The 43,873-nt window shown below is 72.4% G+C and carries 36 protein-coding genes (1 of these 36 only partly in view); 23 read left to right on the top strand and 13 right to left on the bottom strand.

Annotated elements, in window-relative coordinates; all coding sequences use genetic code 11:
- The first annotated feature begins 571 nt into the window (after positions 1-571).
- On the top strand, positions 572-2,968 hold the full coding sequence (locus ACZ43N_RS38115) for a helicase associated domain-containing protein (RefSeq protein WP_468103851.1): 2,397 nt from the start codon (positions 572-574) through the stop codon (positions 2,966-2,968).
- 94 nt (positions 2,969-3,062) lie between these two features.
- Here ACZ43N_RS38115 and ACZ43N_RS38110 read toward each other — a convergent pair whose 3' ends face one another.
- Positions 3,063-3,248: a hypothetical protein gene (locus ACZ43N_RS38110; RefSeq protein ID WP_361123558.1), complete on the bottom strand. Its 186-nt coding sequence runs from the start codon at positions 3,246-3,248 to the stop codon at positions 3,063-3,065.
- Positions 3,249-3,404: 156 nt separating this feature from the next.
- Between ACZ43N_RS38110 and tap the strand changes: the two genes are divergently transcribed.
- Both tap and tpg read left to right on the top strand, forming a co-directional pair.
- Positions 3,405-5,516: a telomere-associated protein Tap gene (tap, locus tag ACZ43N_RS38105; RefSeq protein WP_468103849.1), complete on the top strand. Its 2,112-nt coding sequence runs from the start codon at positions 3,405-3,407 to the stop codon at positions 5,514-5,516.
- A gap of 92 nt (positions 5,517-5,608) precedes the next feature.
- Positions 5,609-6,166, top strand: coding sequence for a telomere-protecting terminal protein Tpg (gene tpg / locus ACZ43N_RS38100; protein ID WP_468103847.1), 558 nt, complete (start codon positions 5,609-5,611; stop codon positions 6,164-6,166).
- 360 nt (positions 6,167-6,526) lie between these two features.
- On the opposite strand, the gene ACZ43N_RS38095 is transcribed toward tpg, so the two are convergent.
- Both ACZ43N_RS38095 and ACZ43N_RS38090 read right to left on the bottom strand, forming a co-directional pair.
- On the bottom strand, positions 6,527-7,138 hold the full coding sequence (locus tag ACZ43N_RS38095) for a TniB family NTP-binding protein (RefSeq protein ID WP_468103845.1): 612 nt from the start codon (positions 7,136-7,138) through the stop codon (positions 6,527-6,529).
- Positions 7,139-8,269: 1,131 nt separating this feature from the next.
- On the bottom strand, positions 8,270-9,226 hold the full coding sequence (locus ACZ43N_RS38090; protein ID WP_468103843.1) for a ScbA/BarX family gamma-butyrolactone biosynthesis protein: 957 nt from the start codon (positions 9,224-9,226) through the stop codon (positions 8,270-8,272).
- 265 nt (positions 9,227-9,491) lie between these two features.
- Between ACZ43N_RS38090 and ACZ43N_RS38085 the strand changes: the two genes are divergently transcribed.
- The 20 genes from ACZ43N_RS38085 to ACZ43N_RS37990 all read left to right on the top strand — a co-directional run bounded on the left by ACZ43N_RS38085 (position 9,492) and on the right by ACZ43N_RS37990 (position 32,368).
- The gene (locus tag ACZ43N_RS38085) at positions 9,492-10,217 is read left to right on the top strand and encodes a ScbR family autoregulator-binding transcription factor (protein WP_468103841.1); all 726 of its coding nucleotides are present in this window, start codon (positions 9,492-9,494) and stop codon (positions 10,215-10,217) included.
- Positions 10,218-10,270: 53 nt separating this feature from the next.
- On the top strand, positions 10,271-10,969 hold the full coding sequence (locus ACZ43N_RS38080) for an HAD family phosphatase (protein ID WP_468103839.1): 699 nt from the start codon (positions 10,271-10,273) through the stop codon (positions 10,967-10,969).
- A 109-nt stretch (positions 10,970-11,078) separates the two neighbouring features.
- Positions 11,079-11,849, top strand: a complete 771-nt coding sequence (locus ACZ43N_RS38075; protein WP_468103837.1) for an SDR family NAD(P)-dependent oxidoreductase — start codon at positions 11,079-11,081, stop codon at positions 11,847-11,849.
- Positions 11,850-12,093: 244 nt separating this feature from the next.
- The gene (locus ACZ43N_RS38070; protein ID WP_468103835.1) at positions 12,094-12,675 is read left to right on the top strand and encodes a TetR family transcriptional regulator; all 582 of its coding nucleotides are present in this window, start codon (positions 12,094-12,096) and stop codon (positions 12,673-12,675) included.
- A 154-nt stretch (positions 12,676-12,829) separates the two neighbouring features.
- Positions 12,830-13,876: an NAD(P)/FAD-dependent oxidoreductase gene (locus ACZ43N_RS38065; protein WP_468103833.1), complete on the top strand. Its 1,047-nt coding sequence runs from the start codon at positions 12,830-12,832 to the stop codon at positions 13,874-13,876.
- A 75-nt stretch (positions 13,877-13,951) separates the two neighbouring features.
- Positions 13,952-14,248 carry a 2Fe-2S iron-sulfur cluster-binding protein gene (locus ACZ43N_RS38060; protein WP_468103832.1) on the top strand — a complete coding sequence of 99 codons (297 nt, stop codon included), beginning with the start codon at positions 13,952-13,954 and terminating at the stop codon, positions 14,246-14,248.
- Between the two features lie 52 nt (positions 14,249-14,300).
- A complete protein-coding gene (locus ACZ43N_RS38055; RefSeq protein ID WP_468103830.1) occupies positions 14,301-14,543 on the top strand; it encodes a hypothetical protein in 243 nt (80 codons plus the stop codon).
- Positions 14,544-14,551: 8 nt separating this feature from the next.
- A complete protein-coding gene (locus ACZ43N_RS38050) occupies positions 14,552-15,778 on the top strand; it encodes a fatty acid desaturase (RefSeq protein ID WP_468103828.1) in 1,227 nt (408 codons plus the stop codon).
- Between the two features lie 48 nt (positions 15,779-15,826).
- The gene (locus ACZ43N_RS38045) at positions 15,827-16,288 is read left to right on the top strand and encodes a cobalamin-dependent protein (RefSeq protein WP_468103826.1); all 462 of its coding nucleotides are present in this window, start codon (positions 15,827-15,829) and stop codon (positions 16,286-16,288) included.
- Positions 16,285-17,769, top strand: coding sequence for a methylaspartate mutase (locus ACZ43N_RS38040; RefSeq protein ID WP_468103825.1), 1,485 nt, complete (start codon positions 16,285-16,287; stop codon positions 17,767-17,769). Before ACZ43N_RS38045 ends, ACZ43N_RS38040 begins: the two co-directional genes overlap by 4 nt.
- On the top strand, positions 17,769-18,731 hold the full coding sequence (locus ACZ43N_RS38035; protein WP_468103823.1) for a quinone oxidoreductase family protein: 963 nt from the start codon (positions 17,769-17,771) through the stop codon (positions 18,729-18,731). The genes ACZ43N_RS38040 and ACZ43N_RS38035 overlap by 1 nt, the downstream gene beginning before the upstream one ends.
- A gap of 73 nt (positions 18,732-18,804) precedes the next feature.
- On the top strand, positions 18,805-19,761 hold the full coding sequence (locus ACZ43N_RS38030) for an EamA family transporter (RefSeq protein WP_468103821.1): 957 nt from the start codon (positions 18,805-18,807) through the stop codon (positions 19,759-19,761).
- Complete coding sequence (locus ACZ43N_RS38025; RefSeq protein ID WP_468103819.1) at positions 19,758-21,290, top strand: pyridoxal phosphate-dependent decarboxylase family protein; 1,533 nt, start codon at positions 19,758-19,760, stop codon at positions 21,288-21,290. Before ACZ43N_RS38030 ends, ACZ43N_RS38025 begins: the two co-directional genes overlap by 4 nt.
- Positions 21,291-21,684: 394 nt before the next feature.
- Entirely contained in the window at positions 21,685-23,148 is a 1,464-nt protein-coding gene (locus tag ACZ43N_RS38020; protein ID WP_468103818.1) for an aminopeptidase P family protein, read from the top strand.
- 1,101 nt (positions 23,149-24,249) lie between these two features.
- Positions 24,250-24,405 (top strand): hypothetical protein, encoded by a 156-nt coding sequence (locus ACZ43N_RS38015; protein ID WP_468103816.1) that lies wholly within the window; start codon positions 24,250-24,252, stop codon positions 24,403-24,405.
- 180 nt (positions 24,406-24,585) lie between these two features.
- Entirely contained in the window at positions 24,586-25,482 is an 897-nt protein-coding gene (locus ACZ43N_RS38010; protein ID WP_468103814.1) for an aKG-HExxH-type peptide beta-hydroxylase, read from the top strand.
- A gap of 40 nt (positions 25,483-25,522) precedes the next feature.
- A complete protein-coding gene (locus ACZ43N_RS38005) occupies positions 25,523-26,371 on the top strand; it encodes an aKG-HExxH-type peptide beta-hydroxylase (protein ID WP_468103812.1) in 849 nt (282 codons plus the stop codon).
- A gap of 39 nt (positions 26,372-26,410) precedes the next feature.
- Complete coding sequence (locus ACZ43N_RS38000; protein WP_468103810.1) at positions 26,411-27,700, top strand: MFS transporter; 1,290 nt, start codon at positions 26,411-26,413, stop codon at positions 27,698-27,700.
- Positions 27,697-29,079 (top strand): condensation domain-containing protein, encoded by a 1,383-nt coding sequence (locus ACZ43N_RS37995; protein WP_468103808.1) that lies wholly within the window; start codon positions 27,697-27,699, stop codon positions 29,077-29,079. The genes ACZ43N_RS38000 and ACZ43N_RS37995 overlap by 4 nt, the downstream gene beginning before the upstream one ends.
- A gap of 16 nt (positions 29,080-29,095) precedes the next feature.
- Complete coding sequence (locus tag ACZ43N_RS37990) at positions 29,096-32,368, top strand: non-ribosomal peptide synthetase (protein ID WP_468103807.1); 3,273 nt, start codon at positions 29,096-29,098, stop codon at positions 32,366-32,368.
- 1,355 nt (positions 32,369-33,723) lie between these two features.
- Here the strand turns inward: ACZ43N_RS37990 and ACZ43N_RS37985 are convergent.
- The 10 genes in view from ACZ43N_RS37985 to ACZ43N_RS37940 are tightly spaced (at most 15 nt apart) and all read right to left on the bottom strand, a layout consistent with a single transcriptional unit that may run on beyond the window.
- Positions 33,724-34,227, bottom strand: a complete 504-nt coding sequence (locus ACZ43N_RS37985; protein WP_468103805.1) for a flavin reductase family protein — start codon at positions 34,225-34,227, stop codon at positions 33,724-33,726.
- Positions 34,228-34,242: 15 nt separating this feature from the next.
- Positions 34,243-35,790: an amino acid adenylation domain-containing protein gene (locus ACZ43N_RS37980; protein ID WP_468103804.1), complete on the bottom strand. Its 1,548-nt coding sequence runs from the start codon at positions 35,788-35,790 to the stop codon at positions 34,243-34,245.
- A 2-nt stretch (positions 35,791-35,792) separates the two neighbouring features.
- Positions 35,793-36,749 (bottom strand): hypothetical protein, encoded by a 957-nt coding sequence (locus ACZ43N_RS37975; protein ID WP_468103803.1) that lies wholly within the window; start codon positions 36,747-36,749, stop codon positions 35,793-35,795.
- Positions 36,740-37,474 (bottom strand): 4'-phosphopantetheinyl transferase family protein, encoded by a 735-nt coding sequence (locus ACZ43N_RS37970; protein ID WP_468103801.1) that lies wholly within the window; start codon positions 37,472-37,474, stop codon positions 36,740-36,742. Before ACZ43N_RS37970 ends, ACZ43N_RS37975 begins: the two co-directional genes overlap by 10 nt.
- Complete coding sequence (locus ACZ43N_RS37965; RefSeq protein WP_468103800.1) at positions 37,471-38,616, bottom strand: acyl-CoA dehydrogenase family protein; 1,146 nt, start codon at positions 38,614-38,616, stop codon at positions 37,471-37,473. Before ACZ43N_RS37965 ends, ACZ43N_RS37970 begins: the two co-directional genes overlap by 4 nt.
- On the bottom strand, positions 38,609-39,835 hold the full coding sequence (locus ACZ43N_RS37960) for an acyl-CoA dehydrogenase family protein (RefSeq protein ID WP_468103798.1): 1,227 nt from the start codon (positions 39,833-39,835) through the stop codon (positions 38,609-38,611). Before ACZ43N_RS37960 ends, ACZ43N_RS37965 begins: the two co-directional genes overlap by 8 nt.
- Positions 39,832-40,086, bottom strand: a complete 255-nt coding sequence (locus tag ACZ43N_RS37955) for an acyl carrier protein (protein WP_468103796.1) — start codon at positions 40,084-40,086, stop codon at positions 39,832-39,834. Before ACZ43N_RS37955 ends, ACZ43N_RS37960 begins: the two co-directional genes overlap by 4 nt.
- Entirely contained in the window at positions 40,086-41,495 is a 1,410-nt protein-coding gene (locus ACZ43N_RS37950; RefSeq protein ID WP_468103794.1) for a type III PLP-dependent enzyme domain-containing protein, read from the bottom strand. The genes ACZ43N_RS37955 and ACZ43N_RS37950 overlap by 1 nt, the downstream gene beginning before the upstream one ends.
- A complete protein-coding gene (locus ACZ43N_RS37945) occupies positions 41,479-43,020 on the bottom strand; it encodes a class I adenylate-forming enzyme family protein (RefSeq protein ID WP_468103793.1) in 1,542 nt (513 codons plus the stop codon). Before ACZ43N_RS37945 ends, ACZ43N_RS37950 begins: the two co-directional genes overlap by 17 nt.
- Positions 43,020-43,873, bottom strand: partial view of an acyl carrier protein gene (locus ACZ43N_RS37940; protein WP_468103791.1) — the 3' portion only. Its footprint extends 436 nt past the window's final position; the window shows 854 of its 1,290 coding nt (coding positions 437-1,290); its start codon lies off the right edge, out of view — the gene reads right to left on this strand; its stop codon occupies positions 43,020-43,022. Before ACZ43N_RS37940 ends, ACZ43N_RS37945 begins: the two co-directional genes overlap by 1 nt.

Here is a 43,873-nt window from a genome sequence, read left to right as displayed (position 1 = left end):
CCCCGCGGAGCGGGATATGCAGCGCTGGCGCGCTGCATAGGGAGCGGCTCCGCTGACGCTCCGCCAGATTCCCCCGCTTGCGGGGGAATCGAATTCCGCAAGCGGAATTCTAAATGCGTATCAATTCGCGCAAGCGCGAATTGGAGGAATCCCGCAAGCGAGATTCCTGGGGCTGGCAGCAAAGGGTGGGTGCATCACGCGCGGGTCTGTGTAAGGCTTGGGATTTCCCAGCTACACTCCCAATGGATGTGACACCTCATCAGTCTGACGGGGTGTCGGCCTCACGGTAGCGACGGGTTCCGCTGCGCTCCACCCTGAACCCTCCCCCATCGTCTGACTGTCCCGACGCGTTCACCAACACCCTGTCAGCATATAGGACAACCGGGCCGTTCGGGGATGGCATTGAGTCAGGTGTCACCCTCGGGCGCAGAAGTTGGTGCGCGGTTATGCATCATGAATCATGCCTGTGTAGAGTCTGGGATCAGATGCTACATTCCTACCGCCGCGCACCTTGCGCCTGGGTTCCATTTGCTATTACACGCTGAATTCCACGAAAAGGAGAACATGGAGCATGGCCGTGAAGCTGCGTGATCACCAGGTCGAGGCCGTTGCTGCCATTGTGCGCGGTCTTGATGTTCCGCCGGGTGGAATTCCCTGGAATGGTCTTCGTGGGCAGGTGCACGCCGCGTGTGGCACGGGGAAGACCATCATGGCTGCCGCGTCGGCGAGGCGGCTTGTGCCCAGGGGGCGTGTGCTCGTGCTGGTGCCGACGCTGGATCTGCTGGCGCAGACGGTGAGGGCGTGGCACGAGGCCGGCCACAAAGGGCCGGCGGTGGCGGTGTGTTCGCTCCAGGACGACCCGCAGCTGTGGTCGTTGAAAGTGCGCTCCACGACGAACCCGATCCAGTTGGCGCTGTGGCACGGCTCCGGGCCCGTGACCATCTACGCGACGTACGCCAGCCTGGGTGTCCTGGCGGAGGCGTTCGAGGGTGTCTACGGTCAGAAGCTTGATCCAGTAGACCTCGCGGTGGTTGATGAGGCCCACCGGACAAGTGGCTCGATGGGTAAGGCGTGGGCAGACATCCACGACCAGAGCGTCATCCCGGCCTACCGGCGGTTGTACCTGACGGCGACGCCGCGGATTTGGGAGGAGCGGCTCAACCGGGAGGTTGCCGAGGGGGTGCGGGACCCGCTGCCGCGGGAGATGGCGGCATCCATGGATGACGAAAAGGTCTTCGGGCCCGTTCTCTACAAGCTTTCGCTCGCCTCTGCCGTCTCCCGGGGCCTGTTGGCGCGGTACCAGATCATCGTCCTGGAGCTGAAGGACCCGGTCGTCACCCCGGAGAAGTTGATGGGCGAGGAGCGACACACGGAAGAGGTGCGGGGGCAGCGTCTCGGGGCGCTCCAGGCCGCGCTCCTGCACACGATGAGCCAGCACAACCTGCAGACGTGCATCACGTTTCACCATCGGACGATCGAGGCACAGGCGTACGCGGAGGGCTTGGAGCGGGTTGCGGCGAAGCTGCACGCCGATCAGCCCGAGACGTACCCCGCTCGGATCTGGGCGGACTGGCTGTGCGGCGAGCACGTCCCCGAACGCCGGCGGACGGTTCTTGGTTCGTTCGGGTCCACTGCGCGGCGGGCCGTGCTCTCGAATTGTCGTGTCCTGGGCGAGGGTGTCGATATTCGAAGCGTGGATTCAGTTGCCCTCCTGGACCCGAAGGGCGCGCCGCACGACATCGTCCAGGCCATCGGCCGGGCACTCCGCCAGAAGCCCGGAGAAGGCAAGCTCGCCTCTTTGATCGTGCCGGTCTTTCTCCAGCCCGGAGAGCAGCCCGAGGACATGTTCACATCCGGGTCCTACCGGCCCCTGGTGAAAGTCCTGGAAGGGCTGCGGGCTCACGATGAAGAGGCCGTGGGATTGCTCGCGATTCCCCAGGAGCCACAGAAGGACGTCGCGCAACCGTCCGTGAATATCGGTGTCGCACCAGAAGAGGGTGAGGAAGAATCCCGCTTGCTGCTCCGTTTCGCCGCCCCCAGGGATCCGGTGATGGTCGCGGACTGGGTCTCCTTCAACGTGATCGACACCGAACGCCAGGACTGGGCCCGCGCCTGGGCGAAGCTGAAGACGTACGTCGAGCGGGTCGGGAACGCCCGCGTGCCCTACGGACACCGCGAGGGCGCGACACCACTTGGCCAATGGGTCGCGGAACAACGACGCGCCTACACAGCCGGGCAGATGACCGGCCAGCGCGCCCGACGGCTCGAACAGCTCGGCATGGTCTGGTCCCTGGCCGATGAGCGATTCCAGGAGAACCTCGAGGTCGCCAAGGCGTACTACGCGCAGCACTGGACGCTGTGCGCGCCCCGCTCCGCGAAGATGCTGGACCGGCCGTTGGGGATGTGGCTCGCGAATTTGAGGCGGCCGGGTGCGCTGGATGGCCACCCGGAGTGGAAGACGGGGTTGGAAGCCGTGGACGAGGACTGGAACCCGTCGTGGCCGGCGGAGTGGCAGCGCCACTACGCCGCGCTGCGCGAGCTCGTACGCGACGAAGACGGCCAGGCCGGCGGAGTCGATGTCCTGCCCGGCGTCACCGTCCACGGCATGGACGTCGGGAAATGGCTGGCCAAGCACCGGACGCCGAAGGTCTGGCAGGCTCTGTCGGACGGGCAGCGTGAGCGCTTGGAGCAGCTCGGCATCGTGCCGGTGGCCCCAGAGCCGGAAACACCCGCCAAGGCGCCCACCACGGCCTCTGGGGCCTTCGAGAAGGGCGTCGCGGCCCTGGCGCAGTACAGGGCCCGCGAGGGCTCTGTGAAGGTCCCCAGGGCCCACGAAGAGACCATCGTGGTTGACGGCCAGGAGCACGTAGTGAAGCTCGGAGTGTGGCGCAGCAACATGCGCAGCAGGCGAGACTCGCTGCCCGATGCACGGCGCCAGCTGCTCGCGGACCTCGGTCTGTTCGAGTGAGGGATTGCTCAGTGGCTGGTCGACGCTGTTGCGTGGCGGGGGGGCTGCTGGTCGGGACTTCTGATCGCAGAGTTCTGTCTACGTCCCGCTTGGCTCAGGAAACCGGCTCGGGAACGTCACCCGGCCTGACCGGCACGATCTCGACACGGGTGCAGCCCACGGCTTTGAGTTCGGTGCGGCGACGCTTCGCCGACCGTTTGTTGTACCTGCCGGCCGACGCCTGCGGGACGCCGTCAGGGTCGGTCCACAGCAGACCGTAGTGCTGCATCACGCTCGTCATGGCGATCACACTTCCCCTCCCCGACGACCGTAAGCACGCTGCGCGAAGCCCATCGTCGGCAAACTCACCGCGCCCGCCGAGCTGGAATGGGCGCATCAAGGTTAAGGAGTGGGATAAGTTTGTGGTTAAGGATTGCCTGGAGCAAGGGTGCAGGTCATGCCATCCGAGGAAGAGCTGTTCGCGTCCGTTGACGCTCTGTTGAACGAGGAGCCGCACCTGCCGCCTCCGGCGGAGCGTGCCCGGCTGCGTGAGGCCGCTGGCATCACCCAGGCCCGCCTGGCCAGCGCGTTGAAAACCACGACCCAGTCGGTGAAGAACTGGGAGAACGGCCGCAGCGAGCCGAAGTCGCCGCGCCTGGATGCTTACCAGCGGCTGCTGAACGGGTGGGCGGCGAAGTACCCCGCCCCCGGCGCAGCTCCGGCAGCCTCTGTCGCCGCGACAGCGTCGGCGGCGTCCAGGGAGCCGACCGCGTCCGGAGGGGAGACGGCCCACGCCCCGCAGGCTCCCGCCGTTCCAGCTGCCGAGCCGGCGCGCCCCGCCGCCCCCAGGCCCACCGTGGCATCGCGGCGTTCGGCCCCGAAGAAGGCGGCGCAGCCCGCGGCCGACTCGCGCTTCCCGCACGGCCCGCTCGCGGTCCTGGACGGTGACGGCTGCGCGTACGGCACGGGCGGGATCGTGCTGGACTGCCCCGCGACCACCGTGCCGGAGCTGGTGGAGTGGACGCTGCGTGAGTCCGGCCTCGGAGCGCCGAAGCTCAACCGCCACGGCAAGGACAGCGACCCCCTGATCGTCCTCACCGCCGCGGCCGCCGTGAGGCTCGGACTCCCCGAGCGCCTGGAAGGCCATGAGCAGCGCCGCTCGCTGCGCCTGCCGGAGGACCACCCGGTGGTCAAGCAGGTGGTGAAAGCGAAATGGCGGCTCACCCAGCGCGGGTTCGGCCCGTGGGCAAGGATCTACCGCAAGGCCCAGGGCCGCGAGCGGCAGTGCGTGCAGCTCGCGATCCTGTCCTGGGACGCTCTCGATGAGCGGTCCTGGCCCGGCGTCGCGGACATGGAGCCGGCCGACATCGCCCGCGTCCTCGGCGTCTACGCCACCCGCGTCATCACCCCGCGCGGATCGACAGCCGTATCGGGCCTTGAGCTGATGACGGCGCTGCGGCCACCCACACGCGCCACGCAGGACCCCGCCACCGGCAACTGGGTGCCCGGCCACAACCCCGGCTCCCTCGGCACGGACCCGATGGACCCGGCGCCGCCAGAGGCCACCGCCGAGCACCCGGTCGTGGTGGACTCCGGCTGGATGGGCGGGTTCCTGAACGAGGAGGCGTACCAGTGGGTGCGGCCGGTGGACCTGCTCACCGACGAGGAGTGCACCCTGCCCTTCGCGGTCGGCCTCGACCTGAACACCGCGTTCCTCGCCGCCGCGGCCCGGCTGGTCGTCGGCCTGTCCGCCCCCGACCACTTCCACGCCCCGAAGTTCAACCCGAAGATCCCCGGCTCCTGGCTGGTCGACCTGTCCCACGTCGAGGTGGACCCGCGTCTGCCCTCGCCCTTCACGCCGGACGGAACCCGGCCGACGGGCCCGGCCTGGTACCAGACACACACCGTCGCCTACGCCCAGGAACTCGGCTACAACGTGGAGCCGATCGAGGCGTACCTGCGCCGCGAGACCGGCGCCTACCTCGACCCGTGGCACGACCGATTGAAGAACGCCTACGTCGGCACCCTCGCCGACCTGGGCGTCACCAAGGACCTCACCGACGCGGAGTTCCTCGCGGCGATGGAGCGGCACAAAAACGTCGACCCGGCCATGGCGGCCGTCCTCGCCGCCATCAAGGCCACCGTCAAGGGCGGCATCGGCAAGCTCCGCGAGCGCCCCCAGGGCAAGAAGTACAAGGAGGGCGAGCCGTGGCCGGCCCTCCAACGCCCCACCTGGCGGCCCGACATCCGCGCCGCAGTCATCTCCAAGGCCCGCGTCAACATGCACCGCAAACTGCGCAACATGGCCACGATGACGGGCCTGTACCCGCTCGCCGTACTCTCCGACTGCGTCGTCTACCCCTCACCGGGTGACAGCCCGCTCGACTTCCTGCCCTACGCCGCCTCCGGCAAGCCCCAACCCGGCGCCTTCCGCCTCGGCCCCACGCCGGGCCTGGCGAAGCTGGAGGGCGTCCAGTCGATGCTGTGGGCGGTCGACCTGATGGAACAGGGCTACAACCCCGCCCGCCACATCAAAGGCGGCGACGCCGTCCTCGACGAAGGCGAGTAGACCAGTGCCCGCCCCCGGCCCGACACACAAGACCTGCCTTCACGCCGACCGACACCGGCGGCCAGGACCCCACTGTCGAGAAGGACTGAGCCGTGGCTGAGATCGACGACGCCATCGAACGCGCCGACCAGGAAGCCTTCACCCGCCAGCCGCCCAAGACACTCCAGGCCCGCATCAACTTCCTGATGAAGCAGCTCAAGACGACCAAAGCCGTCGCCCAGGAGATCGGGGTCAGCCAGCGGTCAGTGGAGCGCTACCGCAAAGGCGAACGCAAGCACCCGCCGAAGGCGATCGTGGACCGGATCGACGCCGCCGTACGGGCCCGCTGGCAGCCCCAGGTCCGCAAACGCCGACGCAAGCAAGCCGCCACCACACGCGGGATCACGGTGGAGACAAGGGCCAGGTTCGGCTACACCGCACCCATCGGCACCACCGACGACGGACGCTTTAGGCGGCTCACCGTCCACCTACCCCCGGCCTACGCGCAACGCCTCTTCGACGCCCGTGACGCCGGAGCCAGCGACCGGCAGATGCGCCAGATCATCGCCGAAGGATTCAAAGACATCTACTTCCAAGACGGCGGAAGCCGTGCCATGGGGCTCTCCGACGTCACCCTCAACGACATCGACTACCTCGACTTCGACTACTGACCTTTCAGATCAGAAGCCCCTGCACCCTCACGGTCGCCCTGGATACAGCCCATTCCTTATCCCTGGGGTGCGGCTTCGGTGTGTGGGTGGCCTGGGCCGTTACGTCGTTACTCGCGTCGACCCATCGGGCCAGCAGCCTGAGGGCAGGCGAGGCGCCAGCGCGTCCTGGGCGGTCATGCCGTCCGTGCTGTGGGCCGAGGCGTTGCGGATCACCATCTGTGCTCCGGTGCGAACTGGCGCAACCCGTCGTTCATGGAGCGCACAACGGGCCTGGACGCGGGTGCCCAGAGCTTCGGCAGCCGAAGCGACGGCCTCCCCGGTAATGCTCGTTGAACCACAGACAGCGAGCGGTGCCCCACATCAGAGGATGCAGCAGCTCCATTCATTGTCGGGCTCCAGCAGCGGCTTCGGGGAGGCCATCGAGTGGCGGTCGGTGATCGGATCCGCTGCTGCGTGGCCTCTCGCATGGAGGTAGGAGCCACTTGGACGCTTCGGGTGGGGGGTGTCCAGTGCCAGGTGCCGGGACCCTACGATCGTCCTCCCGCCCGTGCAGTAGCGCTGCGGTGACAGCGGCGGCGCGATCCGCTTGAACAGCCGCCCCAGGAAAGCCCGGTCAGCGACTGCGTCAGCAGTGGTGAGCAGCGCGTTCTGCAGGTGCGCAGTCAAAGCGGCCCACGTGCGGAACGTGCTGTGCGCGCACGACTGGTCGATCCGCGTCAGGTCCGGGGCCGGGACGGTACGCCGCAGCGGGTGGAAGCCAGTCACCGCGGGCGCCACTTCCGCTGCGGCAAGGCGTGGAACCTCTTGCCGCGCGCCGATACGCGATGCAAGCTGCGGGAGCCGTGACAGTGCCCGTTCGCTGTCCGCCCCGCACAGTGCCAGCGTGATCGGCGTGCCGGGGTGAGCCCACAGGCTCTGCAGGTACTCCAGGCACGGCGCGGGCAGGCGCTGCGCCTCATCGATCACCAGCACCCGCGCCTGCGCCTGGCCCAGAGCCCCCGCCACCACGGCGTCGGCCCGCGCCGACGTGTGCGAAGCGGCCAGGCAGCGCCAGAGCTTCGAACACCGCCCGCATCATGCCGGCCACCGGCGGACGACACCGGCACCCACGTCACCTTCCAGCCGGGATGCACGTCACCAAGCGCTATTCGCACGGCGACGGTCTTGTCCCGGGCCGGGTCGCCGAACACACGCACCGCGCACTCCGTCGTCATCCTCTGACCGACTGCCTCGGCCACCGCCCGCACCGACAACGTCCGCTCCAGTTGCGCTCCCGCCGGCAACGCCACACGCACCGGCGCACCGCTCTCTCTCACCGGCAAGTCCCCAGTCGCTTCTGGGACGAGACGCTGCGGCGGTGGCGCAGAGGACTTCGCCGTGCCGCCCTCACACGGCCCGGTCAGGGCGAGGTCAGCCAGTGTCTGCTGCGTTTGCTGCTGATCCCGCTCCCCTGCCGGCCTGGAGGTCCCGCGCACCACCCGGTGCAACGACGCCAGCGAGGGCACCTCTTCCCCGGCCTCCTTCGGGTACCGGTGCACGCCGCCATTTTGCCGCCCGCCTGCGCCAGGCACCTCGCCTGTTCGGACGCCTCCAGCCGGGCACGCGGCCTTGGCTTCATGCGGCCCTCGGTCCGCGCCGTCTCCAGCCAACGCCACATCGTGCGCGCATTCACTCGGCCGGCCTGGGCGCCCGCACGCACATGTGCCGTCGAACGCCGCGGCCGTATGGAGCTCCAGCAGCGGCGCCATCAGCACCGGCCTGGATGCCCTCGGCCCCGCCGTCGTCATCACCCTGCGCCCGGCTCGCTCGCCCCACGCCCTTCCGCCGCGGACAGCGACACCCATCACGGTGCAGCCGCGCACCCCTCAGAAGGATCGGAAGTACCGTTGCCCAAGACAGCGGAGCGGGGTGTACGGCTCCTGGGCGTCCGTCGCGAAAGCGCCCGCCCGGGGCGGCGGACGCTAGGGCATCCGGCAAATGGACCGCCGCGAAGGAGAACACTGCCCCGCACAGCGACGTGGCCATGGCGGCCGGGTGACTGGCCGCCGCTTCCTGACGCCCGCGCCGTCGCTGTCGCTGTGCCGGCAGTGGCCCTGGTGGGGGTCAGGCCCCGGAAACCGCCGTCGGTGTCACGGTCGCCGTGAACGCGCAGGCTTCGTTCTGGACCGCCATGACGCGCACAGGTGCCGTACCAGGGCCGTCGCCGTCGCGGCCGGATTCCTCGCCGGGCGGCCCGACGTGGATCCAGCAGGGCGCGTCGAGTTCCACGTACTGGGCGAATTCGGCCTCCATGGCCGTGGCGATCACCGGCTGCGGCTGGGTCTGGGCATGGGTGGCCTGTCGGGCCGCTTCGAGCAGGAGCATGCCCGGGGCGTGGTCGACGGGGTGGTCGAAGAGCGCCGGGTGGGTGAGGTCGACGCGCAGTTGATGGAGGGTGGGGGAGTTGGTCGGGGACAGCACGACGTCCGTGAACCCGGTCCGGGCGACGGAGGCCGGCGCGGTCGGCGGGGCGAGGGGGATGGCGCGCCGGTAGGCCTCGTCGATGTCGGCGTAGGGGCCGCGCAGCCGTGGGTAGACGGCCGGCGACAGGTCGGCGAAGCGGGTGAACGCGGTGCCCAGCGGGCGGTTGTCGAGGGAGAGGTCGACGTGCATGTCGACGGAGACCAGCCGGCCTGCGCGGCGGGTCACCTTCGGGCAGGTGACCCGCATTTCCACCTCGGCCGGGGCGTGCGACACCGCCAGCGCGGCCGGGTCGATCTCGTACCGGAAGCGGCTCCACACCTGCCGGTGGCCGAAGGGAACGTCGTAGGCGACGTGGCTCAGCAGCGGCACGCACTGGCGGACCGACTCCGCTACGAGCATCGGGTCGTGGAAGCCTCCCGCCGGCGTGTAGAAGGGGTGGGTGAGCGGCCACCGGGCGGTGATGCGGTGGCGGTCCGGTCCGGCGGGGCTCCAGCCGGTCAGCAGGACCTCGGACCGGGCCGATTTGTGGACGTACTCGCGAGGAACCGTGGTGGCGGACGAGGTCTGTGTGGCCGGGTTCGAGGCGGTGATCGACATGCGGAAATCCCCCAAGGAAGTGTGTGCTGTGCACGGCTGTATGCACGTACAGGCGTTCGCTCCTGAAAAGAAAATAAAGAGTGCTCGTTTTGTTTTAGGTTTCCTTGCGGCAAAGAGACCGTCAGTGATGAGTAAAATGCCGAGAGGAAAGTGTGAAGTGTCCGTTCATCACGGGCAAGTGAGAGCTGGCGTTCCGCTGCGACTGGCCCGGGGGCGATCAGACGGGTAACGTAGGGAACGTTCTGTTTCTTTGGGGGTGTTTCCGATGGCTCAGCAGCCGAAGCAAGAGCGTGCCGTCCAGACCCGTGAGTCGCTGCTCCGCGCGGCTGCGGACGTCTTCGACGAGGTGGGTTTCGCCGGCGCAAGCATCAGCCGCATTCTCAAGAGAGCCGGACTGACCGCCGGGGCCCTCTACTTCCACTTCGACTCCAAGGAGGACCTGGCGCGCGCGGTCATGAACGCGCAGCCCCGGTCGATCATCCCCTGGCTGGAGTCCGAGGGACTGCAGCGGCTCGTCGACATCACCATGGTCTGGGCGTATCAGCTGCAGGTGGACCCGCTGCTGCGGGCGGGCGTGCGCCTCACCGGCGAGCAGGGCTCGTTCGGCCTGAAGGACACCACTCCTTACCGGGAGTGGAGCCAGATCATGACCGAGTGCCTCGAAGCGGCCCGTGAGAGGGGCGAGTTGCAGGCCGGCGTCGAACCGGCCGAGCTGGCGGAGTTCGTGGTCGAGGCGTGCACCGGCATGCAGACGTACTCGGCCGTCGCCAGCGAGGCGCGGGCGGACCTCTCCGACCGCGCGGTACGGATGTGGCGGTTGCTGCTGCCCGGGGTCGCCGTCCCGGCCGTCGTCGCCCGCACCGAGGTGAACCCGGCCCGGATCCGGGACCTGCTCCGGGCCGCGAGCAGCGCGGCCGCCGCCGCGAACGGGCAGGGCCGGGAGGGCGTCGAGGAGTCCGCGGGCGGGGAGAGAACAGGCGCGGCCGGCTGACGCCGCGCTTTCAGTACCGCGGCCGAGCCCGCGGTCTCACCGAGGGGGATCACATGAGTCGGGGTCTGGCGCATCTGCGCCTGGGCGCGGTGAACATCGACGGCGTCATGCTCAACGACACCTTCAGTCCGGTCATCCACCACTTCCTGGTGAGCCGCGGCTGCGTGTACACCGCCGAGCTGGAGCGCACGATCTTCTCCCAGCCTCGCGCGGTCGCGGGGCGGCTGCTCGCCGAGGCGCAGGGCGGCTCGATGAGCGGCGAGGAAGCGCTGGAGGCGTACTTCGGGGAACGGGCGCGGTATCTGAAGACCCGTCCGGTCCGGGTGAACGAGGGCGCTGTCGCCCTCGTGGGGCTGCTGCGCGGCCTGGGTTTGCGCACCGTCTGCTACGGCGGTCTGGGCAGGGACCACTTCGACGCCTTCCTCGGCGAGCACGCGGCGCTGTTCGACGGGCCCGGTTACATCTGCACCGACTCCTTCCGGCCGGGCCTGCACGAGATCGCCACCGAGTACTTCGGTGTCGAGCACGACGAGGTTCTGGTCGTCGACGACGTCGCCCGGGTCGCCGAGGAGGCGCGGCTGCTCGGTATGGCGTTCATCGGCCACCCGAGCCGCTTCGAGCACAGCTTCCAGCGGCAGTTGATGCGCGAGGCCGGGGTGCGTCACCTGGTGGACTCGCTGCACGCGATCGACGAGGACCTGCTGCGGACGCTCGACAGCGAGGCGGCGGCCGGTACGGCCTGGGCCGCCTGACGGCCGTCCGGCGCGTTCCACGAGGCACACCGCGAGGTCTGCGCCCGCGCCGGGCGCGGATCTCGCGCGCACGCAACCGACTTCACGACGGCAAGGGGGCACAGTGGGCATGAGCGGTGCAGGGCGGCTGCTGGACGGCAAGGTGGCCATGATCACCGGGGCGTCCAGCGGCATCGGGGCGGCGGCCGCCCGGCTGTTCGCCGAGGAGGGGGCCGCGGTGGTGGTCGTGGCCCGGCGCGAGGACAGGCTGGACGACCTCGTCGCGCAGATCCGCGCAGGCGGGGGGCGGGCCGTCGCGGCGGCCGGTGACGTGCGGGACCCGGCCGCCGCAGAACGGGCCGTGGCGGTCGCCGTCGACACCTTCGGCACCCTGAACGCGGCGTTCAACAACGCCGGTTACGCCACCGCGGGGACGCCGCTGCACGAGATCGACGACGCGACGTACGAGCGCACCGTCGACGTCAATCTGCGCGGCGTGTGGAACTGCCTGCGGCACCAGATACCGGCGATGCTCGCGGGTTCGGGGGGCTCGGTGGTGAACACGTCCAGCGTGGCCGGGATGAAGGCCACCGGCGCCTCGGCCGCCTACGTCGCCGCCAAGCACGCGGTGATCGGACTGACCAGGGCGGCCGCACTGGACTACGGGCAGCGGGGCATCCGCTGCAACGCACTGGTCGTGGGCAGCACCCGCACCGAGATGATGGAGGGCGTGCTGCAGGCGTCCCCGGAGCTCGAGGAGGTCTTCATGGCCGACTCGGTGCAACGGCGGATCTCCGCGCCGGCCGAGGTGGCGCAGGCCGCGGCCTGGCTGTGCAGCGACCTTTCCTCCTTCGTCACCGGCACGGCGATGGCCGTCGACGGCGGTTCGACCGCGGTGTAGCCGCGCCGGCGCCGTGCGCCTGCCGCCCGGGCTCGCGCCCGGCCGGGCGTACGGCGGGCACCGGCGCCCTCGGATCCCGAATGAGTCCCTGCCGCGAGGGATGGCGGTATCCCCTTTCTGTGAAAGAATAGCGAACGATCGCTTTTCTTTCGACGGAAGGCGGGGAAGCCTCCGGCAGGCCACACGGTGCGGCCGGGGCTCGGCCCGAGGGAGGAACGAGGAGATGGTTGTTCAGGAGAGGGCGGTGCGCACACGCAGGGGGCTCGTCCGGGCCGCCGCCCTGGAGATCGACCGCGTCGGCTACGAAGGAGCCCGGCTGTCCCGGATCTGCGCATCGGCATCCGTCTCGATGGGGGCGCTGACCTTTCACTTCCCCTCCAAGGCCGCCCTGGCCGACGCGATCGGGGAGGAGGGCCGGGCGATCGCCCGGGCGCTGGTGAGCCGGGTCATGGAGTCACGCGAGCCCACGCTGCGCGCGGTGGCCGAACTCACTGTCGGGCTCACCGGGCTGCTGGAGGAGAGCGTCGTCGCGCGCTCGACCGCCCGGCTCGCCAGGGAGCGGCCGGAGGAGCCGGACCGATGGACGCAGGTCTGGCTGCCGGGTGTGCAGGACCTGCTGGAACGCGCACGTCAGGACGGCCGGCCACGGCTCACGGACCGCCCCGAGGCGGTGACCGCCCTCGTCAGGTACCTGCTGACGGGTGCCGAGGTGCAGATACGCGGCGCCGGAGCGCCGGCGTCCGGCGCGGGCGCCGGGAGAGTGGCCGACCAGGTGGAGGGGATCTGGCGGCTGGTCCTGGACGGCACGGAGGCCCGGGGCGGCTGACCCGGACCTCGGTCGTTCTGTTTCTGACAAGAAACGAACCGACCTAGAAAACATAGCGAGCGTTCTGTATGGTTTCCTGGTGTGGGGCGGGCAACCACCCGCCCCGCACCGCGTATCGACAGGTACGCGGCAATCAAGCCAGGGGGAGCGTGAGATGCCAGCAGTCGTGAGCGCCGTCGGCCGGCCCGCCGAGGCGGCGGTGGACGTCGCAGTCGTGGGAGCGGGACCCGCCGGGCTGTACGCCGCGTACTACGCCGGGTTCCGCGGCCTGTCGGCGATGGTCCTCGACGCGCTCGACGAGCCCGGCGGCCAGGTGTCCGCTCTCTACCCGGAGAAGCTGCTGTACGACGTGGCCGGCCACCCCGCCGTCAAGGGACGGCAGTTGATCGACAACCTGCTGGAGCAGGCCGCCCCGTTCGATACCCGGTACCTGCTCGGCCGGACGGTGGTCGGCCTCACCCGCCGAGGCGGCGGCTGGACGCTGAGCACCGACGACGGCGGCACAGTGGACGCCGGAGCCGTGGTGATCGCCGCCGGGCTCGGCAGGTTCGTGCCACGCAAGCTGCCCTGCTCGGTGCCGTACGAGGGCAGGGGCGTCGCCTACCACGTCCCGCGACCGGAGGCGCACGCAGGACGGGACGTGGTCGTGGTCGGCGGCGGCGACAGCGCCGTGGACTGGGCGCTGGCCCTGGCCCCGCTGGCCCGCAGCACGACCCTCGTCCACCGGCGGGGCACCTTCCGCGCCCACGAGTACAGCGTGCGGCAGCTGTACGCCTCCGCCGTCCGGGTCGTCACCGACGCCGAGGTGGTCGCCTGCCACGGTGCCCAGCGGCTCGAACAGGTCGTGATCCGGCGGGGCGACGAGGTGTTCACCCAGCCGGCGCAGGCGCTCGTCGCCGCCCTCGGCTTCACCTCCGGCCTCGGCCCCGTCGCCGAGTGGGGAATCGACCTGGAGCACCGCAGGATCCGGGTCGACCGGTCCATGAGCACCAACCTGCCCGGCGTCCACGCGGTCGGCGACGTGTGCGCCTACCCGGGGCGCGTCCCGCTGATCACCGTCGGCTTCGGCGAGGCCGGCACCGCCGTGAACCACGCGGCCGTGACCCTGCGCCCCGGCGAACGGCTCGCGCCCGAGCACTCCTCCGACGCGTTCCCCGGTGCACGCGACCGCGCGGCCGTCCCGTCCGCGTCGGCCGCGTAGCACCGGCGCCTCGGTCACCCGCATCGCATCCCGCGCGCCGGGATGCCCGACCCGCCTCAAGGGGGCTGCACAGCAATGCCGCTCAACAAGCTCACCCTCATGCCCGACAGGGTGGAGATCCTGCTGCCCGACGGCTCCTGCCTCACGGACATCGAGTACGAGAGGCCGGAACAGCTGATCCCGTTCGGCTGCCGCTCAGGGGCGTGCGGCGCCTGCGTCATCGAAGTCCTCGACGGCTCCGCGTCGCTCGGGGAGGCCGATCTTGACGAGAGGGACTTCCTCGAGGACCTCGGCCGGGCCGACGGCAACCACCGGCTCGCCTGCCAGTGCCGCCTCCTGGGCGCCGCGACCGTCCGCGTCGTGCAGCAGTGAGCGCGGCCGGCACGACACCGCCTCGCCCCACCACCTGTCGTGGAGGAACCCCATGCACCAGCACACCATGATCCCCGGCGTCGTGGACGGCACGGTCACGTCCTGCGTCGTCTGCTTCCGGATCGCGATCCGCGAGAGCGGCCTGCGGCACGAGGAGGCCGACCACATCGAAGTCGTCCTCACCCGGCAGGACGCCCGTGCCCTCGTCTCGGCCCCCGAGCGGTCCGCGCCCGTCGCCTGCTCCGTCGGCGTCCGGCTGAACAGCGCGCCCCTGCCCGCCCTCTCCTCCCTCTAGGAGCCCCGATGGCACTGCTCGACCAGCAAGGCATCCTGGCCCCGGCCACCTCCGCCCCACCCGCAGCCGCCCGTGACCCGCGCGAGTCCATGACCGTGCTCCCGGCATTCCTGCAGTTCCCCCTGACGATCCTCACCGGCAAGGCACTGCCCGGCCAGCGGTCCCCGGGCTGGACGCCCACCTTCCACCTGGTGACGGCCACGACGTCGATGGCCGCAGGTGTCCTCCTCAGCACGCTGGCCTACGTCCTCGGCGGGCCGTTCCTGCTGCTGCTCGCGGCCGGCTGGGCGGTGACCCTGCACGGGATGCGCAACCTGCGGATGATGATCTACCACCAGTGCTCGCACCGGAACATGTACCGCCGCCGCGAGCCGGACCGGGCCATAGGCCACGCCGTGTCCAGCCTCCTGATCATCCAGAACTTCCAGCGCTACAGCCGCGAGCACGTCAGCGACCACCACGCGCTCGACCACATGACGCTGAAGGACCCCACGGTCCAGGCGTTCCTGGTCAGCCTGGGCCTGCACCCGGGCATGACCCGCCGCCGGATGTGGCGCCGGCTCCTCGGCAAGCTGCTCTCCCCGCGCTTCCACTTCGCCTTCGCCGTCTCCCGTGTGCGCTCCTTCTGGAGCGAGTCGGCGCGCACCGAGAAAGCGGCGGCCGTCACCCTCTACGGCACGCTCACCCTGGTCACGGCGGCGACCGGCACCTGGCCGGCCCTGCTCGTCGTGTGGTTCGTGCCGCTCGTCCCGCTGTTCCAGGTCAGCAACACCCTGCGGCTGTGCGTCAAGCACACCTTCCCCGAACCCGGCCTTCAGGACCGGCGCAGCCGGGCGTACTTCGCCTCGCTGACCAACGCCATCTTCCTCGGCGACCCGGTCCCCGCCCCCCAACTGCCCGTCCTGCGCCGCGCCCTGGCGTGGACGCGCTGGACCCTGCGGCTGCTGTTCGTGCACGCCCCGTCCCGCTACCTCGTGCTGACCGGCGACACCGTGGTCCACGACTTCCACCACCGCCACCCGCGCGCCGCCGACTGGCCGAACTACGTCTTCGCCCGCCAGGAGGACGCCGAACGCCTCACCCCGGGGCAGCCGCCCTACCACGAGGTCTGGGGCCTGGTGCCCGCGATCAGCCACGTCCTCGACTCACTGGCCGCCGCCGACCCGGGCGAGTTCGACGTCGACCGGCTGAGGTCCGTGAGCAAGCGGGAGCTCTTCGCCGCCTTCGACGACTGACCGCACAACCGCCGGCACCCCACCAACGACCCCGAACCAGGAAGCTCGATGCGAACACTGCCGAACCAGCACTCCGCACCTCCCACGGTCGTCCTCGGCGTGGCGGCCAGCGACAGCCACGCGGTCGCCAACCACCTCATCGCCCACTCCCTGCGCGGCCTCGGCTACCACGTCATCAACCTCGGCACCTGCACGACCGTCGAGGAGTTCGCCGAGGCCTGCGAGCAGTACCCGCACGCCGAGGCCGTGGTCATCGGCAGTCTCAACGGCCACGTCCACGAGGACCTGCGCGGTCTCGACCAGGCCAAGCGGTCGGGCCGGATCACCTGCCCGGTCGTCGTCGGCGGCAACCTCTCCGTGGGCAGCCACAAGGACAGCTCGGCCCACGACCGCCTGTACGCCGCCGGAGTGGACCACATCCTGGCCGACGCCGCCGAACTGCCCCGCCTGCTCGACCGGTTGCGGCTCGACCGCCGCCGTGCCAGGCTCACCGACCTGGCGGCGTCATGAGCGTCACGTCCGTCCCCTCCGCCCGCGCCCGCTCCGCCGGCGCCCCACCGGCCTGCGCCACCTCACTGCCCACGCCGTCCCAGTCCGCCGCGTACATCGCCTCGCTCGGCAAACCCACCGCCGCCGAGATCCTCCAGGACTGCAAGGACCGGGGCCGGGTGGCCCTGCAGCCGCGCTGCGGCGTAGGCGGCCACGAGGAGATGAAGCGGCTTCTGACGACCTTGGAGGAGGAGGCCCGCCCCGACATCCTGACACTGACCATCGACTCCCACACCCGCCTCAAGCGGTTCGGCGAGGCCCGCCGCACCCTGCACCTGCGGCCGGCCGACCTCAACGGCTACCCGCTGGTCGCCCACGGCTGGCAGCGCGGCCGTGAACTGAACGAACTCATCGACGCGCCGCTGGAGATCCGGCACGGATCCCCCGACGCCCGCCTCCTCTTCGACGTCTCCGTCGCCTCCGGCATCACCTCCTTCGAAGGCGGCGGCATCTCCTACAACCTGCCCTACTCCAAGGCCGTGCCGCTGGCCGAGTCCCTGACGGCATGGCAGGACGTGGACCGCGCCTGCGGCGAACTGGCCGAGCACGGGGTGATCGTCGACCGGGAGCTGTTCGGCACCCTGACCGCGGTGCTCGTGCCACCGTCGATCAGCCTCGCCGTCAGCGTGCTGGAGGCGGTACTCGCCACCCGGGCCGGTGTCCGCTGCGTGTCCGTGGCCTATCCGCAGGGCGGGCACCTGGTCCAGGACGTCGCGGCCCTGCGCAGCATTGCGGTCCTCGCCGAGCGCTACCTCCCCGCCGGCGTCCAGGTCCACGCGGTGCTGCACGAGTTCATGGGCGTCTTCCCCCGCAAGCGCGACAACGCCGAGGACCTCATCCTCTACGGGGCGCTGGCGGCCAGGCTCGGCGGGGCCTCCAAGCTGATCACCAAGACGTACCAGGAGGCGTACGGCATCCCCGACACCGCGGCCAACGTGGCCGGTCTGCGGCTGGCCGGCCGGGCCAACTCGCCGCTGCTGGACTTCGTCACCGTCGACGACGGCCAGGTCGCCGAGGAGCAGAAGTGGATCCTCGACGAGGTCGCCGATCTCGTCGAGCCGCTGCTGCAGCGCCCCGACCTGATCGAGGCGGTCGTCGAGGCGTTCGCCGAGGGGCGGCTGGACATACCGTTCAGCGCCAGCCGTTCTGCCCGCTCCGACATCATCCCGCGGCGCGACGCCACCGGCGCCATCCGCTACCGGACCGTCGGCGCCCTGCCGTTCGCCCCGGCCCGGCTGCGCCGCAACGAGGAACTGCTGCACGCCGTGGACGGCCCCGGCGAACCGGGCATCGACACCCTGATGGCGGGCCTCACCGGCGACATCAACTACTTCCGCGGGCTCTTTCACGAGTCCGAGCCGCACACCGGGGCCCCCGCACCCGAGCGGTCCCGCACCGCGACGGCCGCCGCCCCCACCGCACCCGGCGAATCGAGGAACTGATGCGTGCCCTGCAAGTGACCCGACCCGGCCGACCCGACGTCCTCGCCGTCACCGACCTGCCTCACCCCCAGGCCGCCCCCGGCCAGGTCGTGGTCCGCAACGAGGCCGTCGGCCTCAACTTCATCGACGTCTACTTCCGCGACGGCACCTACCCCACGGCCTACCCCTTCGTCCCCGGCCAGGAGGCCGCCGGAGTCGTCACCGCCGTGGGCGACGGCGTCACCGAATTCGCCCCGGGCGACCGGGTCGCGTACGCCACCCAGCTCGGCGCCTACGCCGAGTACACCGCCGTCCCCCAGGCCAAGCTGGTGCCCGTTCCCGACGGCGTCACCCTGCCCGACGCGGCAGCGGTCCTGCTCCAGGGGCTCGCCGCGCTGTACCTCAGCGGTATCACCCATCCCGTGGCGGCCGGCGAAACCGTGGTGGTACTCGCCGCCGCCGGAGGTCTGGGGCAGCTCCTGGTACGGCTGGCCGCACACCGCGGCGCGCAGGTCGTCGCCGTCGCTTCCACCAAGGACAAGCGAGAGGCCGCCCTGGCCGCGGGCGCCCACCACGCCCTGCCGTACGCGGACTTCGCGGCCGGGGCGCGCGAACTCACCGGCGGCGAGGGCGCGCACGCGGTCTACGACTCGGTGGGCGCGGCCACGTTCGAGGAGAGCCTCAGGGCACTGCGCCGCCGGGGCACCCTCGCCGTGTGCGGGCTGTCCAGCGGCCCGGTCCCGCCGGTCGACGTCGAACTGCTGCGCACGGCGGGCTCCCTGTACCTGACCCGGCCCACCCTCGCCGACCACGTCCCGGACGTGACCTCGCTCAGGGCGGCGGCCGCCGAGCTCTTCACGCACCTCGCCGACGGCGTGGTCCGTCCCTGCGTCGGCGAACGGCTGCCGCTGGCCGAGGCGGCGCGGGCCCACACCCTGCTGGAGAGCCGGGCCACCACCGGCAAGGTCCTCCTCACGCCGTGACGCCCCGGCCGGCCCCCGCCCCCGCCCCCAGCCATATCCACAGCCGCCGCGCAAGCGGAGGAAGGACGACATCATGAGCGCCGACGTAGCCGCCGAGGTGACCGCGGTCCCGGCCGGCGGCACCGCACCCCGGGGCATCGGTGCCGTCCCGGCACCGGTGCTGATGCTGGTCGGGATGGTGAGCACCCAACTCGGGGCCGCCTTCGCCAAGCAGCTGTTCGGCACCATGGGACCCGCCGCGATGACCGTGCTGCGGCTCGGCTTCGCCGCGGCGGTACTGCTGCTGTTCTGGCGGCCGTCGCTGCGCCTGGGCCGGCGCACGGCGGGTGCGGTCGCCGTCCTCGGCATCGCCATCGCCGGCATGAATCTGTGCTTCTACCTGGCCATGGCCCGGATGCCCGTCGGGGTCGCGCTGACGGTCGGGATGGCGGGACCGCTCACCGTCGCGGCCCTGTCCTCACGCCGGGCCCGCGACCGGCTGTGGGCGGTGCTCGCCGGGTGCGGCATCGCCCTCCTCGGCTGGCAGGGCGGGGCCGCCGGGATCACCGGGCTCCTCATCGCCCTGGCCTGCGCGGTGTTCTGGGGCGCCTACGTGCCGCTGTCGGCCAGGGTCGGCGCGCTGCTGCCCGGCGGGGGCGGACTGGCGCTCGCGATGGCCTTCGGCACCCTGTGCGCGCTGCCGGCCGGGCTGGCCGAGGGCGGCTCCGCGCTGGCCGACCCGGCGGTGCTCGCCTTCGGCTTCGGCGTGGCGATGCTGTCGTCCCTGGTGCCCTACACCTGCGAGATGGAGACGCTGCGCCGGGTTTCCGCGCTCGTCTTCGGGGTGCTGCTCAGCCTGGAACCGGCGATCGGCGCCCTGGTCGCCCTGCTCGTCCTGCACGAGACCATCTCCCCGCTGCAGACGCTGGGCCTCGCGGCCGTCGTCGTCGCGTCGATCGGCGTCATCCGCGGCACGCGCGGCGCCCCCGTCGAGCGGGACGCCACTTCACGAAACCTACCGGACTCACGAGAGCAAGGACTGCGTCAATGATCGACACGGGCAGGAACGCGGCGCTGGCCGGCCGGCCGGAAGCCTTCGAGCAGCTGAGGTCGCTGGTGGACTGTGCGCTCGGCGCGCTCCACGACGCCTCGCTGAAGCGGGGCGGGCCACTCGCGGCGGGCGGCCCCGAGGCGGCGGCCGCCGCGATGGACCGGTTCCTCGAGGGGGGAGCGTTCCTCGCCGAGAGCCCGAGCCCCCGGCGGGTGACCGAGCTGTTCGAGGCGTACGCCGCCGGGGCGGCCGACCTCGCGCACCCGGCCGCCGTGTCCCGCATGCAATGCGCGCCCACGGCCGCCTCCGTCGCCGCCGAGCTGCTCGCCGCCGCCCTCAACCAGTCCCTGCACTCCTGGGAGAGCGGTCCCTTCGCCCTGCAGCTGGAGCGGCGGCTGATCGCGGAGATGGCGTCGTGGGCCGGCTTCGGCGCCGGGGCGTCGGGCACCCTCACACCGGGCGGCAGCATCTCCAACCTGATGGGTCTGCTGGTCGCCAGGGAGCACGCGCTGCGGGAGAGCGGCGAGGTGTCCCGCTCGGGCCTGACCGGCCTGCGGGTCGGGCCGAGGATCCTGTGCTCGGCGGCCGCTCACTTCTCCGTGGCCCGCGCGGCCGGCTTCCTCGGGCTCGGCCAGGACGCCGTGGTGTCCGTGCCGGTGGACGACCTCGGCCGGATGCGGGTGGACGCAGCGCGCCGCATCCTCGACCGGTTGGGCCCCGACGAGCTCCCACTGGCGCTGGTCGCGACGGCGGGCACGACGGACCGCGGTTGCTTCGACCCGCTGCCCGAGCTGGCGGACCTGGCCGCCGAGCGGGACGTGTGGCTGCACGTCGACGCGGCGTACGGCATCGGGGCACTGTTCTCCCCCACGCTCGCCCCGCTCCTGACCGGGCTGGACCGCGCCGACTCCGTCGCCTTCGACCTGCACAAGTTCGGCTGGACGCCGGCCTCGTCGAGCGTGCTCCTGGTCCGCGACGAGCAGCACCTGCGGTGCCTGGACCAGCAGGCCGTGTACCTCAACCCGGCGGACGACGAGGCGGCCGGGTTCACCGCGCTGCTGGGCACCTCGATGCAGACCACGCGTCGCTCGGACGCCTTCAAGATGGCCGCGTCCCTGCTGACGCTGGGCCGGGAGGGCATGGGCGCCTGGGTGGACCGGTGCCACGCCCTGGCCCGGTACGCTGCTGCCCGCATCACGGCCGGCACGGACCTGGACCTGCTGGCCGAGCCGCTGCTCAGCACGGTGATCTTCCGCTGCCGGCCGCCCGCGCGGGGCGTGGCCGACGAGAACGCCTGGACCGCCGCGGTCCGGCGCACGCTCATGGCGCGGGGACGTGCTCTCGTGGCCCGCACCAAGGTGGCCGGCCCGGACGGTGAACCCCAAGTCCACCTCAAGCTCGTCTTCCTCAACCCGGCGACGACCGAGGCGGAGATCGACGAACTGCTGGCCGACATCGCCGCTGTCGCCCGCGAACTGGCCGAGACCGGCCCCGGCGGGGGCGGCGAGGCAAACACGTACGGCGACTGACCGGCAGGCGGCGCGACCGCGTCGCCGACGCAGAGGCCGTCCGAAGACGGCGAGCCGCCAGGCGGTGTCCGCCCGAACGCGTTCGGGCCGGCAAAACCGCCGAACCGGCCACCGGTCCGCAGGCCGCGGGGGAGGGTTTGCCGGCCGTGAAGGGGCACCGTCCACGGCGCCAGGACAGCCCCCCTCAAGGCCCTCGGTAGCCGGAATTCACAACCGATCACCCGCGTTCGGGCATCGTCTGGGCCCTGCCTGATTCTCCCGGATGCCAGAGCGGCGTCCGTCGAACCGACGGCCGCCGGTAGACGCCGTCCTTGGGGGACGCAGCTGTCCACCGAGGAAGGCCGATTCCATACCCCGGAAAAGAGTCTGCCCCAACCAGGAGAGGGAGCCGTCTGTGCGCGAGCGGAAGCCCCAGAGCGCGGCGAGCGATGCAGGCCAGCGGCCCGAACAGCGGGAGAACGGCCTGGACCCGAGCGTGACCGAGGAGCTCGCCGACAACATGAGACGGGGGTGGGCCGACACCGAGCGGCTCGAACTCGAACCGATCCCGCAGGCCTCGCACACCACCCGCCGCCGCAGCGCACTGTCCGCCCGCTTCCCCGGGGAGCGCCTGGTCATACCCGCCGGCAACCTCAAAGTCCGCGCCAACGACACTTTTTATCCCTTCCGCCCCTCCTCCGAATACGCCTATCTGACCGGTGATCAGACCGAGGACGCCGTGCTGGTCCTGGAGCCGAAGCAGGGCGGCGGCCATCAGGCCACCGCGTACCTGCTGCCCCACTTTGACCGTGAGAACGGCGAGTTCTGGCTGTCCGACCGGGGCGAACTGTGGGAGGGCCGGCGCAACAGCCTCACCGAGAACGAAAGACTCCTCGGCCTGCCCTGCGAGGACGTCGGCCGGCTGGCTGAGGAACTCCGGCAGTCCACCGGCCCGGTCCGTGTGCTGCGCGGTCACGACGCCGGCATCGAGGCCTTACTCGACGACAAGGTGACCGCCGAGCGCGACGAGGAGCTCCGCGTCTTCCTCTGCGAGATGCGCAGGATCAAAGACGACTTCGAGATCGCGGAACTGCGATTCGCCTGCGAAGCCACCGCCCGCGGTTTCGAGGATGCCGTACGCGTCCTCGACAAGGCGCAGGCCACCTCCGAGAGATACATCGAGGGAACTTTCTTTCTCCGTGCCCGTGTCGAGGGCAACTCCGTCGGCTACGCCTCGATCTGCGCCGCCGGCCCGCACTCCACCACCATGCACTGGGTGCGCAACGACGGCCCCGTGCGCGAAGGCGATCTGCTGCTCCTCGACGCAGGGGTGGAGACGCGACACCTCTACACCGCAGACGTGACCCGGACCGTGCCGGTCAGCGGCCGCTTCACCCCGCTGCAGCGTACGATCTACGATGCCGTGTACGCGGCCCAGGAAGCCGGTATCGCGGCGGTCAAGCCCGGGGCGAACTACGGCGACTTCCACCAGGCCGCCCAGCGGGTGCTCGCCGAGCACCTGGTCCTGTGGGGGCTGCTCGGCGACCTGCCGGTGGACAGGGTCCTTGAACTCGGCCTGCACCGCCGCTGGACGATGCACGGAACCGGCCACATGCTCGGCATCGACGTCCACGACTGCGCCGCCGCACGCACTGAGATGTACCGCCACGGCACACTGGAGCCCGGCATGGTGCTCACGGTCGAGCCGGGGCTGTACTTCCAGCCTGACGATGTGACGGTGCCAGAGGAATACCGCGGCATCGGCGTGCGGATCGAGGACGACCTCCTCGTCACCGAGGCCGGCCACGAGAACCTGTCGGCGGGCCTGCCCCGAGCGGCAAAGGACGTCGAGAACTGGATGGCCACTCTGCGCTCCTGACGCCCTGTGGCCGGGATGGCCGATGCAGCGGCGCCTGGCCGTCCGCGGTGGTCTTCTGGCCGTGACGGGTTGCGGAATCGTGCGGGGTACCGGTCCCCGTCGTGGGCCACGGCACCCGCGCTGAGGAGGATCCGGCCGGTCCGTTCGCGGAGGTTGTTGCCTCTTGTTCTTCTGTCCGGTCGCCCTGTGGCAGGCCCGGTCGGGTCGGCTTCGCTGCCCGTCGGCGAAGCCGGCCCGCTTCGTCGTGCCGGTACTGCTGGATTCGGACCTGCCGCAGGTCCCGCACTGACCTCGAGTCCCGCAGGCCAGGCGGGGCATCGTCGTGATGGACGGCGCGCAGGACGTGCAGCCCGTGTTCTCACCCACCCCGCAGCACCCGGGCGGTCAGTGGGCTCTGGCCGCCGACCGGGCGAGGATGTCGCCGTCCGGGCGGACAGGGCTGCTGCGCCGCCGAGTGAGGTGTCCGACGTCTCAACTCACCGGCACGAAGGCTTGTGCCCCCGACTCGCGGTGGGCCTCGGCATCCGTGCCGGCACCGCACACGCCCACGCGGCAGCCGTCATCGCCCGGCTCGCCGGCCGCTCACCCGGGCTCCTGCCGGGCCTGCGCGAGGCCGGCCCCGACTGCATCCTGCCAAGACGGCACCCTCGCGGAACGCGACCGGGCCGGCGACAGCCAGGCCGGCGACAGCCAGGCCGGCGCAGGCCAGGCCGGCGCAGGCCAGGCCGGCGCAGGCACCCGCCCCCCTCCCCCGCCCCCGCCGCCTTGCCCGCCACCGCGTCAGCGTCCTGTTCGCGGTACTTCCGCGACGGCGCCCTTTCCGCGCATCCCGCGCCCCGGAGCGCCACGAAAAGGGTTGGCCGGAGACATATCGGTACCTCCAGCAGGACCGCGCCCGCGCGCGGGCGCGCCCCGGTGCTTGCTGGAGCATCCGGAGAGGGAAAAGAACAGGCCTTCCGGGGCGCTGTTATTCGTGTTTTCTATGCACCCGAAATTGATGTGATCTGGGTCACATCGCTTTTCATTTGTGCGCTGCTACGGTCTTCTCAGCTCGAAAGGGCGACCCGACAAGAAGCAAGAAAAAAACAAAGGAGAATTACCATGGGCTCTCTCAAGATGGACGAGATCGTCGCCACCGTCATCGGCCAGATCTCCGTCGAGGACGTCACCGACGCGGCGGCCGTCTCCGCGAACCTCGAGGAGGACCGCATGGCCTTCGGTCCGGTCACGATGATCGCGCTGGACGCCAAGGCCTGATCGCTCCTTCCGGTGCGGCCCGGACCGGGTCTTTCACGACCCGGCCGGGCCGCACGGGACGGATGTTCCCGGCTTTTTTCGGGGCCCGGGGCGCATCACTCTTCCTTTTGTGCTGCTCCGCGCTTCCCTCCGCCCCTCCTTTCCCTCCTTTTTCCGCTCATGACCACGAGGACAATCTCAATGATTTCCCTGAAAGGTCCGCAGAGTGTTGTTGAGACTGCCTATGTGGTCTCCTCCGCCCACGCCGCCCGCACCGGGCAGAAGGTGCCGGCCGCCGGGAGCGAGTTCGAGGCCCTGCGCGCCGGCTATCAGCTGATGATCGGCGACATGCAGCCGGTGCTGCGCGAGGTCCTGCCGGCCGGCGCCTACCCCGCGGCCGTGACCGCGGGCGCGGCGCACCAGGGGCTGCGCGACGCCTTCCTGCACGGCATCGCCAACGAGGAGTCGGTCGACTACGACATCTTCCGCGCCCAGCAGGTCTTCGCCGACGACGAGCTGGCCGCCAAGCGCCGGCGGATCACCGAGGCCCTCGACGCGCTCGGCGAGACCTGGCCGGAGTTCCGTGCCCTGTACGAGCTGCTCGTGCCGGTGCTGTTGTACGCGCCGGACGGCGGACTGGCCGGCGGCACCTCCAGTACGGTCCTGGGCGTTCTGTGGCTGGCCCCCAAGGAACACTGGAACACCGTCGACGCGCAGGAGTTCCTGCTGCACGAATTCGTGCACCACACGCTGTTCCTGGAGGAGCGTCGTTTCGGTTTCTACCGGAACATGACCATGCTCATGGAGGACCAGTACCTGACCCGGTCGGCCATCCGCAAGGACCGCCGCCCCCTCGACAAGGTCCTGCACAGCATCGTGGTCGGCGCGGAAGTCCTGCTGGCCCGCCAGGAGGGCCGTATCCCGGGATCCGAGCACACCCCGCTCAGTCTGCACCCGGGCAGCCGGGAACTGCGCGACGGCGTCGCGGCCAGCCTCGACGAGGTGTTCGAACTTCCCCTGGAGAAGCTGCTGCAGCCGCGGCCGATCGAAATCCTCGAACTGACCCGGAAGAGGCTGGCGGAAATCCCGTCGTCGTGAGGAACGCCCGCAACGAGACGTGCTCCGGAAAGGAAGCCTGATGTACTACCTCGAGGGAAGCCAGGAAATCCTGCGCAACTGCGCCGTGCTCAGCCACCCGTACCTCGACGGGGGCCCCGTGACCCAGCAGGCGCTGCGCGGCGCCTATCTGCGGCTGCTCAAGGATCTGGCTCCCGCCGGCGCCTACGCCCGCTACCTGGAGGAGCGGCTGCACGGGGACGCCGCGGACGGGCCGCCCGTCACCCTGTACACGGACCGGCAGCAGGAGACCGACGCGCTCGCGGAGGTCTTCGGGCTTGGTGTCGATCCGCGGCCGGCCGACGCCACCGCTTCCCGCCGGCTGGAGCAGTGCCGTGAGGGCGCCGCGTTTCTCGCCGAGCGGGACGGCGAACTCGCCGCGCTCGTCTCGCTGCTGACCCACACGGTCTTCACCCTGCCCGCGTCGTGGACGGGCTCGATGTCCGAGCGCAACGCGATCGGCGCCACCCTGGTCATCCCGGACGAGCACTGGCACGTCAACGACGTCGCCGAGGCGTTCCTGCACGAGTTCACGCACACCGCACTCTTCCTCGACGAGCGTGCCAAGGGCCACTTCCAGGCCGGCGCGGACCAGGTCCTGCTGCGTTCGGCCATCCGCAAGGACGAGCGCACGCTGCCCGCCGTGGTGCACAGCCTGCTGGTCGCCACGGAGGTGCTGACCTGGCGTCACCGCCACGGCCTCGACGAGGACACCGGCTTCCGGCTGCACGGCTCCACCCGCTCCATGCTGGAGCGGGCCACCGAGTCCTACGACGCGCTCACCTCGCTGCCCGCCTGGCGCGAGGACATCGTCAAGGACCGCATGTTCCAGCTCGTCGAGTCCGCCGGAAAGCATCTCTCGGCCCTCTGAGGACCCCACACGCCCTCCACACCCCAGGGAACGAACGACGTGGTTGCAACCCTGCGCAGCGGCAGATCCAACAGCCTGGCCATCCTGGTGTTCACCGCGGTGACGAACCTGGCCGACGGCGTGCTCAAGGTGGTCATCCCCTTGATGGGCGCGGGCGCGACCGCCTCGCCCCTGGCGCTCAGCATGCTGTCGGTGATGCTCATGCTGCCGACCCTGCTGCTGTCGTTCCACATAGGCGTGCTCGTCGACCGGTACGACCGCAGACGCCTGCTGCTGCTGTCCAACGCCGTCCGCATCGGCTGCCTGGGCGTGCTGCTGGCCTGCGTACTGGAGGCGAGCGCGCCCCTGCCCCTGCTGTACGGGCTGGGTTTCGTGCTGGGGGTGGCCGACGTCGTCGCGGCCACCGCCGTCAGCGCACTGATCCCCTCGCTCGTGCCCAAGTCCGGGTGGGAGCGCACCAACGCCTGGGTCACCGGGATCGAGACGGTGGCGCAGGAGTTCTGCGGGCCGGTCCTGGGCGGCCTGCTCGTCGCGGCCGGCACCAGCGTCGCGGTCGGCAGTACCGGGGCCGCCTATGTGTTCGCCGCGGCGACCGTGCTGTTCCTGGGGGGATCGGCGACGGTCAGACGCACGGCCGCGCACCACGAGTCGGTGGGCCGGCAGATCACCGAGGGGCTGCGGTTCCTGTGGCGCCAGCCCACCCTGCGGCTGACCTCGGCCGTCCTGACGGTGCTGTGCGCCTGCTGGGGTGCGTGGCTGGCACTGATGCCGCTGATCGCCGTGCACGACATGCGGCTCAGCTCCAAGGAGTACGGGGTGCTGCTCAGCCTGCTGGGGGTGGGCGGGCTGACCGGAGCGATGTGCGTGGCCTGGCTGAACCGCCTGGGCGGCCGGCGCTGGGTGATGTTCTCCGACTTCGTGGGGACGTTCGCGATGGTGGCGGTGCCGCTGTTGACCGCACACGTCTGGATCATCGGCGCCGCCGCGTTCGCCGGCGGTTTCGGCGGCGTGCTGTGGTCCGTCAACGCCCGCACCATCAGCCAGTCCCTCGTCCCCGACGGCATGCGCGGCCGGTTCAGCGCCACGGCCCGGGTCTTCTCGCTGGGCGCCATGCCGGTCGGCGCCGCGGTGGCGGGCGCGCTGGGCGAACTGATCGGGCCCCGGGCCGCCCTGGCCCTGTTCGCGCCGCCCGTCGCCCTGCTCACCGTGCCGTTCCTGCGGACGCTGACGCCGAAAGTCCTCCACGAGATCTTCGCTGACCTCCGCCCGGCACCGGAGCAGGAGCCGGAGCACCCCGCGCAGAACCACGCCCAGGAGAAGATCGCATGAACCGGTACACCGCGCCGCCGGCCGGCGAACAGGACGAGCACACCGCACCGTTGACCAACGAGCAGCGCCTGATGATGCGGCGCATGCGCGACTGCCCGTACCCCACGTCGTACACCACCGTGGTGCGTCTGGAGCTGACCGGGCGGCTGCGCCCCGACGTCCTGGCTGCCGCGCTGGACGCGCTGGCCGTGCGCCACCACGCGCTGCGCAGCCGCTTCGTGAGCGGACCTGACGGGCAGGGACGGCAGATCGTGGACGCCCCACGGCCGGTGCCTCTGGAACGCGCCGACGTCAGTGGCGCGCCGCCCGCCCGGCGCAGCGAGGCCGCACGCCTGCTGGTGGACCGCCTGCGCGGTGAGCCCTTCGACCTCGCCGCAGGCCACCTGTTGCGCGCGGCCCTGCTGCGCACCGAGGAGCACACCTGGCAGTTCTACCTCGCCTACCACCACATCGCCGTCGACGGCTGGGCGCTGCGGGTGATGCTGGAAGACCTCGCGGCCCTGTACACGGCCGGTCTCGACAAAGGCGGGGAGGCCGGGGCGACTGCGGTGCCGGCGGCGGTGCAGAGCGCCGACTGCGCGCGCGGCCAGCGCACGGCCGAGGCCCAGGCGCGCGCGGCCGAAAACATCCGCTACTGGCGCTCGGTCCTGGCCGGGCAGACCCAGGTCATCAACTGGCCGGCCGTCTCGCCGCGCCCGCACGACTTCATCGGCGAGGGCGCGGTCGAACCGGTCCGGATCGACGGCGACGTGCATCGGGCGCTGCGCCGCACGGCCGCGCAGTGCGGGGCGTCGTCCTTCGTCACCGTGGCCGCGGCCCTCGCCGTGTTCCTGTCGCGGCTGTCCGGGCAGCGCGACCTGATCGTGTCGGTGCCGTTCTTCAACCGCTCAAAGGCCGACGCGCACGCCGTGACATGCCTGTCCGGACCGGTGCTGCTGCTGTGCGAGGTCCGCGAGGAGGAGACGTTCGCGACGCTCGTGGAGCGCACCGCCGACCGGTTCTTCGACGGCGTCGAGCACGCGGCGCTGCCGGTGACGGAGCTGCTGGACACGCTGGTGCGCGAGGACGGCTGGACGACGACGCGTACGCCGTGCGCGGCGATCGCCATGCAGAGCTTCGGCTTCGACGAGGTGGCGCAGTTGCCCGGCGTCGCCGCCCGCCTGCACTTCGAGTCCGTTCATGTGGCGTTGACGGACCTGGTGCTGAACCTGACCGAGTGCGACGACGGCATCGACGGGTTCGCCCTGTACCGCAGTGCCCTGTTCGATTCCGTCACCGTGCGCCGCTGGATGCGTGAGTTCACCGAGCTCACGGCGGCGCTGGCCCGCCGCCCCGACCTGCCGCTGGGGCGGGCTGTTGCCGTCCCGGCCCGGACCTGACGACTTGGAGAACACCGTGGACGCTGTGGACCAGCAGGCTTTACCCACCAGGACCTTGGCCCGCCCGGTGGCGCCCTGGCCGGGCGGGCCGGCGGGCGAAGGCGTGAGCGGGCCGGGCCCGCAGCGCCTGCCCCTGTCGCCGTCCCAGCGCAGCCTGCTCGTCGTCGACCGGCTCGTCGGCGTGGGACACCTGTACAACAGCGTCTACGAGGTGGAACTGGCGCCCGGGCCGGGTGAGCGGGAGATACGGGCCGCGCTCGCCGAGGTCCTCGCGGTGCAGCCCGCGCTGCGCCTGGTCTTCCCCGAGGTGCCCGAGCCGCACGCCCGGCTGGCGCCCGAGCCCGGGGCCGGCGCGCTGGCGCTGGAGTGCGGCGAGGACACCTCCACGCAGGCGGTGGCCGAGGCGGCGGCGCGGCTGGGCGCGCACACCTGGGACCTGGCGCGCGGCCCGCTGTACCGGTTCGTACTGCTGGCCGGGCCCTCGCGCTGCGTGCTGCTGTTCGTGGTGCACCACCTGGTCTTCGACGCGGTGTCGGTGCGCTGCTTCCTGCGGGATTTGCGCACGGCGCTGGAGGGCGGGCGCTCTGCCGGCGAGACGGCCCGGCTGGCCGGGCGCCGGATCGGTGCGCTGGTGCGTGAGGCCGGGACACAGAGCCGAGTGGGTGACACGCCCGCGACTGCGGACGCCGCCCGGGCGTGGGCGGCGTCGCTGGCGCACGCGCAGGGCGCGCAAGGAGTGCTGAACCCCCTGCCCCACCGGCCCGCCGAGACGGCCTTCGCCGGCCGGCGCCACACCTGGCTGCTCGACGCCGCCGAGAGCGCAGCGCTGGCGGACACCGCCCGGGCGCTGGGGCTGACCGAGTACGAGTTCCTGCTGGCGGTCTACGGGGCGGTCGTCGCCCGGCACACGGCCGCCTCGCAGGTGGTCATCGGCAGCCCGTTCATGGCGCGCAGGACGGCCGGTTCGTTCGAGTTGTGCGGGTTCTTCGTCAACACCCTGCCGCTGGCCTTCGGCGTCGACTGGGCGGTGCCCTTCGACCGGTATGCGCAGGACACCGTCCGCGCGGTGGTCGGCGCGGCCCGCTTGGCGGCGGGGGTGAGTTTCGATCAGATCGTCCGGCACGCCCAACCGGACCGCAGCAGCAACCGCAATCCGGTCTTCTCCTGCATGCTCGCCATGCAGGAGGACCCCTCCCCCGCCCTGGGCGGGCCGGTCACGGCGATACGCGAACACGGCAACGGTACCGCCAAGTTCGACCTGTGGCTGGGGGTGACCCCGGTCGGTGAGTGCCGACGTCTGGAGCTGGAGTACGACACGCAGCTGATCGGGGAGGGTGTGGCGCAGGCGCTGGCCGGCTCGCTGCGTGGTGCGCTCTCCCGCGCGGTGCGCGAGCCCGCCACCGTGCTGGCCGCGTTGTTCGACGACGTGCCCCCGCCCGCCGCGCCCCCGCCGATCGCGCCGACGGCGCGGTCCTTGGACGAGTGGGTCGGGCGCACCGCGTCGGCCCGGCCCGACGCGGTGGCGCTGGAGGATGCGGGGCAGCGCGTGACCTACCGGGAGTTGCAGGAGCGGGTCGCCCGCTCGGCGGTGGGCCTGCGGCGTGCGGGAGTCGGGCCCGGTGAGGTGGTGGCGGTCGCGTCCGGGAGTGTCGCGCGCACGGTCACGGCGATCCTGGCGGTCCTGCGGGCGGGGGCGGCATACCTGCCGTTCGACCGTTCGCTGCCCGCGCAGCGTATCGAGTACATGCTGCGGACGGCCGGGTGCCGGCTCGTCGTGGCCGACGCCCAGAACCCCGGTACGGGGTCAGGTGCGGGTGAGCTGTACGGGGTGAGGGCGCTGACGCCGGCGGACCTGGCTGCGGCGGGCGGGCAGGACGCCGAGGCCGCCCCCGCCGCCCCCGCCGCCGGTGAGCGGTCGGTGTACGTGATGTTCTCCTCCGGTTCGTCGGGCCGCCCCAAGGCCATCGAGATGAGCGAAGGGCCGCTGCTGAACCTGACCGCCTGGCAGCTGCGGGCGCTGCGCCTGGACGACTCGACCCGCTTCCTGCGGTACGCCCCCCTCGGTTTCGACGTGTCGTTCCAGGAGATCTTCCCGACCCTGGCCGCGGGCGGCACCGTGGTCGGCCGCGGCGGGTGCGACCGCCGGGACCTGCCCGCACTGGTGCGCCGGGTGGAGCAGGCACACGTCACGCACGTCTACCTGCCGGTGGCAGCCCTGCGGCCGTTCGTGCAGGCGGCGCTCGACACGGGCGTGTCCCTGGCCCGGCTGCGGTCGGTGTGTGTCTCCGGTGAGCAGCTCTTCGTCGACGACGTGGTGCGCGGCTTCTTCCGGGGCCGCCCCCACCTGGAGCTGATCAACCTGTACGGGCCCACCGAGACGCACGCGGTGACCACGCACCGGATGGCGGCGGACACCGACTGGCCCGCGCACGCGCCGATCGGCCGTCCGCTGGAAGGGGTGCGCGCCTACGTCACCGATGTCACCGGGCACCTGGCGCCCCCCGGAGTGCGCGGGGAGCTGCGACTGGGCGGCGTCTGCCCGGCCAAGGGCTACCTGGGGCAGCCGGACCTGACCGCCCGCAGTTTCCGCCCGGACCCGCACGCTGCGGGCGGCCGCCTCTATCTGACCGGTGACCAGGTCGTGCGCGACGAGGACGGGGTGCTGTACTTCCTGGGCCGCACCGACGAGCAGGTGAAGATCCGCGGGCACCGGGTGGAACTGGGTGAGATCGAGACGTGCGCCCTCGCGGCCGGCGGTGTCGACAGGGCGGTCGCCGCCGTCCGGGACACCCCGGCGGGAAGGGAGCTGGCACTGTTCCTGCTGCCCGCGCCCGGCGCGCGTTCGCAGGCCGCCCTCGACGCCGTCCGCGAGGCCCTGGCCGCCCGCCTGCCGGAGTACATGGTGCCGCGCTGGATCCTGTGGACCGACGCCGTCGCGGTGACCGCCAACGGCAAGGTCGACCGGGCGGCGCTGCTCGCCGGGCACGCGGCGCACTTCACCGCAGCGCCCGCCACGGCCTGCACCGGGGCCGGAGCGGGCCACGCGGACGCGGTGGAGAGCGCGCTGGCCGCGATGTGGGCGGAGCTGCTGGGGCTGGACGAGGTGGGCACGCAGGACTCGCTGCTGGAGCTCGGCGCGCATTCGCTGATGGTGTTCACCGCGCTCTCGCGGGTGCGTCAGGAGCACGGCGCGGAGATCTCGCTGCGGTCCTTCTTCCGCGCCCCGACCATCGCCTCCATGGCCCGGCAGATCCGGTGCGCCCCACCCGGTGCGGGTGCGGGCCGCTAGGGCCTGCGGCGCAAGCGGATCACGGTCGGGAGGATCACGCCTCAAGGGGCATGGAGATCTGACGCATGGCCGGCAAGCCCCGGCTGGAGCCCTTGTTGCCGACGGGCGTCAAGCCAGGGCGTTCCGTCGGGGCGCATTCGGCGGCAGCTGACGGACGGCATGCGGTGGCGCACCGGACCGGTGCCCCGTGAGGCGAGGTGCCGGTGCGATCGGCCGCCCCCGGCCGGGCCGGGGGCGGCCTCGCACGCGCCCGGACCGGATCCGGGCGGACCAGGCGTACGCCTTCCGCAACAACCGCTTGTTGCTGCTGCGGCGCGGCGTCAGGGCCGCCAGCGCCGTTCCGGCGACCGCGTGGCGCGACCAAGCCCGCGTCCTGCGGGGGCCGACCGCCGACCGCCGACGGTCGGCAAGAGGCGACTCCCGCGAACGCCACGCGGTCGAATGCGGCATCAAGCGCCTCAAGCGCCTCAAGCGCCACCAGGCCGTCGCCACGAGACGACAGGCTCGACGTCCGTCACGGGGCGGCCGTGCCGGTCGCAGTCCTCAACCAGTGGCTGTGACCGGCGCTTTCCGACAGGCCCTGGTCCGGCCGGGCTGCCGGCGCCGGCTGTCGTGGCCTCAAGGGCCGTTGGAGGCTTCAGGGTTTCGTCCGGTCGATCATCTGATGCGGAGGGCCCTGGGCGGCTGCGGCCCGGTACGGCTGGCTCCGGCAGCAGGCTCCCCCGTGACGCTGCGCCAGCTTCCCTCTCCGCGGCAACTGCCGCTCCAGGGCAGGCAGACGTCGACTGCTCAAGGGCAGCGGCATGGCCGGCTACGGCGCTGCGGTCGGCGCAGTTCACCGTGGACGCCCCCGGTGGGCGCGGCGCCGCGGACAGCGCGGCGGTGGGTGCGGGGTAGTGGCCTGGCCGGGCCCGGTCATCGAGGGGGCGGGCAAACCGGTATCCGGCCGCGTGCTCGGGTGCGGTGGCTGCGGTGCCGGATGCGATGTGACGGGCGCCGGACCTCTTGCGACGAACTGCCGCCCGCGCGAACTGCCGCCCGCGCGAACTGCTGCCCGTGCGCGGCCCCGTCTGCGGGGTCACCGGCCCTCCGGCCGGGCCTTTCCACCGGAGGAGGTCCCGGAGAATGCCGGCCTTGCGCCGAGGCGTCCGTCGCCGGGCCCGAGGGCATGGTGTCCCCGGGCAGGCGGGGTCTGCCGGTGTCCGGAGCTCGGCCTTCGGCCGCTGCGGCATGACCAGCACCCTTCACCAGGAGCGTCCCGGTGCTGCCCCGGCCAGGGGCCCGGCGCCGCCCTGCCCCGTCAACGGGGCCGGGCGAGCGGCCCCGCACAGCCGATCGGCGGTGCGGTCACGCGGTCACGCGGTCAGGGGGTGCTGGGCGCCGGCGTACAGAACGGTGGACGGGTCGTCGCCGGTGTGCAGCCAGGTCACGGTTCCGGCGACGAGGGTGTGGTCGAGCATCGACGTCGAGGCGCTCACTTCGCAGACCGCGGCCAGGCTGACCCCGGTCAGGACCGGCACGCCGTGGCGGGGCCGCCAGTTCACGCCGGCGAAGCGCTGGGCGGGGGTGCCGGTGGCGAACTGCCCGGCCAGGTGGCGGGCGTGCCAGGGCAGGACGTTGACGGCGAAGCTGCCGGTGTCCAGGATCCGGTGCAGGGTGCGGCTGGTGGTGTTCAGGGAGACCAGCAGCGCCGGGGGCCGCAGCGACAGGGACATGACCGCGTTCACGGTGCAGCCGGCGGGGCCGTCGGTGCCGCTGGTGGTGAGGACCGCGACGCCGGTGGGCAGGCGGGTCACGGCGTGGCGGAAGAGGTCGCTGGTGACGGCGGACGGCGGGTTCGGCAGGGTCCGGGCTGGCATCGCTGGTCTCCCTGATCAGGCGTACTGGGCCGTGAGGCGGTCGGTCACGGCGGTGCGGTCGACTTTCCCGTTGGCGTTGCGCGGCAGGTCGTCGTAGATGCTCAGGCCGCGCGGCACCATGTAGGCAGGCAGCCGGCGGCGCAGTTCGGCCAGCAGGGTGACGGCGTCGAGGTGTTCTCCCGTGCACACCGCTTCGAGGTCGTGGGTGCCGTCCGGGCCGGGCAGGGCCAGTGCGAGGGCGTCGCGCACGCCGGGCCGGGTGCGCAGGGCGGCCTCGATCTCGCCGAGTTCCACCCGGTAGCCGCGCACCTTGACCTGGTGGTCGAGGCGGCCGAGGTGGACGAGGTGGCCGTCCTGGCGGGTGACACGGTCGCCGGTGCGGTACCACAGGTCGTCGGTGACGGGGCCGGGAGCGTCGAAGGGGCGGGCGCGGGTGCCGTCGTGGGTGAGGAAGCGGCCGGCGTTGTCGGCGGCATCGAGGTAGCCGTCGAAGCGCTGGGGGCCGCGTACGCACAGTTCGCCGTCGTCGGCGGGGTGGCCCTGCGGGTCGAGGACCAGGTGCTCCGTGCCCGGGTGGGGGGTGCCGATGGGGACGGTGCCGTTGGCGGTGTTCGGCCAGGCCGCAGGGTCGGCGGGCAGGCGGTAGCGGGTGCAGCTGATGGTCGCCTCGGTGGGGCCGTAGAGGTTCTCGACGGTGCTGTGGGGGGCGGCGGCCTGCCAGGCGCGGGCCTGCTGCAGGGTGAGGGGTTCGCCGCAGAACAGGCTGAAGCGCAAGGTGGGCATGGCGCCCGGGGTGAGGCTGCGCAGCCGGCGGGCGACGGAGACGACGGAGGGCACGGAGAACCAGTGGGTCAGTTTCCTGCCCGCGACGAAGCGGGCGGGGGCCATCAGGTCGTCGCGGCCGGGCACGACCAGGGTGGCGCCGCTGCTCCAGGTGGCGAACAGGTCGAAGACCGACAGGTCGAAGGTGAGGTCGAAGGTCTGCGAGACGCGGCTGCCCGGGCTCATCGCGTAGCGGGGCACGACGTGTTCGAGGTAGGCGCTGAGGTTGCGGTGGCTGATGGGCACGCCCTTGGGGGTGCCGGTCGAGCCGGAGGTGAACAGGATGTAGGCGGTGGTGTCGGGGCCGGCGGCCGAGGCGGGCAGCGGGCGGGCGGGGCGGGCGGCGTGCCGGTCCAGGGGCAGGACGGGGGCGGGCAGGCGGACCGCGGGGCCGGGGCCGGTGTCGGTGTCGGTGTCGGTGTCGGTGAGGATGATGTCGAGGCGGGCGGCGGCGGCGGTGGCGGCGGTGCGGGCCACGGGGAAGGACGGGTGGAGGGGGACGACGGTGCTGCCCAGGCGCTGCGCGGCCAGGTAGCCGGCGTAGCCCAGGACGGTGCGCCCGGCCAGCAGGCCGATGCGGCGCGGCACCGTGCCGTGGGCGGCGAGCACCTGGCCGGCCAGCCGGTCGGCGAGGTCGCGCAGCTGGCGGTAGGTGAGGTGGTCCTCCCCTGTCTCCAGGGCTGTCTCGTCGCCGTGGCGGTGGGCGGCGGCGGCGAACCACTCGTACAGGGTGCTGGGCATGGTCAGTCCTTTTCCAGGAGGTCTGCACGCAGCGCGTGGTGGGCGGTCAGGAGGTGGTCGATGGCGCGGTCGACGAGGCCGGGGCGGGGTCGGCCGTGGGCGGCGGAGCGGGCGGCGAAGCGCAGCGTCCGGGGCAGTGCGTCCCAGGCGACGGTCGCGGCGGCGGCCCGTTCGGGGTCCAGGGCGGCGTCGGCCAGGGCGTGGGTGAGGCGGTAGGTGTGGTGGCGGGCCGCCGCCCACAGGTCGTCGGCGTGGCGGGCCAGGGCGGTGGGGTCCTCGCGCAGGACGGCGGCGACGTGGGTCAGGGAGGGTTCCAGGGCGAGGGTCCAGGTGCCGGGGCCGGGCGCGCCGGCGTCCGGGGCGGGAGCGGGGGTGGTGGGGGCGAGCCAGCGGTAGTGGGCGGTGGGAGGGAGGGGGACGGTCTCGCCGAGGGCGAGAGCGTCGCGGCGGGCGGCCTCCCGGCTCGGGTGGGGCCAGGGGGTCATGAGGGCGGCCAGGCGGGTGTCGTCGGCCCAGCCGAGGTAGGGCTGCTGTTCGCCGTGGGGGGTGAGGGCGCTGAAGTGGTCGGCGAGCAGCCAGCGGCCCTCGCGGTGGTCGCGGATCAGCAGCCAGTGCGGGGCGTCGGCCTGCTGGTGGGCGGGGGCCCAGGGCAGATGGCGGGTGTTGGCGACGGCCAGGACGCGCCGGTCGCGGTGGAGCAGGGCGAGCAGGGCGCGGCGGGCGGTGGGCCAGTCGGGGGCCGCGTGGTAGGCGAGGCGGCGGCCGTCGCCGGTGGTGTCGATGCGGGTGTGGTGGGAGAAGGCCAGCTCGCCGGGCGGCAGGTCGGTGCGCACCGCCAGGCGCACGGCGTGGGCAAGGCGGCGGCGGACGTCGGGGACGTGGGGGGTGAGGTAGGCCAGGAGATTGGTCGTGTAGCAGCTCAGGTCCGGCATGGTGGTGGGCGCGTCGGTCAGGTGCATGGGTCCTCCCGGGGGCCGGCGTCGGGTGGGAGGGGTGGGGGCCGGTCGCCTGGGTGGCTGCCGGTGCGGGGCTGGGGCAGGTGCTGTGCAAGGTGGTGGCCGGGGTCGGGCAGGGCGGTGTAGGAGCAGCTGAGGGGGGTGCGGGAGTGGTCGCGCAGGCTGATCCAGCGGTAGTCGTTCCAGCGGCCGCGGTGGCGGCGGGGTGGGATGTCGATGGTCCAGGGCCGGCCGGACAGGCCGGTTCCGGCAGCTTTGACGCAGGCTTCCTGTGCGGTCCACACCCAGGCGAGTTCGGTCGAGCGGTGTGGTTCGGGCAGGGCGCGGACCTGGGGGGCGTGGGTGCCCAGGATGCGGCGCAGCAGGGGGTCGGGGGTGTGGTCGGGGGGCTGCTGGACATCGACGCCCACCTGGCGGCCGACGGCGGCGGCGACGGCGACGGTGTCGCCGTCGTGGGAGATGCTGATACCTGTGTGCGGGTGGTCGGCCAGGACGGGCCGTCCGTGGGCGCCCGCGTGGATGGGGCTGCCGGCCTGGTCGGGCAGGGTGGCGCGCAGCAGGTGGCGCAGCAGTGCGCGGCTGGCGAGGAACTCCTCGGCGCGCCGGCGGGGCAGGGCGGTCGCGGCGGCCCGGTCGTGGGGGTGGGCGTCGGCGCGCAGCCACTGGTCGCGTTCGCCGCGGGCCACCCAGACGCCGGTGGTGAGCTGGGTCATCAGCAGTCCGGTCATGGGCGCAGCTCCGCGAGGATGGTGTCGGCGTGGTCGGCGACGGTTTCCAGCAGCAGTTCGGTGGTGCCGCCGCCGATGCCGAGCACGGCGGCTTCGCTGCGGATGTGCTGGGCTCCGCCGCGGGCGAAGCCGTCTGCGCCCTGCAGGTGGGCGCAGGCGGTCAGGACCGGGTCGGCGACGGCCGCGGCCGCGGATTTCAACAGGGCGGCCGCGGTGAGGTCCTGGTGGTGGGTGACGCGTTCGCCCAGGCTCGTGCACAGGGCGTGCAGCTGGCGGACCTGGACCAGGCAGGCGGCGTAGCGCTGGCGTGCGGCCTGGTGCTGCCAGTTGGGTGCGGTGGAGGGGGTGGTGGTGCGGGTCAGGCGGCGGTGGGTGTCGGCGAGGACTCTGCCGGTCAGGGCCACGGCCCACAGGGCTCCGGCGAGGCGTTCAGTGGCGATGTGCCGGGCGAAGGCGGCCATGCCGCGTCCGGGGCGGCCCACGAGGTGGTCGGCGGGCAGGCGGACGTGGTCGAGGTCGATGTGTGCGGTGGCGGCGCCGGTGAGCAGGTCGGTCTCGGCCGGGTGGATGCGCACGCCGGGGGCGGTGGCGGGCACCAGGACCCAGGTGAAGCTGGTGAAATGGCGTCCGGGGCGGTGCCGGGCCAGGACCAGGAGCCAGTCGGCGGTGCGGGCGGTGGCGATCCAGCGTTTGGTGCCGGTCAGCAGCAGGGTGTCGGGGCCGATGGTCACCTCGGTGGCCAGGCCGGTCAGGTCCGAGCCGGTGGCGGCGCCGTCGGTGGCGGCGAGGGCGAGTGTCTGGGTTCCGCTGCGGATGCGCTGCACCGCCTGCCGGACAGGGCCGGTGGCCGGTGCGCCGGCGGCGAGCAGCGGCAGGGCGCCGGCGGCCTGGACGAGGACGCTGAGGGTGATGCCGTTGTCGCCGCGGGCGTCGACGGCGCCGATCAGGTCGGCGAGGCGGTCGGGGCGGGGGGTGAGGTGGCCGGCCTCGGTGGGGTCGTAGAGGTCGTGCAGGACGCCGGCGGCGCCGAGCAGCCGCCACACCTGGCGGGTGTCGGCGTGTGGGGGTGCGGCGTCCAGGGCGTCGGCGGCTCGCCGAGTGCCGGAGCCGGGGCGGGCGGGGGCGGTGAGGTGGTCAGTCAAGGCGCACCTGCGGGTCGAGGAGGGTGAGTGTGCCGTCGGCGAGGCGGAGGCGGTCGTTGCTGTAGTTCAGGGCGGCTGCGCGCAGGTCGCGCAGGGCGTGTTCGAGGCGGGTGGGTGAGTCCTTGAGGTAACCGTGGCGCATGCCGACGGCGTCGATGAGGTCTTCGACGGCGCGGTGGCATTCCTCGGCAGCGGTGATCTTCAGGGCGTTGAGGAGGAGCTGGATGCGCGGGACGCTGAGGTCGCCTGCGCCGGCGCAGGCGCGGCGGGTGCGTTCGAGCAGGGCGTGGACGGTGTCGATGCGCTGGCGGGCGCGGGCCAGGCGGGTCAGGAGCAGTTCGGAGCCGAGGTCGACGCGGGTGCGGTGGGCGGGGTCGCGCAGCAGGGTCAGGACGCGGGAGAGGGCGCCGGCGGCAGTGCCCAGCCAGCAGGCGGACCAGCCCAGGTGAGCCGTCGGCGCGAACACCTGGGTGGCGACGGTGCGGAAACCGCCGTGGCCGCCGACGACGTGGTGGGCGGGGACGGTGCCGGTCAGGTGCAGGGCGATGCTGTGGCTGGCCCGCATGCCCAGCGGCTGCCAGTGGCCGGAGGGTTCGGCGGTGAGCTGGTCGCGGTGGGCGTAGACGAGGGACACCTGGTGCGGGGAGGCGGGGGCGGGGCTGCGCATGGTGATCAGGAAGCCGTCGGCGTGCAGGCCGCCGGTGACGATGGGGGCGAAGCGGTCCAGGCGCAGTCGGTTGTCGTCGATGGTGGTCAGGGCGGAGTGGGACGTGAGCAGGTGGCCGCCCGTGCCGGTGTCGGTGGTGACCGAGGCGAGGTAGGTGCGGCCGGCGGCGATGTCGGGCAGCACCTCCTCGCGCAGCCGGTCATCGGCGTGGCGGACCAGGGCGGCGACCTGCTGGCAGTGCATCGCGAAGATCATCGCGACGGAGGTGTCGGTGCGGCCCAGGGTGATGCTCGCGCTGATCATGTCGTCGACGGTGCCGCCGAGGCCGCCGTGGCTGGCCGGGACGAGCAGGCCCAGCAGGCCGGTGCGGCGCATCGCCGTCAGCGCCTCGACGGGGAAGAGGGCCTCGCGGTCGGTGCGGGCCAGGTGGCGGGCGGCGACGGCGGCGACCTCGCCGGTGCGGCGGGCCAGATCCGCTGCGTCCGGCGGGGCCGGCGCGGTGCACGGGGCGGGCGGGGTGGTGCGGGATCCGGTGAGGAGGGGGGCGCTCATGCGGCCTGCACCTGCTGGGTGTCGAGGGCGGCGTGCAGCACGCTCCACAGGCTGCCTGCGGTGGCGAAGGTGGCGTCGTTCATGTCGTCGTCGGGCAGGATGACGCCGAAGGCGTCCTCCAGGGCGAAGAGCAGTTCGATGGCCTGCATCGAGTCCAGGCCGAGTTCACGCAAGGGTGTGTCGGCGGTCAGGGGTGTCTCGCCGAGGAACTTCAAAAACGGGGTGAGCAGTTGGGTGAAACGGGTGTCCATCACTGGCCTCCGGGGTGGGTGGCGGGCGGTGCCGCGGCGGTGGTGGGGGTGCGTGTCAAGGTGATGCGGGTGATGTCGGGGGGGCGGGCGGGGTGGTCGCCGTCGATGACGGCTTCCGCGGGCGGCGGGTGGCCGAGGAAGGCGATCAGGCTCGCGGTGAGGCCGTAGGCGCCGACGTTGGGCACGGCGAGGATGTCGCCGGGGCGCAGCGCGGGCAGGTGCGCGGCGCGCGCCCAGGTGTCCAGCGGGGTGCACAGGGGGCCGGTGACCAGGGCGGTCAGCGGGCGCCCGGGGGCGGCGCAGGGGTCGAGGGCGGCGCAGGGGTCGGGGGCGGCGCAGGGGTCGGGGGCGGCGCAGGGGTCGGGGGCGGCGCAGGGGTCGGGGGCGGCGGTGGGGATCAGGAGGGGGTCGAGGGTGGGCAGCCGGCGCAGTCCGGACATGCCGCCGAGGTGGTTGATGCCGGACTCCAGGACGACGACGTCCTTGCCGTGGGAGCGTTTGACGTCCAGGACGGCGGTCAGGAGCACGCCGGCGGTGCCGAGCAGGTACCGGCCCGATTCGAAGACGACCTCGGTGCCGTCGTCGTGGCGGCGGGGCAGTTCGCGGTCGAGCAGCGCGGTCAGGGCGGGCCGCAGGCCGGACAGGTCGACGCGGGTGCCCTGGGTGGCGAAGGGGGCGCCGAAGCCGCCTCCGAGGTCCAGTGTCCGGATGCGTACGCCGTGCGGGGCCAGGGCCCGGGTCAGGGTGCGGGCGGTGCGCAGGGAGCGGGCGAACTGGCCGGTCAGGGCGTCGACGTCGGTGAGGTTGGTGCCCATGTACAGGTGCAGGCCGATGACTTCGGCGTGGGGGCGGCCGGCGAAGCGGTGGGGTTCCTGGCGCACCCAGGTGGTGTCGGCGCCGAACTGTGAGGCGACTCCGGTCATCGCCAGGCCCTGGCCGGGGACGGGCTGGTCGTCGTTGACGCGCAGCAGGCACCGGGCGCGCGCGCCGGCCCCGGCGGCAAGGCGGTCCATCTGCTCGATGGCGTGCGGGGAGTCCACGGAGAACAGCCGCACGCCCGCGTGCAGGGCGCGGGTGATCTCCTCGTCGCGTTTGCCGGGGCCGGTGTAGAGGATGTCCGCGGCGGGCCAGCCCGCGGCGAGGGCGGCGTCGAGTTCGCCGGTGGAGCACACCTCGGGCAGGGCGCCCTGGGTGCGCAGTTCGGTCAGGATGCGGGGGTGGGCGTTGGCCTTGAGGGAGTAGTAGAGGCCGGTGCGTTCGGGCAGCGCGGTGCGCAGTGCGTGGTGGTTGCGGCGGACCTCGGCGAGGTCGTAGACGTAGGCGGGGGTGGGCAGGCGGGAGAGGAGGCCGGGCGGGAGCAGCCGGCGGGCGGGGGTGCCAGGGCCGGCGAGGTCAGGGGGTGCGGGCACCGGTGGCCTCCTGGGTGCGGGCGGCCAGCGCCGTGCGGTCGATCTTGCCGTTGCCGGTCAGCGGCAGTGCGTCGAGCACCTGGCAGCGGCGCGGGATCTTGAACTCCTCGATGTGCTCGCGCATGCCGTGCAGGACCTCGGCGGGCTGTGCGGCGCCGACGGTGAACAGCGTGGCGGGGGCGCCGGCTGCGGGCGGCAGTACGGCGGCGGCGTCCACGCCGGCCACCTGGCGGGCGGCGGCCTCGACCTCGGTGGTGCTGACGCGGAAGCCGTTCTCCTTGTAGATGTCGTCGCGGCGGCCGTCGAAGTAGAGGAATCCCTCATCGTCGACCCAGCCGTAGTCGCCGGTGTGCAGTTGCGGCAGCAGGCCCTCCGCGCGGACGAAGCGTTGCGCGGTCAGGTCGGGGCGGCGCCAGTAGCCGGCCATGACGTGGGGGCCGCGCACGACGATCTCGCCGGTGGCGCCCGGAGGTCTGCGCCGGCCCTGGCCGTCCACGACGAACACCTCGGTGCCGGGCAGGGCGCGGCCGCTGGAGCCGGGCCGTTGCAGGTCGCCGTCGGGCGGCATGACGGTGGCGCGTTTGCATTCGGTCAGGCCGAACATCAGCTGCACCCGCAGTGCGGGCAGTGCCGAGCGCAGCGTGTGCAGGGTGGCGGCGGGCATCGCCGCGCCGGTGTTGGTCAGCAGCCGCAGCGGCGGGGGGTGCGCGGGGGTGCGGCGCAGCAGCCGGGCCAGGGTGTCGGCGACGGAGGGGACCGCGGCCAGCACGGTGGCGTCGGCGCGCTTGAGGCTGCCGAGCAGGGCCGGTCCGGTCTCGCAGGGCCGGCCGAGGACCGTGTGGGCGCCGGCGCGGGCGGCGAGAAACAGCTGGTACAGGCCGTAGTCGAAGGACAGCGGCAGGGGGCTGTAGACGACGTCGTGGGGGCGGTAGTCCAGGACGGTGTGGATGGCGTCGACGCAGAACATCAGCTGCTGGTGGGTGGTGACGACGGCCTTGGGCAGCGAGGTGGTGCCGGATGTGTAGATCAGGCAGACCGGGTCGACGCTGAGGGGGGGCGGCGGCTGTGGGGCGCGGCCGTCGGGTGCGAGGGCGGGCGCGGTGGGCTGGGTGGTGGTGTCGATGAGGGTGGTGATGTCCTGGGTGGTGGCGGTGGGTATGCCGCGGTGCTGCGCGGCCGCTTGCGCGTCGGGGTCGTCGGTGACCAGCAGGGCGGGCTCGCTGTCGTTAAGGACGTGTTCGAGGCGGCTGCCGCGGACCTGTTCGTGCAGCAGGCAGAAGGCCACCCCGGCCCGGGAGGCGGCGTAGACGAGTGCGGGCTGGGCGTGTGAGGGGGGTGCGCACACCACGAGGCGGTCGCCGCGGCGCAGTTGCCGGGCGTGCAGCCAGGCGGCCAGGCGGCGGGAGGCGGTGTCCAGGCGGTGGTAGGTGAGGGTGTGGCGGCCGCTGGTGACGGCGGGTCGTTGGGGCCAGTGGGCGGCGGCCTGGTCGAGCAGGTCGTGCAGCAGCGCGGCGGGTGCGGGCATCAGTTCTCTCCGAGGCGGGCGGCTGGGCGGTGGCAGGGCTGCGGCGCGGCGGGGGCGGGCAGGGCGCGCAGCACGATGCGGCAGATGCCGTCGAGGTGGTGCAGGTTCTCCGGGACGAGGTCGTCGGCGGGGAACTCCACCGACAGCTCGCGCTCCAGGCGTTCGACGATCTCCACCATCCGCAGGGAGGTGAAGCCGGGGACGTCCGCCAGCGGCAGGCCGTCCAGGAGTGGGGCAGGGTCGGTGCGCAGTACGGCGCCGGCGGTGGCTGCGACCCGGGCGCGCAGCGCGGCGGGCGGCGGTATGGGCAGGGGGGCCGGGGCAGCAGGGGCGGTGGTACCGCCGGCGTGGGCGGGTGCGCTGGGCGCCGGGGCGGGTGTGTGGGTGGCGGTGGGGGCGAAGATGTCGTGGTCGTGGTGGAGTTGGCGGGCCAGGCGTTCGAACAGCTCGCGGGGTTCGGGGCGGCCGCGCTGGACGCGCCGGTGGGCGACGTAGGCGCTTTCGGCCAGTGCCTGCCAGGCGGTGAGGTGCGCGGTGACCGCCTGGGGGTCGGTGAGCAGGCCGCGGGAGGCCAGGAAGCGGGCGTGCAGGCGGCGGGAGCGGGCCAGCAGCCAGGTCTCCACGGTGAGCTGGTCCAGGGCGGTGGGCCGGTCGGGGTGTTCGGCGTAGGCCCTGGCGTAGTCCTGGTTGCGTTGGGGGGTGGCCAGGTGCAGGCGGGGGGCCGGGGGGGTGGGGGGCGGGTCGGCGGGGGCGAGGGTGAGAACCAGGGCCGCCCGGGGCAGGGCGGCGGCGACTTCGGTGCGGCTGAGCGGGAGGCTGGTGGGGCGGGCGGCGCCCCAGGGGGTTTCGTTGT

This window comes from Streptomyces sp. NPDC030814 (genome assembly GCF_055572155.1).
This window is presented reverse-complemented; position numbering and strand designations above follow the sequence as displayed.

What these genes read in the sequence shown, in the direction of transcription:
- ACZ43N_RS37945 (WP_468103793.1), bottom strand. Translation starts at nt 43,020, where the DNA reads ATGCCCGCACCCGCCGCGCTGCTGCACGACCTGCTCGACCAGGCCGCC.
- ACZ43N_RS38045 (WP_468103826.1), top strand. Translation starts at nt 15,827, where the DNA reads ATGCGAACACTGCCGAACCAGCACTCCGCACCTCCCACGGTCGTCCTC.
- ACZ43N_RS37980 (WP_468103804.1), bottom strand. Translation starts at nt 35,790, where the DNA reads ATGCCCAGCACCCTGTACGAGTGGTTCGCCGCCGCCGCCCACCGCCAC.
- ACZ43N_RS38075 (WP_468103837.1), top strand. Translation starts at nt 11,079, where the DNA reads ATGAGCGGTGCAGGGCGGCTGCTGGACGGCAAGGTGGCCATGATCACC.
- ACZ43N_RS37955 (WP_468103796.1), bottom strand. Translation starts at nt 40,086, where the DNA reads ATGGACACCCGTTTCACCCAACTGCTCACCCCGTTTTTGAAGTTCCTC.
- ACZ43N_RS38055 (WP_468103830.1), top strand. Translation starts at nt 14,301, where the DNA reads ATGCACCAGCACACCATGATCCCCGGCGTCGTGGACGGCACGGTCACG.
- ACZ43N_RS38065 (WP_468103833.1), top strand. Translation starts at nt 12,830, where the DNA reads ATGCCAGCAGTCGTGAGCGCCGTCGGCCGGCCCGCCGAGGCGGCGGTG.
- ACZ43N_RS38060 (WP_468103832.1), top strand. Translation starts at nt 13,952, where the DNA reads ATGCCGCTCAACAAGCTCACCCTCATGCCCGACAGGGTGGAGATCCTG.
- ACZ43N_RS38050 (WP_468103828.1), top strand. Translation starts at nt 14,552, where the DNA reads ATGGCACTGCTCGACCAGCAAGGCATCCTGGCCCCGGCCACCTCCGCC.
- ACZ43N_RS38015 (WP_468103816.1), top strand. Translation starts at nt 24,250, where the DNA reads ATGGGCTCTCTCAAGATGGACGAGATCGTCGCCACCGTCATCGGCCAG.
- ACZ43N_RS38080 (WP_468103839.1), top strand. Translation starts at nt 10,271, where the DNA reads ATGAGTCGGGGTCTGGCGCATCTGCGCCTGGGCGCGGTGAACATCGAC.
- ACZ43N_RS38090 (WP_468103843.1), bottom strand. Translation starts at nt 9,226, where the DNA reads ATGTCGATCACCGCCTCGAACCCGGCCACACAGACCTCGTCCGCCACC.
- ACZ43N_RS38010 (WP_468103814.1), top strand. Translation starts at nt 24,586, where the DNA reads ATGATTTCCCTGAAAGGTCCGCAGAGTGTTGTTGAGACTGCCTATGTG.
- ACZ43N_RS38030 (WP_468103821.1), top strand. Translation starts at nt 18,805, where the DNA reads ATGAGCGCCGACGTAGCCGCCGAGGTGACCGCGGTCCCGGCCGGCGGC.
- ACZ43N_RS38040 (WP_468103825.1), top strand. Translation starts at nt 16,285, where the DNA reads ATGAGCGTCACGTCCGTCCCCTCCGCCCGCGCCCGCTCCGCCGGCGCC.
- ACZ43N_RS37970 (WP_468103801.1), bottom strand. Translation starts at nt 37,474, where the DNA reads ATGACCGGACTGCTGATGACCCAGCTCACCACCGGCGTCTGGGTGGCC.
- ACZ43N_RS38115 (WP_468103851.1), top strand. Translation starts at nt 572, where the DNA reads ATGGCCGTGAAGCTGCGTGATCACCAGGTCGAGGCCGTTGCTGCCATT.
- ACZ43N_RS38025 (WP_468103819.1), top strand. Translation starts at nt 19,758, where the DNA reads ATGATCGACACGGGCAGGAACGCGGCGCTGGCCGGCCGGCCGGAAGCC.
- ACZ43N_RS38005 (WP_468103812.1), top strand. Translation starts at nt 25,523, where the DNA reads ATGTACTACCTCGAGGGAAGCCAGGAAATCCTGCGCAACTGCGCCGTG.
- ACZ43N_RS37985 (WP_468103805.1), bottom strand. Translation starts at nt 34,227, where the DNA reads ATGCCAGCCCGGACCCTGCCGAACCCGCCGTCCGCCGTCACCAGCGAC.
- tap (WP_468103849.1), top strand. Translation starts at nt 3,405, where the DNA reads ATGCCATCCGAGGAAGAGCTGTTCGCGTCCGTTGACGCTCTGTTGAAC.
- ACZ43N_RS37995 (WP_468103808.1), top strand. Translation starts at nt 27,697, where the DNA reads ATGAACCGGTACACCGCGCCGCCGGCCGGCGAACAGGACGAGCACACC.
- ACZ43N_RS37960 (WP_468103798.1), bottom strand. Translation starts at nt 39,835, where the DNA reads ATGAGCGCCCCCCTCCTCACCGGATCCCGCACCACCCCGCCCGCCCCG.
- ACZ43N_RS38110 (WP_361123558.1), bottom strand. Translation starts at nt 3,248, where the DNA reads ATGACGAGCGTGATGCAGCACTACGGTCTGCTGTGGACCGACCCTGAC.
- ACZ43N_RS38035 (WP_468103823.1), top strand. Translation starts at nt 17,769, where the DNA reads ATGCGTGCCCTGCAAGTGACCCGACCCGGCCGACCCGACGTCCTCGCC.
- ACZ43N_RS38085 (WP_468103841.1), top strand. Translation starts at nt 9,492, where the DNA reads ATGGCTCAGCAGCCGAAGCAAGAGCGTGCCGTCCAGACCCGTGAGTCG.
- ACZ43N_RS37975 (WP_468103803.1), bottom strand. Translation starts at nt 36,749, where the DNA reads ATGCACCTGACCGACGCGCCCACCACCATGCCGGACCTGAGCTGCTAC.